Genomic DNA, 57671 nt, shown 5'->3' on the forward strand with positions numbered 1-57671 from the left:
ACAACCTTACCTGAATTCGCAACGCGGTCTACTGTAATAACAGGAACATTTGCTGCATTTGCCGCACTTACTGCTGAAGCAACAGCATCTGAATCGGTCGGATTAATAACAACTACATCGACACCCTTTTGAATTAAATCTTCAACATCGTTCGTTTGCTTTGCTGCATCATTTTGTGCATCAACAGCAATTAATTCGATGCCACTATCTTTCGCTTTCTTTTCTGCACCCTTTTTCAAAGTTACAAAAAATGGATTATTTAAAGTTGAAACAGAGAATCCAACTTTAATAGTTTTATTTCGACCTTTATCGCTAGAATCCTTTGCCCATTCTGGCGGTTCCATTGAACAACCAGCAGTAATGACCATAATACATGCAACGAGTATAAGTAACCATTTCTTCATGAACTGTCCCTCCATTACGCTTCTTTTCTGCGATCAATTAATACAGCTAGTAAGATTACAAGTCCTTTTACAACTTGTTGGAAGAAAGAAGATACACCTAATAAATTTAAACCGTTATTTAATACACCGATAATAAGTACACCGATGAATGTACCAACAATCCATCCTCTTCCCCCAGAAAGACTTGTTCCACCTAATACAACTGCTGCAATTGCATCTAATTCATAAGAAGTACCTGCAGTCGGCTGTGCAGAATCTAATCGTGATGTTAAGACAATACCTGCAAGCGCTGCCAAAATTCCGGAAAGACCGTAAATCATTACTTTAATTCTCGTAACATTAATACCTGATAGTGCTGCTGCTTCTTCATTTCCACCAATTGCAAATGTACGGCGACCAAATGTCGTTTTCTTCAAAATGAAGTACAGTACTGCGAAAGCGATCATCATTGTAACAGCTGGTACCGGAATACCAAGAAAATAACCGCGGCCAAACATTTGGAACATTAAATGATCACCAAGACCAGTGATCGGACGTCCGTCCATATAAACAAGCGTCAACCCACGAAAAATAGTCATTGTTGCCAAAGTTGCAATAAATGGAGCTACTTTTCCTTTCGCAATGATGATACCGTTTACAATTCCCATTACAAGACCTGCTAATAATCCAACTGCCATTGCAAGGAACGGATCCATGCCACTTGCCATCATTCCAGCAACAAGTGCACTTGATAATGCTAAAATAGAACCTACCGATAAGTCAATACCCCCTGTTAAAATTACAAAGGTCATTCCGAATGCAATAAGCGCATTAATCGATACTTGACGCAGTATATTAAATAAATTTGGAATTTCAATAAACGCTGGATTTAAAGCTGTAATTACGACGATAATTAATACTAAACCGATTAAAGAACCGAGTTGTTGTAATACATTCCCCTTCTTAGTCATCCTTACTCTCCCCCTGTAGCTAGTGCCATAATAGACTCTTGTGATGCCTCATCTTTCCCTAAAATTCCGCCTACTTTTCCTTCATGAATAACAAGAACACGATCACTCATCCCTAAAACTTCTGGAAGCTCAGATGATACCATAATAACGGCATCTCCTTGCTCCGTAAGCTTATTCATAATAGAGTAAATTTCTTTTTTCGCTCCAACATCAACACCCCTTGTTGGTTCATCTAAAATGAGTAACTGCGGATGAATGCCTAGCCATTTTGCGATTACAACCTTTTGCTGATTTCCACCAGAAAGAGATTTCACTGCCTGCTCTCCGCTAGATGCTTTCACATTAAGAAGTTTCATCATATCCGCCGTAAACTGTTGTTCTAGCTCGTTGCTTAGAACACTTCCCTTTGAAAGACTTTCTAAATTTGGTAAAGCTAAATTTTCTCGAATTGAAAAACCTAACACTAATCCTTCAGACTTTCTATCTTCTGTAATGAAAGCAATTCTTTGTCTAATTGCATCTATTGGACTATCAATCTTTACTTCTTGTCCATTTATAAAAATTTGTCCAGAGTCTAAAGGTTCATAACCAAATATCGCTTTCATAATATCAGTGCGACCAGCCCCCATCAAACCAGCTACACCAAGGATTTCACCTTTCCTCACTTGAAACGAAACATTTTCAAATTTCCCTTTCTTCGTTCCGTTACGCATTTCAAAAATGACATCACCAATTTGACTATTTCGCTCTGGGTAACGTTCACCAATGCTGCGCCCCACCATCATACTCACTACTTCATCAAATGATGTTTCTGGAATTAATCTCTTTCCGACGAATTCTCCATCACGCAAAATCGTAATAGCATCACATATTGAGAAAATCTCTTCCATACGATGCGAAATGTACACGAATGAAACACCTTCTTTACGTAACTTATTGATTACTGTAAAGAGCGTTTCGATTTCACGATCCGTCAGTGCCGCAGTAGGTTCATCCATAATAATAACGCTCGCGTTTGTCATTAATGCTTTCGCAATTTCGATAATTTGCTGTTGTCCAACCGATAATTCCTCTGCTAACATAGCGCCTCTTACATGCAACCCTAACTCCGCTAGTTGCTGCTGCGCAATCGCGTTCATTTGTCGAGTGCGTAAAATACCTGTTTTCCCATACATTAACTCTTTGCCGAGAAACATATTTTCAGCTACTGTTAAATTCGGCAATATGTTTAGTTCTTGATGTATAAATGCGATGCCGTACTCTTCAGCTTCTTTCGCATTTTTAAAGGTGCGCTCTTGCCCATCAATCGTGATTGTCCCACCATCTTTTTTGTATACACCTGTTAAAATCTTCATGAGCGTTGATTTACCCGCTCCATTTTCCCCCATCAATGCATGGACTTCTCCTGTTTCAATCATAAACTGTGCATTCTTCAAAACAGGATTTCCATTGAACGCCTTTGAAATGTTTTTCATTTCAATATGCATTCCCATCACTTCCCTTTATTAAAAAATCACGCCTGCATGTAAAATTACATTTGCATAAGGCGTAGCCTCGCCTGTACGAATAATCGCCTTCGCTTTCTTTGTATGCTCTTTAAATTGCTCATGAGATACATACTCAAATGCTGGCTCTATTAATTTCTGCTCTATTTCTTTATTTACTTCCGCATTATTTATAATAACTTCTTCTGCTAACGTCACTTTTTCGATTGCCATATCATCAGCTACCACTTGCAATACATCTAAAAAGCTAGGTTTTCCAATTTCAACAGCTAAATCAATTCTTTTTACTCCGCCAGGAATTGGTAAACCGCAATCAGCAATTACAATCGTATCCGTATGCCCAAGTAAAGCAAGGATTGATGCAATCTCACTGTTTAATACGCCGTGTTTCTTCATCCAACAATCACCTGCACTTCACGTACTTTATCTCTCGTTGGCATGCCGCCTTGCGCCCCAAGTTTCGTTACAGAAAGACCACCGGCAATATTCGCGAAACGAATTGCTTTTTGAAGTGTCTCTCCTTCAGAAAGTGCAACTGCTAACGCACCATTAAATGTATCACCAGCTCCAGTTGTATCCACTACATCAACAGCAATGCTAGGAACATGTACAATCTCCGTGCCATTATGGAAACGAACACCGTTAGAACCTTCTGTCATCAATAATTTATTGGGATACTTCGCCAATAAATCTTCAATTGGTGATGTAAAATCATCTAATACGATGCGGCACTCATGTTCATTTGGCGTAATATAAGTCGCTTTTTCTAAAATTTCTTCTGATAAAACTTGTGCTGGCGCTGGATTCAACATAACAGGAATATTATGTTCCTCACAAATAGCCAATACATATTTTACTGTTTCAAGTGGAATTTCTAGTTGAAGAACAACCATATCCGCTTTTACAAGAAGGTCTTTGGAGCGATCTACAACTGACTTATTTACAAGAGCATTCGCCCCTTGTACGACAACAATACTGTTATCTTCTTCTGCTAAAACGATATGAGCAATTCCTGTCGTTCTATCTGTAACCGGTACCACATAATCGATAAAAATGCGTTCGTTCTCTAGATTTTTTCTAACTACTGTTCCATAATCATCATTTCCTACCGCTCCAACCATTGCTACATTTGCTCCTAATCTAGCTGCAGCAACTGCTTGGTTTGCTCCTTTCCCTCCTGGAATTGTATGAAACGCTTCACCAATTACTGTTTCTCCTGCTTTCGGCCGTTTTTTTGAAACAGCCACTAAGTCCATTGAAATGCTCCCTACTACTGCAATATTTGGCATCTGTTTCATCTCCTTACTTCGTTGTATTTCGTTCTATAATTTCAATCGGCAAACGATAGTGTTTCTCTTTTAATGTATTTCCTTCCATTTGCTCTAACAACAACTCTGTTGCAATTTTCCCCATTTCATATATTGGTTGTGCAACTGTCGTAATAGATGGATACATCATTTCCGTTAAAGAAATGCCATCAAATCCGATAATTTGCAAATCATTTGGAATGACAATCCCCTTTTGAAGTGCAGCCTTTACAATACCGATCGCAATTAAATCATTCCCAGCAACAATACCATCAATATGCGGGTATTCTTCTAATAATTCCATCGCTACACGCTCACTATTTGCTGGATCAAACGTACTCTCTGCAATCATATACGAAAGATTATTTTGCGTAATAACGTCTACAAAACCTTCAAAGCGTTCATTTGCAGTACTCACATCACGTGGACCGCGAATATGTGCAATATGTTTACATCCTTTATCTAGTAACAACTTTGTCGCAGCCTGACTTCCTGCATAGTTATCTGCATATACAGTAGGAATACGCTCATTAAACATACGGTCAATCGCAACAACTGGAACAGATACATTCATGTAATTAACACTATTTTGTGGATTCGTTGCTACAATAAATCCATCTACATTATTTTGTCTAAGTACATCAATATATTGTTTCTCTTTTTCTAAACTTTCATCAGAGTTACAAAGGACAACTGTGTAACCTTGTTTATGTGCTACATCTTCTACGGCACGTGCAACTTCCGGAAAGAATGGATTCACGATATTTGGAACAACTAAGCCAATTAAACGAGACTTTTTATTATACAGTGAACGCGCTACTGTACTAGGCTTATAATCTAACATCTCAATTGCACGTTCTACCTTTTTTAATGTATCTTCGTGAACATATCCATTTTTATTTAGAACTCTGGAAACGGTCGCAACAGATACTCCCGCTAATTTCGCAACGTCTTTGATCGTACTCATTCTCTTTTCTCCTCATTTCATGTAACCGTTTACAGAAAATAATATAACGTATTTCTAAAAATACGTCAATCATTTCTCACTAAAAAGCTTTTAAGGTTATACTCAAAAAAGCACCGCCATAAGGCGATGCTTCTTCATTACGAGTATGATACAGTTTTTTCTTTTTCTTTTTCTTCTACAACAGGCTCTTTAGCATCTTTTTTACGATCTGATAATTTAATTTTTTGTAAGAAAATCGTAAAGATGGCACCTACTACGATAAATACTAATCCTGTTAAGAATACAGTATGAAGCGAGTCTACTAAAGAGTTTTTCAAAATAGGTACAATACTGTTAGCGAACGCTTCTGGCATTTGTTTTAATGCCTCTGGGCTAAATAGCATCGAATATAAACCTTGTGGATCTGTGTGAATCATATCTTTAAATTTCGTTACCATTTGTCCCGCTTCTTTCGGGAATGTATCTAATACAGGTACTAAATTCTTTGTTAATGTCGTACCTGAAGTGTTATTCATAATTGATCCTAAAATTGTAATACCAAATGTACCACCGATTTGTCGGAAGAACTGACTTGATGATGTTACAACACCAAGGTCTTTTTTCGGGAAGCTTTCTTGTAACGCTAATGTTAATGTCGGCATTACAAGACCCATTCCTAAACCGATAACCATCATATAAGAAGTAGCTGTAAGCTTCGTTGTGTGCATATCCATCGTTGTTAATAACCAGAAACCACCGGCCATAATAAGCATACCTGCGATAATTTGTGGTTTTACACCAACTTTTAATACAAGTTGCCCACCGATAATACTCATCACAATCATTGTAATCATCATTGGAGTCATAATTGTTCCTGATTCAGCAGCACTTACTCCTACAATACCTTGCATGAAGAATGGTACGAACATAATCGCGCCGAACATTCCAATACTCATAAAGAATCCAATCGCATTCAGTATTGTAAATGTGCGATTTTTAAAGAAATGCATTGGTAAAATTGGCTCTTCAGCTTTCGTTTCAACGATAACAAAGCTAACGATACCAATTACAGCTAGTGCAAATAAACCGATAATTTGCCAAGAATCCCATGCATAATCTTTTCCGCCAAACGTTAGCGCAAGTAATAAACTTACAACACCGAGAATCATCGTAAAGATTCCAGCGATATCAATTTTAATTGGTCCTGTTTGTTTATGCGATTTTAATCCCATTGCAATAAAGATTGTTGCTAAAATACCAACCGGTAAGTTAATGTAGAATACCCATCTCCAGTTCACTGCATCTACAATCCAACCACCAACTTGTGGTCCAATTACAGAAGCAAGGCCGTATAACGCACCAAAAATACCTTGCCATTTTGCACGTTCTTTTCCCGTGAACATATCTCCAATAATAATCATAGCCATTGGCATCATAATACCGCCACCAAGACCTTGAATACCACGGAAAATAATTAATTCTGTCATACCATTTGCCATGCCACATAACGCCGAACCAATCATGAAAATAACTAGCCCTGTTATATATACGTTACGACGACCAAGTAAATCCGCTAATTTACCTGCAATTGGTACAACTGTCGTTGATGTTAACATATAAGCTGTCGTTAACCATGTCATTAAACTTAATCCACCTAGGTCACCGACGATACGTGGCATTGCTGTACCAACAATTGTTCCATCTAATGCAGCAAATAGCATCGCGATAATTAAACCGATTAACAACAACTTTCTATTTTGATTTTCTTGTTGCTCCATGTAATCTCCTCAATTCCTCTTATTTATTCTCTTTTTTCTCTTGTGTCCCGCAAATAATGGTTTCTAACTTCTCAAAGAGACGTAATAAATCTTCTCTTTCTTGCAACTCTAAATGTGAAAAGTATTTTGCAATGTGCTCGTTACGAGCTGTCATTGCCTCTTCTACTCTAGCTTTCCCCTTTTTCGTTAACTCGATGATGACAACGCGACGGTCATCTTTGTCGTGATAGCGTTCTACAAGTTCTTGATCGATTAGACGATCAATCATCACTGTAATCGCGCTAGGCTTCACATACATCTTTTTCGCTAATGTTGTCGCTCTTGAAGCCCCATAATGATCTAGAATCTTTAAAATATAAAACTGCGGTGGTGTAAGTCCTGTCGCTTGCATTTGTTCTAATAACTCCGTCTGCATTTTCTTTCCAATCGAAAAGGCAAGAGCTTGAATTTTATCGATATGCGTCATATCATTTGGCATGTTATCCACCTCTTATTTAAACAATAAAATATTTAATGTATTTAAATATTAATCCCACGAACAAAATCCGTCAATACTTTTATTCATAAAAACGTTTACATTTTTGTCACAAAGTTGTATAATTTTCGACGAAGTTAATATTGACAGTCACGGAGAAACGGAGTACACGGCTATGAATCATAAAAAAGGAAACTTTTTTATATTTCATGGCCTTTTTATGTTCTCTGTCTTAAAACGCTTCGAATTAATTAGGGGAGGATTTTCATTTTATGTTTTTCACACAATTATTTAAACCTGCGCCCCACGCGGAACGCTTACCAGCTGATCGCGTTGATAGCGAATACCGTAAATTACGTTTACAAGTATTCTTAGGTATCTTCATCGGTTATGCAGGTTACTACTTTGTTCGAAAAAACTTTTCACTAGCAATGCCATACTTAATCGAGCAAGGCTTTAGTAAAGGGGAACTTGGGGTTATCCTTTCAGCAGTTTCTATCGCTTACGGATTAAGTAAATTTCTTATGGGTATCGTATCCGATCGTTGTAATCCTCGCTACTTTTTAGCAGCTGGGCTATTTTTATCAGGTATCATTAATATTATTTTCGGCTCATTTTCTTTCATTACAACGAGCATTATACTTATGTTTGTACTTCAGTTTTTAAATGGATGGGTACAAGGTATGGGATGGCCTCCTTGTGGTCGTACGATGGTTCACTGGTTCTCTATTAGCGAACGTGGTACAAAAATGTCTATTTGGAACGTCGCTCATAATGTTGGCGGAGCGCTTATGCCTTCCCTTGTAACATTAGGCTTATACTTCTTCGCAGATGACTGGAAAAGTATTTTTTACTTCCCAGGTATTCTTTCAATTTTAGTTGGTATTTATGTATTAATTACAATGAAAGATACGCCTCAATCTTGTGGACTACCTTCTATTGAAGAACATACTGGAGAATATCCACCAGATGAAAAAGTAAAAGATCGCGAACGCGAGCTTTCAGTAAAGGAAATTTTATTTAAATACGTATTAAACAATAAGTTTTTATGGTACATCGCTATTGCGAACGTTTTCGTATATTTCGTGCGTTACGGCGTTGTAGACTGGGCTCCTACTTATTTAGTAGAAGAAAAAAGCTTTACTCATAGTAGCTCACGTACTGCTTACGCTCTATATGAATGGGCTGGTATTCCAGGTACACTTCTTTGCGGATGGATGAGTGATAAACTATTTAAAGGACGTCGTGCACCTGCTGGTATTTTATTTATGGTTGGTGTATTTATCGCAGTTCTTGTTTACTGGTTAAACCCTCCTGGTAATCCAATGGTTGATAGTATCGCACTTGTCGCAATTGGATTTTTAATTTACGGACCGGTTATGTTAATTGGTCTACACGCTCTAGATTTAGCACCAAAGAAAGCTGCTGGAACTGCAGCAGGCTTAACTGGATTCTTCGGTTACTTAGGCGGAGCTGCTTTCGCTAGTGCAGCTATGGGCTTTATCGTAGATGCATTCGGATGGGATGGCGGATTCATCTTATTACTTGCATCTTGCGTACTTGCAATGTTCTTCCTTGCTCTTACTTTAAAGACAGGGTCAGTAAAATCAAAACAAGCTTAAATAATATATAACAAGCATAAAAATAGCTCTTAGCATTTACATACATGCTAAGAGCTATTTTTTATTTTCATTGCTGTTCCTACTAATGATAACAACCAATTCCTTCCCTACTATAAGATTAAAAGATTTGATGAAACACCTTTATTAAAACAGCTAACGTAACAGATGCAGCAAATCCCCCTAAACAAATAAGACTGACACCTTGGCTATATGACAAATTTTGAAATGATTTCATTACTTCCATCCTCCCTATCTCCCCTTTGATACTTTTATTTTACCAATGGGAAAAATTTCATAACATCGATTTCTCTAACAACTAACTTACAAATTTGTAAGTTAACATCTTTTCAACTTATATATCTAGTATTTCCACAAATAAGAGTCATTTATACATAAAAAAAGACCTCAGTTATACTAAGGTCTTCGTTACATTCTATTTCATTTTACAATCATCACTGGACATTTCACACGCTTTGCTATTTTATGACTTACACTTCCCAGCACCATTTCTTGCAGTGTATTGAGCCCTCTACTTCCAGCAATGACAAGATCTATATCTCCTGTATTTACATATTGAACAATTGTATCTCCAGGATCACCATGTAATATCGTAATTGTATAAGAAATGTTCTCTTTCTTTAATAAACCTTCAATCTCTTTTAATTTATCTTTTCGACTAGCCGATATTGTTTCTAAATCTGTTTGACCTTGTATAATATCTGATTTTGCCGTTCTATTATCTACTACGTACACAACTTCTACATTTGTTTCTTCGCTACATTTCGCAATATAGGTTGCATGCTCCGCTGCTCGAAGTGCATGTTCAGAACCGTCACATGCTAATATAATTTGTTTGTACATATGCTGAATCCCCTTTTCGTTATCCTATTCGTATTATATAATAAAGCCCCCTAAAAAGGAGGCTTTTAACTAGCAATTCTTTTATTATAAGTCGCTAAATTTGCAACAAGTTTTGAACTACGTTCATTTAATCCTGTTATAGTTACTTTCACACCACTTTGTTCATACTTCATGATAACTTTATCAATTGATGCCACTGCTGAATCATCCCATACGTGCGCATGAGTAAAATTCATTTCAATTCCTTTTACATCTTCTTTAAATGAAAAATTATTTATGAAATCGGCTGTAGCTACAAAGAAAAGTTGACCGTGAATTTCGTATATTTTCTTATTTTCAATATATAAATGTTTCACGTGAATCTTTGCCATATTGAATGCAAATAACACCGCACTAATTACTGTTCCGATAATTACACCTAATGCTAAATTATGTGTAATTAGGACAATCACAACTGTTACAATCATAACAAATGCGTTTCCTTTTGGTACTTTATGAATTGTTGTTACAGAGTTCCAATCAAACGTTCCGATTGAAACCATGATCTTTAACAAGCGTTACCATTAATAATGCCATTGCACCTGTTGCAGCTGAAATCATCCCAGTTCTTCCGCCAACAAATGAAATGGTAACTGCAATACAAAAGGCTGCGTATAGTCCAACTGTTGGATCCACGCCTGCAATAACAGAGAAGGCTATCGCTTCAGGGATTAATGCTAAAGCAACGACAATTCCTGATAACACGTCCCCTCTCACATTAGAAAACCAATCATTTTTTATCGTTTGAAACAAAATACCACTCCTCTACTCCTTTATCATTTGATTTTCTCCATAAGAAAATCTAGCCGACTGCACGAAGGCTATTATATAACGAGTAGAAGATTTTTTGCTATGTAAAAGTTTCCGAAAAAAGATGTTACCTTCGTAGCTTCTTTTCTGAGAATATCAGGAAAACTTTAAATATACTATCATCTATTGTTGATTTAACGTACAATGATTTCGGATTCTACAGTATGTCAAATGAAGAGAACTTTGTTTGGATGAATGAAAAATGCACATGTAATTTAGTTCATTTAATTGAATAATCCAAGGATCAAGATATTAGCTACCAAGGGAATTCATTTAAAGTTCTATAGATATTTCCACTTCATATATGAGGTTTAGTTTTGATGGTTTAGGATTAGAGGAGTTTATGCTAATTTAATGAAAATAGTAAGAGCACTCTTTCGAGTGCTCATTTTATGCAGATACAGTTGCTTTATCCTTACGGAATATACCCATTAACCCACCGATTAATAGTAATACGCCTGGTAATAAGTAAATTATAGAAATACAAATAAATCCACCGATAGCAGCCACAGTCATCATAATACCGCCAACCTTCGCTTTACTTCTTACCATAACAGATCCAACAATTCCTAAGATCGATAGAGCCACAGCTCCCCAACCTAAACCAATAACAGTATTTGCTCCATCAGCTTCAAAAGCAGCTCCCATACCGCCGATCAATAAAGCAACAAATGCACAAATAATACCAAAAATACCTCCAATAAGACCTAATACAAATTCAGCTGTTCTTTTCATTTCAATCTCTCCTTATTTAGCAACTTCAAATTCAAATTTCACTGATTTCTCGTCAAATGTAAATGTAGGTTTAAATGTACCAACAAACTTATCACCTTCTGGTACATCAAATAACATTTTGTTTGTAATTTGGTTACCTGGCGCAATATTTTCGTTTATAAACGTATTTTCCCCACCAAAGTACTCTTTGAATTGGTTGCCGTTAGTATCAGCAATTTTTAATTCAGAAGTTCCAAAATATATATCTTTTTTGCCATTATTTTTAGCATTAAAAGCGATTTCTAGTACTTTCCCTTTTTCAGCTTTTACGTATTCGTTAGGCTCAACGAATTTAGCTGAACTGAAAGTAAGTTGTAAGCCATTAACTTCTACCGTATCTCCAATTTTATAAATCTTGCTTTCAGCTTTTTCCTTTTTATCTTTCTTTTCAGCCTGTTTAGGAGCATCGTTTTTACTCACTTCTTTAACTTCAGTTTCACCACAAGCAGCTAAACTAAAAGCAAGTGCACCTGTTAAAGCAATAGTACCCAATTTTTATACATTTCTTTTCCTCCGATTATGTAAAATGTAAGATTTCCGAAACTATCATAACAGAAACAGTTACAACTTTTTTGTCATATTTTGTCGAGGAAAATAAAAAAAGACGCTATATCAGTAGCGTCTTTGCTCATTTCATTAATGTCCACCGTGTCCTTGACCACTTTCCTGAACAATTTCTAACCTCTCATCTAGTATTCCTTGTGTTTCAAATGAAATATCACTCGTACTTCCTAATAAGAAACCGTGATTATATGGTCCAAGTGTTGGATCATCTTTAAACTTCGGCTGAATGCTTGCAAGGAAGTCATACACTGGTTGGGAAGCTTTACCTTCTTCTAATAATACAACAGGTGCATGTTTACCCATATGTGAAAAAGGTGCCCCAGCAACTGCTAAATCTGGTGTTTTACTTGAAACAAATGATAAACCGTGACCAGGTTTTGTGAATCCCCAGCCAAATTTTGTTTTTTCATCTTTAAATTTAGCGAACGCAATCGAGTTTTCTGTAGGGGTCTCTCCACTAATACGCGTTACTTTCCCGTATTTGCTTAGCTCTTTTTCTACTTCTTTTGAAACAATTTTTTCTGGCCCTAATACATATATATTTGCTTTATCTTTTCTCATTTTTAATGCCTCTATTGTCGCTTCTGGCACTTTATTCTTTTCTGTATAGAGTAGTGGTTCCGGCATATGAGAAATCCAATTTACAGCGGGGGTTGTATATAAACGTCCTTCTTCTGCAGACGAACCGATAATAACACTATTTGGGTAGCTTCCTGTTATATCGGCATACTCCTTATCAACATCCTTCGCAAATATAGCTGGGTCCGTTTCTTTTATTTGTTTTACTTTATAACCTTTTAATTGTTCAAGCGCGCTAGTACCTACATCTCCCATCACCATAATTTGTGTTCCATCTTTCGTTCCGATTGGATTTAATCGTTTTATTTCTTTTAACGTCATTTCCGGTATCTTTTCTTTTTCTATAAATAAAATCGGCCCGTTATTCGGATGATGAATAAGATCTGCACTCGCAATACCTAATTGCCACTCGCTTGCTGGTACTAAAATAACAGCACCTGGCTGGTTCTCCTTATGAGTTGCTGGCCATATCGTTTGCGAAGTTAATACTGCCATTTGCGAAGGATCATTTGTGTTTAATCTCGTTACATTTTTTAAACTTGTCGTTAATAAATCATTAGATGCACCTTGGTTCATTTCTTTTGGCGCCGTTACCTCCTGATTCATTTTCATTTCCTTTTGCTCTGTTTTCTTCTCTTTTGTAGATTCATGGTTTTTATGGTCTGTATTCGTTTGTCCGCATGCAGCAAGACCAACTGCTGTAATTATTGTTATACCAAAAATTCGGGTCATTTTTTTCACTATACCGCCTCCGTATTAATCATTTTTGAGCCAATATGATTACCTAAAATGTAATTTCAACTCCACAATAACAAGCAATTCTGAAGAAATTATGCAGACACATCATAATCTGCACCATTTCTTCATGATTTTGCATTACACTTTAAGTAACGATTATAAATATGGAGGGCTCTCTATGATTGATATACTGCTTGTAGACGATGAACCGAGAATGCTTGAATTATTAACGCTTTATCTTACACCAATTGGATATAACTGCGTATGTGCGACTTCAGGAGAAGAAGCTATTTTACATATAGAAAATCGAAACTTTAAATTTGTTTTACTCGATATTATGATGCCAAAGATGGACGGATGGGAAACCTGCAAAAAAATCCGATCTTTTAGTAACATTCCTATTATTATGGTTACAGCTCGTGATCAAACAGTAGATGTCGTTCAAGGATTAAAAATTGGAGCCGATGATTACGTAACGAAACCTTTCCATGAAGAAGAACTTTTCGCAAGAATTGAAGCCGTTTTAAGACGTACAAATGAACATAAACAAATCCAATATCACGGTATTGTATGGGATGAAACAAAACACTTCGTTTCTGTCCATAATGAAGAACTCCTTCTCACACCAATTGAATTTTCTTTACTCGGATTATTTTTACGCCATGTGAACTACGTATTAAACCGTGATCAGCTCATCGAACGAATTTGGGGGTTAAACACAAATACAGAAGATCGCACAGTCGATTCACATATTCGTAATTTACGTGATAAATTGCGAAAAGCAAATTTCCCTATTGATCATCATTTAAAAACCGTGTATGGAGTAGGTTATCGATGGATTGATACTGAACAGTAAGGGGCAAAACGATGAAACGAATTTCAATTCAATTCGGATTTTATTTTTTAATTGTTACACTTTTAATTGAAAGTGTTCTCTTTATTTTGCTCTATTATAGTCTTGTAAACACTAGAGTAAATGAAGAAATGACAGCTTTATTAAAGCGAGGAAATAGTCATCGAGATGTACTTGAAAAATATTACGATGAGCAAACCATCTCTCACGTAGCATTAATGGAATCTGAAGCTGAAACAACTGTCGTTATTACAAATGCAAATAAAGAAATACTAGCTAAATCTAACGAAATAAACACGACTATAAACGATCATATTAGTAAAATGCAAACTCGAACAGACCATAACGGAGCGATTATAGAAAATCATTGGAAAACATCTAATTATATATGTACAGTTAGCCCCATTGTAGTAGATGGAAAACATGAAGGGTATGTGTATATGTTTCTTGGAACAGAATCAATTGAAGAGCTGGTTAATGGGTTAACGAAACAATTCATTATTGCCGGTATCATCACATTTCTACTAACAGTCATCACCATTTTTCTATTATCTCGATTATTAACAAAACCATTGTTACACATGAAACATGCCACTGAAAAAATGAGTAAAGGTGATTTGTCCGTTTCATTAACAACTACTCGAAATGATGAAATTGGTGAACTAGCATCATCTATTCAGACGCTCGCAAATGATCTACATTATATGAAAACAGAGCGAAGTGAATTTCTAGCAAGTGTTGCTCACGAATTACGAACACCGTTAACATACGTAAGAGGTTATGCAGACATTGCATTAAAAGAAAGCACCTCTCCTGAGCAACGTTTACGATATTTATCTATTATAAAAGATGAGTCTGATTACATTACAAACTTAGTTCAAGATTTATTTTCACTTGCACAAATGGAACAACATAACTTTTCTATTCAAGTAAAGGAAGTGCATTTACACACCTTCTTTACTCGCATAGCTGAAAAAGTAAACGCCATGTATAAAGAAAGATATATTAAGGTTTCTTTCTCTTGTCCTCCTACACTGCTAGTAAACTTAGATGAACAACGATTTGAACAAGTTATAGTAAACATTTTAAATAACGCTTATAGACATTCAAAAGAACATTCTCATATAAACATTTCTATTACAGAAGAACATAAACGTATCTCCATTACAATTGAAGATGAAGGCGAAGGTATTCCACCTGAAGACCTCCCTCACATTTTTGACCGCTTTTACCGTGTCGATAAAGCAAGAACACGATCTACAGGCGGAACTGGTTTAGGGCTATCTATCGTAAAAGAAATTGTAGAACTACACGACGGAAATATTACTGTAACGAGCGAAGTCGATTACGGGTCTTGCTTTATCATTTCATTGCCATCTATAAAGAAACACGACTACCATCAGTAGTCGTGTTTCTTTATCATTTTACTTTATAATATAAATTTACAAATTGCCCAAAACGTTTCGTATCCGTTAAAGTTAAATTAATTTCCGGATTCTTATCTTGAAATAACGGAACTCCAGAACCTAATATGTGAGGGGTAATCGTGACAACATATTCATCAATTAGATTATTCTTAAAGAATTCTCTCAGTAGATTCCCTCCACCGACCATCCATATTTTAGATCCTTCTTGCGATTTTAACCTTTTTGTAAACTCTACTACATCTTCATTTACAAACTCCACGTTTCCGTTTGAACCTTTTTCCGAATTAGAAAAAACATAACATTTTTTATCTAAGTACGGGAATGTTTCTGTATGCTCTACTACATAATTGTACGTTCTTTTTCCCATAATTATTGTATCAATCGTTTCGTACATTTCTGTATAACCGTTATCTCCCTCTCCTTCCGTTTCCATTAACCACTGTAAATCATCATTTTCTTTCGCAATATATCCATCTAAGCTCGCCGCAATAAATAAAACTATTTCACGTGACATATCTTTTCCTCCTTGCATCTCATCTTGATAACATATGATGTAAACAATATACTAACAATAAAACACGACAATTTATGTCATATTTAAAAAGAAAAAAGGTGATACATTTGTCAAAAGCTAAACGCTTATTAGATATTCTTATATTTGCTTCTGCGAAAAAGGCATTTACTGCTCAAGAAATAGCCGATGAATTTAATATTTCCGTTCGTACTGTCCATAGATACATTTTAGATTTAAGTGATATGGGATTACCCATTTACGCTGAACAAGGTCGCAACGGAGGATATAAAGTATTAACGAATAGAGTAATTCCGCCTATTTTATTTACCGAAGAAGAAGCAGTTTCCATCTTTTTTGCCTTTCAATCTTTAAGCTACTACAGAGACTTACCTTTTAACACAGAAATAAATTCCGTTACACATAAACTATATAGCTCCCTACAACATGATGCGAAAGCGAAAGTTGACAAAATACGTTCTTATATCGCCTTTTGGAATCCGAAGAGAACAATTGATACACCACTTTTAAACGAAGTGTTAACAGCGGCTATTGAAAATAAAAATTTACACTTTCAATACGAATCTAAAACGGGGATAAAAACAAAACATGTTCATCCTATCGGTGTATATGCTCATGACGGGCTATGGTACTTACCGTCCTATGACTATGACAGGAAAAAAGTATTACTGTATCGCATCGATCGTATTCTTTCTATATTATCAACGAAAGAAAATGAGGATACATTCATGAATTTAGAAGAGTGGTTTTCCTCTAACTCTAACGTAGTACACATCCCTACTCAGTTACATGTTTTACTGACACCAGAAGGCGTACGCCAATGTAAAAGCGTCCCTTATCTTGAGGAATTCGTTATAGTAAACGAGGATGGGACAGGATATATAAATTCAACAATTGATAAAGGAGAAATCAATTTTATTCCCCCTTTATTTTATAGACTCGGAAAAGATGCAAAAGTTTTAGAACCGACAGAATTGATAGATGGTTTACGTATGCGTGCGAAAGAAGTTTTACATATGTATGAAGACGAAAAAAGCTGCTAAATATAAGCAGCTTCTTTGTCCTGTTGTTCCTATTGTTTTATTATTGACGAATATCAAACCACCAACGATTTTTCGAATTCATATTTTCAGTGTCACCAATCCCTCTGTAATTGAAAGCATCCAAAAAGATTGAATCTAATTTATCTTCATCTACAAAATAACCTAAATTAACTTTTACCGTTTCTCCTGGTGTGATACTGCCAATATTGTAAAAGCTTTTTCCATCTCCATGAGGCTCTAAATAATCAACTTCGCCTGTCATAATATTTTTTTCTGCGATTCCATCTTTCCCAGCATACTGCCATGCATTTCCTTTATCTTCAAGAACTTTTATAGATGGAGTCATATAGATTTCTTCTGTCGCCTGTTTACCTATATTTTTCACTTTTGTTGTCAGGTAGACAAATTTAGGATGAATTAATTTTGATTCTACTAATTGATCAATTGAATCTTTACCATTTCCAATTTTATATTTATCTCTTCTATATGGTATCAATTGTCCAGCTTGATCCAAAGCTTGATTCCTGCTTAGTATTCCTAAGCCCATTTCATTAAAGTTCTCTTGTTTAAAATCTTTGATTGAATCAAAGGCTTCAACTTTTTCTATCACATATTCAATTTGACTGTTATCCATAGATATCGTTACTGGAACCTTTTGCCCTATATGAAATAGTCGTTTGCTATCCTTCTTCAAAGGAATTACCTTAGTTGTTTTACTTTCTTGGCTAAAATACTTTTTATCATAATCGCTTATATATGATGACTTTTCTTTTGACGTGGGCTCAAGTGAAATGCTCCCTAGCACATCTATCATTTGTTCTTCGTTTATATCATTTCCAATATAACTTTGTAACATAATTCCTTCTTCCTCAAAATAGAGAAAAATTACTCTATTAAACATTAAATCTTTATTACCATTTTCTCTATGGACAATTACTGCCTTCTTACCATTTATCTCTTTTTCTTCATAATTTTTCGAGTACAGAGTTGGAAAATCTGAATTCCCTCCTACTCTCCAAAGAACGAATGAAAATCCACCCATTGCGTAGTTTTCTTTAAAGGAATATTTCATAGCAGAGTCATCAATTGCTTCCATATTTTCTGGTAATTTATCGATTTTCAGCTTATACCACTTATCAGCCTTTTTCGAGTCCTTATTTGTTACTGAAATATTTACTTCATAATTTTGTTTTTGAACGATCATATTATAGACTTTTACTGCTCCAAAAACGGTTGTCGGCATGCCGATTAATAAGCAAGCAGCAGCGATTAACATACGATGTCTTTTACGCTTTTTCAGCGGTTGTCCATCTTGCAGCTTCATTTCCTCCATAAACAATTTCTTTTTGCGCGTATAGGTATGTGAAAATTCATGTTGTTCTTCAAGTTTATCAAAATCATCTAAAGCAATTTTTTCAGCAAGTTCATATATTTCTTTGGAGTTCTTTGAATTCGTCATGTTGTATACCTCCTATCATATTTTGGACTCGTTTTCGAGCGCGTTCAAACTTCTTGCGGACATTTGCCTCCGTTATCCCCATGACACTTGAAATTTCTTGATACGTTAAGTTATAGAAGACTTTGTACTTAAACACCTGTCTATTAGACTCATTTAACTCTTTTAACAATGCATCAATTTGAACCTCGGACATTACACGTTTTTCCCACTCTTCAATATTTTCATCTACTGCTTCTGTTGATTCTCTTTCATATTCTTCTAAAAATGTTTCATGTCGTTTGTTTTTCCGGTAACTATCAATCGCCTTGTTTTTCGCGACCCTCAAAATGTAGCGTTTAAGCTCTTGAGTAGCCAAGCTATGGAGCTTTTCCAAGTTCTTATAAAGAGTAATAAACGTCTCTTGAACCGCATCTTCAGCCTGTTGAATATTATTTAAAATACAATACGCTACATAATAAATCTTTTGTTCATACAACTCATATAGCTCTTCCATCTTTTCATAATCGTTGTTTGTAACTTTCATATAATTCCTCCTCTCACTCTATATAACGAATAAGCGCTATACTTTGTGACACTGCAAAATCTTTTTATGTATAAAATTTAATAATAGAATAAACAAAAGCCCAATTTCTCTATTTTAACTGAGAAATTGGGCTTTTTAATATTAGAATTTTCCTGACCGCTACGCCTTTTCAGTAAGCAGCATATGCTCTATCGCTTCTTTTAACAAATTCTTTGTCTCTTCCAAGTTATGATTCTTCTTTTCTCCCGGTTGTACCATATAAAACTCAGCAAACGAACGCTCTTTATATCTTGGTACGACATGCATATGATAATGTGTTAACTCGTTAAATACTCCACCATTTTGACAAACTGTAACTCCGTCAGGTTTATATACTATCTTAATCGCTTTTGCAATAAGCTTAGAAGCATCCATAACGGATTTTGCTACAACATCATCTAATTCGTCTACTTCTACAACATGTTGCTTTGGCACAATTAAAGTATGTCCTGGGTAGAAAGGCGCATGATCTAAAAAGCAAGTTACATAATCATCTTCATATATTTTATATATAATTTCCTCTCCGCCTGCTAATTTACACCCTAAACATTCCATCATATTTCCCCCTTTATTAAAAACATAAAAACGTGAGAGCCGTATTCTCACGTTTTTATGTTTCATTTTATTAGTTCAATTGTTTCCGTAACCTTTATACTATCTTTTACAGATTGAACAATCGTACAATTTTTCACTGCAAGTTGCAGCGCCTTGTCCAGCTGCTCTTCTGTAACATTTTGTGCTTTAATTTTATAGTGCAAATGAACACTTTCAACTGGCTTCGATAAAGCTTCACTTCTACCAACTTCAGTTTCGATTGTAAACGTATCGTATGGAATACGTTTCTTTTCTAAAATTGTTCGAAAGACAATTGCACTACATCCTGCGATAGAAGAAATGAGTAATTGTAACGGTGAATACCCGTTTTCTTTTCCAATCGCTAATTGACCATACGATAAATCTGCTTCTATATCATCGTGTTTGATTGTTAGTTTCATTTGTTTTTTCCATCTCCACTTTCATCGGTTTCTGCCGTTTCTTACTAATATAATAATATATATAGCAGAAAATGATAAATGGAATACCACAGTATAACGCCATTCTTTGTTCAGGAATAAACGCTAAACTAATAACAACGATGCTATTTGTAATTAAAGCTAAAATTGGAACAATCGGGTATAGTGGTGTTCTATACTTTAAGTCCTCTAACTTTCCTCCGCCCTTTATATACTGACTTCTAAAGCGAAGTTGCGATAGAGCAATAATGATCCAACTTGAAACAGCCGATAAACCAGCTATCGATAATAAATACATGTATACTGTATCTTCTGCAAGGAAACTTGTGAATAGAGATAATCCAGCTACCGCAATCGTTACGACTAGCGCTGTAATTGGAATACCACGCTTATTTACTTTCTGGAAGGAAGTTGGTGCCATTCCCTCATTTGCAAGTGACCATAGTATACGCGTCGCTGCATATAATCCAGAGTTCGCTACAGATAATAACGCAGTAATAATAACGAAATTCATAATATCAGCTGCGTATGGAATACCAATTTTATCAAATACGACTACGAATGGACTTTCAATTACGCCTGCTTCTTTCCAAGAAATTAATCCTACTAAAATCGTCATTGTTAAAATGAAGAATAACATAATGCGCCATACTGTATTACGGATCGCACGTGGAATTGTTTTTTCTGGATTTTCACTTTCTCCCGCTGCAATCCCGATTAACTCTGTTCCCTGGAACGAGAAGTTAACTGTAATCATTGTAAGTAATACGGCAGCTAGTCCATTCGGGAATAATCCACCATCGCTTACAAAGTTAGAGAAAAGAGGTGCTGCTTCTTTTCCGTCATATGATATAAACCCTAATAATGCACTCCCACCAAGAACAACAAATGCAAGAATTGTAATTACTTTAATACTAGAGAACCAAAATTCTAATTCGGCATAACTTTTCGCCGAAATTGCGTTTGAAGCATATAAAATAACGCCGAATACAAGGCACCATACCCAAACATCAACATTTGGAAACCATCTTTTCATCATTAAACCGATTGACGTTAATTCTAGTCCTACTGTTACTGCCCAGCCAAGCCAATATAGCCAGCCGATCATAAAACCCGTTCCTGGTCCAATAAACTTCGTCGCATACTTTTGGAAAGAACCTGAAACTGGCATTGCTACCGTTAACTCTCCAAGACAAAGCATTGTTAAATACATAATAAATCCGCCTACTAAATATGAAAGGATGGCTCCCCCTGGTCCAGCCTGATTAATGGTGTAACCTGAACCTAAGAAGAAACCAGTTCCGATTACACCACCAAGTGCGATCATAAATAAATGTCTACTCTTCATCGTACGATGTAATTTCTCATTCGTTGGTTGCTGCATCTAAATCCTCCCCCTACCAATACCCCTATATCTTGTTAAAATTTTCTGATAATAAAAATATACACGAAAGCGATTACATTTTCTATATAAAATTAAAACTTTTCTGATAAAATAATATAAAAATCGAATTATTGCAAGATTTAGATTCTATTTAGAGGAAAATAAGGAGAAACAAGGAAAAAACCCTTACATATATTGTAAGAGTCAACGAAGTTCTAATCTTCTCGATAAAATTGATAAACTATAATTTACGATAAAGTACATACAAGCTACTAATATAAATGTTGGAATCATGTAATTCACATTTTGCCCGCTAATAATTTGAGCATTATGCATAAGCTCAGGGAGTGATATAACAACCGCTAGCGACGTATCCTTCAGCAATGAAATAAATTGACTGACAAGCGGCGGAACCATTCTCCTTAATGCTTGTGGCAAAATAATATGCCAAAGCGCTTGCACATAAGTTAATCCCGAAGATCTTGCGGCTTCAACCTGCCCTTTTTCAATAGACAATAAACCACTTCTAACAATTTCAGATATCATTGCTGCCTCAAATATTGTTAAAGCAACAATTGCAGCTGTTATAATTTCTAATTTCAAGCCTGCTTCTGGAAGTGCAAAATACGTGAAAAATATAATTAACAGTAGTGGTAAGTTTCGAATCACTTCAACTATAACTCCTAATATTTGTGAGACGACAGGTATTTTCGTGTAGCGCAATATACCGATTACACTTCCAATAATAAAACTAAGTACAATTGCTATGAGCGCTACCTCTAATGTTATAAGTAATCCTTTTAATAAAAATAGAATATGATCTCCTGTAATTGCTCCCTTGAAATCCATTTACACCGCCTCCTTTGCTAAGCGTTTTTCTAAATAACGCACTAGCATACTGAGCGGAATTGTTAATATTAAATAAAACATCCCGACAAATATATAAACATCAAACGTAACAAACGTCTTCGTTGAAATTAAATCTCCTTGATACATTAAATCAGCACCAGCAATAATTCCAAGTATTGAGGAGTTTTTAACTAAATTGAGAAACTGGTTTCCTAAAGGGGGAATTACAATTTTCACTGCTTGGGGTAAGACAACATAATACATCGCCTGCACATACGTTAGCCCTGAAGAGCGAGCAGCTTCCATCTGCCCCTTCGCAACTGATAAAATACCAGCGCGAATTACTTCTGCAATAAAAGCTGCCGTATATACCGTAAGCGTAACTGTTCCTGCTACAAAACCATTTAAAGTAATTCCTATTACAGGTAAAGCAAAATAGAATATAAATGCAATTAATACGAGTGGAATATTTCTTACAAACTCCACAAAAGCTGATCCTATCCAATTTAAAATACGAATAGGTGCAATACGCATTACTGCCAAAATTACTCCTAAAATAAAACTACCTATCAATGCAATTACACTAGACATAACTGTATATTTAAATCCTTCTAAATACATATCAATGTTATTCGTTAATATAGAAAAATCAGGCACATATTCTCCCCTCTTTCTTTACAAGAAGAGGATGAGTACTCTCATCCTCTCACTTTTACTATCTACTTTTCTGGTTTTTGTCCAATCCATTTCTCATATAATTTGTCATACTCTCCGCTTGCTTTCATGTCTTTAATTAAAGTATTAATCTCTTTCGTTAAATCATCTGCCCCTTTTTGCACTGCAATTCCATACGGTTCATCTGTGAAAATTTTTCCTACTACTTCATAATTAGAATCTTGTTTTGCCATTCCGTAAAGGATCGCATTATCTGTCGTTAACACATCACCTTTACCTGCCTTTAACGCTGTAAATGCCTCACTATAATTTTCAAACTCTAATACAGTCGCTTCTGGTGACTTTTGACGAATGTTATTTGTAGATGTTGACCCTTTTACAGCTAATACTTTAACGCCTTGTTTTATATCATCGACACTCTTAATATTGCTTCCTTTTTTCACAAGTAACGATTGTCCTGCTTTAAAATATACATCTGAAAAATCCACTTCTTTTTTGCGTTCTTCCGTAATTGTCATTGTTGCAATAATTGCATCAATATCACCATTTTTCAGCATTGGAATACGTGTTTTAGACGTTACTTCTTTCAGCTCTAGCTTCTTTTCATCTCCAAGAATCTTTTTCGCAAGTGCCTTCGCGACATCAACATCGAATCCTTCTACCTGCCCTGTTGAAGGATTTTTTAATCCAAATAAATTCGTATCATTCTTCACCCCAACTACTAATTTCCCTCGTTTCTTAATTTGCTCAACAGCCCCGCCTTGCTTCGTATTTGTTTCCTTTGCCTCATCTTTCTTACTTCCGCAACCAGCAACAACAAGCACGAATAAACATGAAAATACGATTAAAGTAAATAATTTTTTCATTTTAAGCATGGAATTCCTCCTCTAATGATTTAGCACCCGACTTAAAAATAAACGAGCTCTTTCTTGTTCAGGGTTTGCAAAAAAGTGCGCCGGTGTTGTATCTTCAATAATTTGACCATCATCCATAAATAAGATCCTATCTGCTACCTCTCTAGCAAATCCCATTTCATGTGTAACGACAACCATCGTCATCCCTTCTTTAGCCAGGGCCTTCATAACATCAAGTACCTCTCCAATCATCTCTGGATCAAGAGCAGACGTAGGCTCATCAAACAGCATAATTTCCGGCTGCATCGCAAGTCCTCTAGCAATTGCTACCCTTTGTTGTTGTCCTCCGGATAATTGATGCGGATATACATTAGCCTTCTCTGGGATTCCTACTTTCTCTAAATAAAGCATTGCTGTTTTCTCTGCTTCTTCTTTGGAAACTTTATTTACTTTAATCGGTGCTAATGTAATATTTTGCAGAACTGTTTTATGTGGGTATAAATAAAAATGTTGAAAGACCATCCCAATATTTCGCCGCAATTCATTCATGTCCGTTTTTTTATTGTGTACCTCTGTATTTTGTACAATTAATTCTCCATCTGTAATTGCCTCTAATTGATTTATACATCGAAGCAATGTACTTTTTCCTGATCCTGAAGGCCCGACAACTACCACCACTTCACCTTTTTTCACTTGCACATTAATATTTTTCAAAACTTGAAAGTTACCATAATATTTATTTACATTACGAAATTCTATCAACATACTCCCCCTTCCCCTAACAATGCATGTACATTCTTTTTATATTCAAAAATAGTCCCAAAAATAACTTTTAGCTTCAATTTGTCCATAAAAAAAACAAAGAGTTTCCCCTTTGCTTCTTCATTTCTATTCTGTTAAGATACTTCTTCTTTCTTATCTTTCCCGTATTCATGCTCCCAAAAATCAGCATTTTTAATTCCTAATGGCCCTGGATCGAATACTGGATCTTTTCCTTCTTTTTTCTGTTTTTCATAATCCTTTAATGCGACTAATGCAGGTTTTTGTAATAGTAAAATCGCAATGATATTTACCCATGCCATAATTCCTACCCCAATGTCGCCTAAAGCCCAAGCCGTTGCTGCTGTTTTTATACATCCATAGAATACAGCTCCTAAAAATACAAACTTTAGTACCATAGACATCCAAGGACGGTCTTTATCACGATTTAAGTACGCAATATTCGTTTCTGCAATGTAGTAATACGCCATAATTGTTGTAAACGCGAAGAATAATAACGAGATTGCAACGAAACCGTTTCCAAATCCAGGGAAAACAGATTCTACTGCCGCCTGTGTATACCCCGGTCCTGGCTGAGCACCGTTTAATTTATTTACGATAAAGTTTTTTCCGCTCGCATCAAATACGTTATACATGCCTGTAATAATCATCATAAATGCTGTTGCTGAACAAACAAATAATGTATCAATGTAAACGGAAAATGCTTGCACTAAGCCTTGCTTAGCTGGATGTGATACTTCAGCAGCAGCTGCTGCATGTGGCCCAGTTCCTTGCCCTGCTTCATTGGAATAAATACCACGTTTTACTCCCCAAGAAATTGCTAAACCGATAATACCACCGAAAGCCGCCTCTAATGCAAAAGCACTTCTTATAATTAACATAAATGCTTCTGGCAATTTTTCAATATTCATAGCAACAATGACGCAGGCTACTAAAATATAGCCTATTGCCATAAAGGGTACGACAACTTGCGCTACGTTAACAATTCGCTTTACTCCACCAAAAATGATAAGAGCTAATACAACAACCAATATAGCCCCTGATACGGTAGTATTAATACCAAAAGCCGTTTCTAAACTTACAGCAATACTATTTGCTTGCACACCTGGTAATAAAAGCCCTGTTGCAAGAATTGTCGCTGCAACGAATACTAAAGCATACCATTTAACTCCTAGACCTTTTTCGATGTAATAAGCAGGTCCACCACGAAACTGCCCTTGATGTTTCGTCTTATATATTTGCGCGAGTGTTGATTCAACATAAGCTGATCCTGCCCCTAAAAAGGCTACTGCCCACATCCAAAATACAGCTCCTGGTCCACCGAATGCAACCGCTGTTGCTACCCCAGCGATATTCCCTGTCCCAACACGTCCTGATAACGAAAGTGCTAACGCTTGGAATGAAGAAACACCAGCCTCTGATTTTTCTCCTTGAAATGTCAGCTTCACCATTTCTCCTACGTGCCTTACTTGTAAAAACTTCGTTCGAATAGAAAAATATAAACCTACTCCTAAACATAAATAAACAAGTGCTGGACTCCAAACAATATTATTTAACCAATTTACGAAAGTTTCCAACATTCCCCCTCTTTCTTTATAAAGAATATTCAGAATATATATAAAATTATAAGTGCATACCGAATCTAGGACAATATTATTTTAATAAAGTAAACATATTTTTGTATAAAAAAACAAAGTATATATTTGTTTTATATACTTTGTTTTGAACTAAATGTATTATATATTCACAATTGCTTCTCTTTTAATAATTCTTTCGTATAGCTCTTCTGATAATTTCAAGAAGTTATCAGGCATATCTTTCCCTTTAAACTTCTTCTGAAGCGTTCCATATAAACCTATATCACGTAAACGCAAAAATAGTGGCAACGATTCATACCAACTATCCGCCAGCCTGTGCTCATACTCATATCCTTTTCGTAACACTTGTAACTGTTTACGAGCAAAATCTGTCTTCTCTTCTGCTGTCCACGTTGTAAATAGAACAGAGTAGTATAGAACCATCGCTAAATCATGTATAAAGTAATTATAAGCCGCATCATCAAAATCAAAGATTGTTAGCTCTTTACCATCATAATGAAAATTACCTTGATGGATATCACCGTGCATAAGACCGAACGTTTCTCTTTCAACTGGAAGGGCCTTAATTTCATCCATTAGTACCGCTGCAATCTTTTTCACTTGACCATCTTCTAATTCATTAACAATTCCACTTTCGTCTTCTTCCCACGTATCACGGTAGTCTGTTTTAGGATATTCCATTGTAAGGCGATGCAGTTGCCCAATCGCTTTTCCCCATGCTTCAAAGAGAGGCTCGCCCCAATAAGGCGATTCTGCTCCTTTTACTTGCTCACCTTTTGCATATGTAAATAAAGAAGCGAAAAAGAACGTTCCATCCTCTGCTACGATTTCTTCTACGAGATTTCGAGACGTTGAATAAAGAGGTCCTGCTACCTTTGCCCCATTCTCCGCAACATATCGTAAAAAATCTAGTTCAGCCTCTACCTCTTGTTTAGAACGATGAGAAGAATGTGTTAAACGTAATACGTAATCTTCATCATTATCACCCTTCGCCTTAAAAATATAATTCTCAAAATCTCCAAGTGGCTTTTCTTCCACTGTTACATGAAACAAATTCGCTGCTCTTTTTAAAATCTCTTTCGTAAAAACACGTTCTACAGCTATTTCCATATATATCCCTCCTATATATCTTCTTAATTCGACACAAATGTTAGAAGTACTGCTATGAAATTGAATAATGCACAAAAGACAATGTAACGTAACCTTCAATCCTCTTTTTTTAAAATAATTCAAGCATAAATTTCTCACAAACGACAAAAATTAACAGAAACAATTGCACTTTAAGAGAGGTGGAAATTATGACAGAGCAAAAAGAACAACAAGAGAGTAAAAACCAAAAGCATATGTTTCCATCACTTACGGAGAACATTAATTACATTGAAAATAAACTTTCTCATTCTGATGATATAAAAAAATTAGATCTCCCTTTTCAAAACGGAAAAGGAGCAATCTTATATATCGAATCTTTAGCAGATCCAAATCTAATTCATCAGTTAGTCCTTGAGCCATTATTAACGCGATCAGATTTATCTTTAGATAAAGCTTTTTCTACGCTAAATATGAAAAAAGAAACGAATTTAAATTATGGGATACAACTTTTATTACAAGGTAAATCCTTATATTTTCATGAACACGTCGACAGTTTTTGTATTTTCGAAACAACCTTATCTTTAAAGAGAGATATAGCAGAGCCTGATAATGAAGGAGTTGTGCGCGGTCCACATACTGGTTTTGTAGAGGATCTAGCAACTAATTTAACCTCTATTCGTAAACTCATTAAGAGTCCAAATTTAGTTGTTAAGTATTTTACACTCGGTGAAGAAATGCACACGAAAGTGGCAATTACTTATATGCAAAATATAGCGAATGACGATTTAGTTATAGAAGTGAAAAGAAGATTGGAAACCATTAAAACGGATGCACTTATGCCACCAGGATACATACAAGAATTTATAGAGGATACGTCTTTCTCCCCATTTCCGCAGCAATTAAATACAGAGCGTCCAGATAGAACTGTTGCTAATTTAATGGAAGGGCGTGTTGCTATTTTATCTGATGGAGATCCAACAGCGCTCATCGTTCCTGTTACGTTATTTGCTTTCTATCAATCACCAGATGATTATAATAACCGTTGGATTGTCGGTTCTTTCGTCCGAATGATTCGCTTAGTAAGTTTTTTAATTGCCTTTCTCTTACCAGCTTTATATATTGCAACTGTTGCTTTTCATCCTGATGTGTTACCGCTCGAACTTGTGTATACGATTAAAGCTTCATTAGAGAAAGTACCGCTTCCTCCTATTTTTGAAGCTCTCTTAATGGAGTTAATTTTCGAGTTATTACGAGAAGCTGGTATTCGCTTGCCGAGCCGCGTTGGACAAACAATCGGTATTGTAGGTGGTTTAGTAATTGGGGATGCAATTGTAAAAGCTGGACTCGTTTCTTACACAATGATCATCGTTGTAGCTTTAACTGCAATCTCATCTTTTCTCGTTCCATCAAACGATATGAGTTCAGCAGTTCGGATTCTTCGTTTTCCATTAATGCTCCTTGCTGCCATATTCGGATATGTAGGAATATCATTCGGTCTCATTATAACTTTCGTTCACTTATGTCAGCTTCATTCATTTCATACACCATATCTTTCTCCTGTTGCCCCGATGCGGATTAAAGATATGAAAGATTCTTTCATAAGACTACCAATTTGGTCATTTTGGGAAAGACCACATGATCCAAAACCGAAAAAAATGCAGCGCCAACATGTAACGAGAGAGGATGAGGACGGTGACAAACACGCAAAGTAAAATTTCACTTGTTCAATTTACCTTTTTCGTTATTCAATGCCAAATTGGGGTCGGTATACTATCTCTACCTAACCGGCTTCATCCGATAGCAAAAGGTGGTGGTTGGATTTCTGCGCTCATCGCGGGGCTTGCCATTCAACTTATTATTTTACTTATGTGGCTTTTCTTAAAACGATTTCCTGATGCAGATATGTATAAAAGTGTTTGTATGCTATTTGGTAATAAGTTAGGAAAACTATTGGGCTTTTCTTATGTTTTTTATTTTACCCTTATCGGTATGACGGTTATGTTAAATGCTTGTAACGTCATTAAAGTGTGGGTTTTACACGCAACTCCGTGGTCTGCAATTCTCATATTATGTACAGTAGCTTGTTGTTATGTAGCTTATAACACATTTAAAGTCATCGTACGATTTTATGTCATGGCCTCTATTCTCATTATTCCAATGGCTCTTTTAATTGCCCTAGGGCTTTCACGAGCTGATTTCTCTTATATTTTTCCTATTACAGAAGCCGGATGGTGGAATATAATTCAAGCATCCAAGGAAACAATTACAGCCATGTATGGTTTTGAAATTATTCTTATCGCTTTCCCAAAAGTAAATGGGAGTTCTATTGCAAAACTGAAGGCCATTTCTATCGCCAATGGATTTGTAACTCTTTTTTATACTTTTACCGTTTGGATTTGCTTTATCGTATTTAGTCCAAAGCAAATTGAGCTTATTCCAGAGCCAGTTGCTTACTTATTACGCTCCTTGCATATTGGAATTATAGATCGAACGGACCTAATCTTCATCCCAATTTGGATGATAACAGTTGTCGCTTCTATTGCTAGTTATTACTGCGCTGCTTCAATCGGAATTGGACATATATTCAACCTTGCTAATCATAAAAAGGCTGTTCCAATCGTTGGTATTATTGCTTTTAGTGTAGCCTTATTTATAGATACACCTGAAGAATTAAAAGTAATTTCAACTTTCACTGATAAGTTCACCTATATTTTCATCGTTGTCCTCCCTCTTTTATTTCTACTTTATTCAATAATAAGAAAGAAGAAAGGAGAACAGTATGTTCCCAAAAAGAGTTAAATTACTTTTAATATTATGTACTAGTTCCCTCCTTTCTGGCTGTTGGGATCAAGAACCATTAAGGGAGGCAAGTTTAGCTTATAGCGTTGGAGCTGATATTACGGAAGAGAATAAACTCCAGCAAACAATCGAGCTCGTAAAAAGTTCAAGCGGAGAGCAATCTTCATTTGAGAATGAAATATATTCAGCAACCGGGCATAACATAATGGATACAGGCGATGCCCTAAAAAAAAATGTGACTGGGAATATTCGCTATTTTAAATATGGTGTTCAATTACTCGGAACCAAAATTCTAAAAAAGGGTATACTCCCCTATTTAGATGTCAGCTTTCGAGATCCAACAAACCCAACTGCTTTAGTAAAACTTATTGCAGTAGATGGTGAAACATCGGAGATACTCGAAAAAAAGAAAATAGGAAATTTACTAATTGGAGATTTTCTAAAGAAAAAAGTGAAAAGCTTAGAAGATATGAGTGTATTTCCAAAAGAAACTTTAGAAACAGCTGCTACAAAAATGTTAGATCCCGGTAAAGACTTTACCCTTCCTTCTATAAAAATAAGAGGAAAAGAAGTAGTTACAAACGGGTTAGCTTTATTTAACAATGATAAATTAACTGGGCATTTACCTTTGCAACAATCTGTTTTATTCGTGTTATTAACCGGAAAAATGGGAACAAGTGCCCGTATAACCCAAAAACTGACTAGTGATGAATCTGAGAAGACATCTGATTATTTAACAATGGAAATTAGTAATCGAAAATTAAAACGCGACTTAAAAATAACAACAGATAAAAAAGGAAATGTTTATGCTCACATTAAGCTCCAATTAAAAGTTATAGCACTTGAATCTCCAAGAGATAATATGTATACAATGGACGATAGAGAAAAACTAAATAAAGAACTTTCTAAACAACTCACGAAAGAAGCGAAAAAAATAACAAGAAAACTACAAAAAGCAAATTGTGATGCTTTCGGTATTGGAAGACATCTTATCGCTTATCATCCTAACTTATGGAAGAAAAAAAATTGGAATAAAGATTATGCAAAAGTAAAATTCAAACCTGAAGTAGAAGTAAGCATTTTGTATAGTGGTGTCTTAAAATAAAAAGGTTGTATGCCGCTCGGGCATACAACCTTTTTATTTCGTATATCGATACACAATTGATTCATATGGTCTTAAGTTAAGTTTTGCAATATCCTTGCTGACATCTTTATAATTCGACAGTAGTACTTCTTGTTTCATTCCATCTAACTGAACGTGCGCTGGTACTGAATACGTTATTTCTTCTCCATAGAAGTTATTTATAACAAGTAGTACTTCACTTTCTGTAGTACGAGTATATGCCCAAATTTTAGGATCATTTTTATCCAAAATAGCATATTCTCCTTCTGTAATTACATCATACGTTTTTCTAAGCTCTATTAACTTTTTATAATGATAAAATACGGACTCTTTATCTTCTAATGCCTTCTCTACGTTTATTTCTTTAAAATTTTCAGCCGCTGAAATCCAAGGTGTACTTGTTGTAAAACCACTGTTCATCTCTTCATTCCACTGCATCGGAGTGCGAGAGTTGTCACGAGATTTTTGCTTTAAAATCCCTATAATCTCTTCTTTTGATAGCCCTTCTTTTAGCTTTATATCGTATATATTTAACGATTCTACATCACGATATTGCTCGATGGACTCAAATTTAGGATTCGTCATACCGATTTCTTCCCCTTGATAAATATAAGGCGTTCCTTGCAGCATGTGCATGGCTGTCGCTAACATTTTTGCAGATTCGTTTCGGTACTTTCCATCATCACCAAAGCGTGACACGATGCGAGGCTGGTCATGATTACACCAAAATAACGCATTCCATCCTCCGCCCTTTTGCATTTCAATTTGCCAGTTAGACATAATCTCTTTTAATTTAATAAAATCAAACTCTGCTTTCGTCCACTTATCACCATTCGGATAATCTACTTTTAAATGATGGAAACTAAACGTCATGCTTAATTCATTACGCTCAGGATTAGAATATTTAATACAATTATCAATTGTCGTAGATGACATTTCTCCAACTGTAATGACATCTTTTCCTGCAAAAACATTTCGGTTCATCTCTTGTAAATATTCATGAACACGCGGGCCATCTGTATAATACTTGCGTCCATCACTTGTCGCAGTACTACCTTCATCGTTTAAAAAGCATTGGTCTTTTGAAATTAAATTAATGACATCTAATCGGAATCCCGTTACCCCTTTATCCAGCCAAAAGCGCATCATATCATATACTTCTTCACGCAGTTTTTCATTTTCCCAATTTAAATCAGCTTGTGTTTCATCAAATAGATGTAAATAATATTGCTCCGTCTTCTCATCATATTTCCAAGCAGATCCACCAAACTTAGACTGCCAATTATTTTTTTCATCACGCCAAATATAGTAATTACGATATGGACTATTTTTATCTTCCTTCGCTTCTTTAAACCACTTATGTTCAGTCGAACTATGATTTACAACAATATCAAGCATAATTTCAATGTTACGTACTTTCGCTTCTGCTAAAAGTTCTTCAAACTCTTCCATCGTTCCGTAAGATGGATCAATGCTGTAATAATCACTTACATCATATCCATTATCATTTTGTGGTGATTGGTATATCGGTGTTAACCAAATATAATCCACTCCGAGTTCTTTTAAATAATCTAGTTTCTCTGTAACCCCTTTTATATCACCGGTTTCTCTATTGTAATAACTATTAAAGCTCTTCGGATAAATTTGATAGACTACACTTTTATGCCAATCCTTCATGTTTAACTTCCTCCTACTTCTGTTTCACTCTTTTTGCAAATAACCATGTTAAAGTAAATGGGATTACAACTGCAATAATCATTCCGACAATAAACATTGGAATCGATTTCGGAATGATAGAAATAAATGCTGGCAATCCCCCAATTCCGATAGCAGGTGCTAATACACCATTTAATGTAATGAATATCGCTGCCACAGCAGACCCTATAATCGCTGCATAAAACGGGAACTTATTTCGTAAATTCACACCAAACATCGCTGGTTCTGTAATACCGAAGTATGCTGAAATGGCTGATGTTGATGCCATACTTTTATCATTTTGATTTTTAGAAATCCAGAACATCGCAAGTGCCGCACTACCTTGCGCAATGTTAGAAAGAGCAATCATTGGCCAAATAAATGTACCGCCATGTTGTGCAATCAATTGTAAATCAATTGCAATAAACATATGATGCATACCTGTAATTACAAGCGGTGCATATAACGCTCCAAATAATACTGCTCCAACTACTGGTACTGTTTCATATACACCTACTAATCCTACTGTTAATAAATCTCCAATATGACGTGTAACCGGACCAATAATTCCTAATGCTAACACACCTGTCACAACGATTGTTGTAATTGGTACAACTAATAATTGAATTGCATTTGGTACATGTTTCTTTAAGAAAATTTCTACTTTACTTAACACAAATGCAGCTACTAAAACCGGCAAGATTTGACCTTGATACCCTACCTTTTCAATTTGGAACAGTCCTAAAATATCGAAGTACTCAATCTTTTGTCCGTCTAAACCAGTCGCTGCTTTTCCATAGTCCCAAGCGTTTAATAAGGCCGGGTGCACAAGCATTAGTCCCATAACAATCCCTAGTATTGGACTACCACCAAAACGCTTCGTTGCTGACCAACCGACAAGTGCTGGTAAGAATACGAATGCTGTATTGGCCATCATATTAATTAAATCCCAAAGCCCGCCTAAGTTCGGATAAACATCTAATAAATTTTTCCCATCAAAAAATAAGTCCTTTGCGCCTAATAGATTGTTAATACCCATTAGTAAACCAGCTGTTACGATCGCTGGTAATATCGGCATAAATACATCCGAAAATATTTTTACAAACTTTTGAGCTGGATTTAACTTCTGATTTCCAGAGTCTTTTACGTCAGCTACAGTCGATTCTTTCATACCTGCAAGCGTTATCAATTCAGCGTAAACACGATCTACATCCCCTGGACCAATTACAACTTGAAATATACCAGCGTTATGAAACGCTCCTTTCACTAATGAAACAGACTGTAATTTATCATTATCTATTTTACTTTCATCTTTTAAAGCGATACGGAGCCTCGTCACACAATGTGCAGCTTGTTCAATATTGTCTTTCCCACCAATATACTGCAACACTTCCTCTGCTGTTTTACGATAGTCTTTCCCCATATTCCCGTCCCTCTTTTCTTTTTTTGATACCGTTTACAATTACATATTAACTCGTATATATAAGTTAGTCAACACTCGTATATACGAGTTTGTGTTTTTTTTATAAAAAAAGAGATGAAACAATATTTTGTTCCACCTCTTTACTTCCTGCGTGCCACATCCGAAAAGTGAAAAATATCTAAACGGTGGCGTGATTCTGTATATTCAAACTGACTTCCATCATACAAATGTGTAAAGTTTTTCACAACGACAACATAGTCTGTTCCATTTAAATCTAAATACTTTCTGTCATCCTCTGTACATGGCTGTACTTCAATTACCCTCTGCGAATAACTAATATGTAGCCCAAGCTCTTTCTCGATGTATTTATAAATCGATGCAGTTGCAATTTCTTTCGTTAATCCTGGAATAAACTCAGATACAAAATGATTTATATCTAAAATTACTTTTTCTCCATCAATATTTCGTACACGTTTAATATGATCAATCTCTGTTTTTTCTTTTACATTTAATAATTTTGCAATTTCTTTTGTGGCTTTTTCTTTGTCCATTTCCACAACTTCCGTAATACAATGACGTCCCAAACGTTCATTTTCTTCTTGGAAACTTACAATACCGCCAAAATTAAATTCAATATTTTTTCGCTTTAAAACAAAAACACCTTTTCCATGAATTTTTTGCACATATCCACGCTCTTGCAGTAAATCTACAGCTTTTCTCACCGTGCCTCGGCTTGCCTCATACTGCTTCATTAATTCTGTTTCTGATGGGATTTTGCATCCCTCTTTTAATTGTTTATTATCAATAGATTTACTGATTTCTGTATAAATTTGTTCATACTTACTCATCATCTACAATAGCCCCTTGTCACCTTCTAATTCTATATGTATTATAACATGCTTCACTCTTCTGCCAATCTCTCACTTATTTTCCAGTACAAGAAAAATATAGGTAAATATTTAATCTTTAAAACGTATTTTTATAAAAATTTTTATATTTTTCTTTTCATTCAAAAAAACATGTAGTATACTAACTTCAAAATCAGAGGAGAAAGGGAGCAAAGAACTATGCTTACTTATACAACAACTGTAGTTACATTTGCACAAAAACATCATCATCATACGTAACCCTTGAAACCTAGCGGAAAAATTACGCGTAGGTACAAGGGTTATTCCCGTTGTACCTACGCTTTGGCAAAAGAGCCATGTAGGTATTTTTTTATCTACATGGCTCTTTTTTTATTGTCAAAAAGCTAGTAAAAAATGATGTTTAAGCAAAACTTACTACAAAGGAGTTAACAAAAATGGAAACGAAAAAATGGGGATTATGGGTTTTAACAGCATTTGTTATCGGGAATATGGTTGGCGGTGGCGTATTTATGCTTCCAGCAAATTTAGCACAAGTATCAGGTCCAATGGGTTCTACACTCGCATGGAGTATTACAGGCCTTGGCGTATTTATGATTGCACTTGTATTTGGAAATTTAGCGATTCGTAAACCAGAATTAAAAGCTGGACCACAAAGCTATGCTCAAGCGATGTTTCCTTCAAAAAAAGCTGGTAAAGTTGCAGGATATAGTATGGCATGGGGATATTGGGCTGCTAACTGGGCTGCAACAGCATCTGTTATTATTTCCTTTGCTGGATATTTATCAACATTCTTTCCAGTTTTACAAAGTAAGCAAATTCTTTTTTCAATAAACGGATTTTCACTAGAACTCGGAAAAGGGTTAACTTTCCTTGTATGTAGCCTTATGCTATGGGGAATTCAATATATTCTTTCGCAAAATATTGATCGAGCTGGAAATATGAATCTACTTGCTACTATTGCAAAAATTATCGGATTTACAATGTTTATTGTAATTACATTGTTCATTTTCAACGCCTCTAATTTCGGAGACGGTCAAACCTTTATGAATGAAGCAGGACAATCAATCTCATTAGGTGGCCAAATCAATTCAGCTGCTATTGCAACACTCTGGGCATTTATCGGTATTGAATCAGCAGTTATGCTTTCTAATCGTGCAAAATCACAGCGCGATGTAAAAAAAGCTACGATTTTCGGATTAATTATCGCTCTTCTTATTTACATGTCAATTACTTTACTTACAATGGGAGCTCTTCCGCAAGATGCTTTAAAGGAGTCTCAAAAACCGTTAGTAGATGCATTAAATTTAGCAATTGGAAATAAAGGTGCATATATAATGGCCTTACTCGCTCTTATATCTTTATTTGGATCTACAGTTGGCTGGATTGTTGTTAGTTCAGAAGTACCTTACCAGGCAGCAAAAAATGGACTTTTCCCTAAGTTTTTCGGGAAAACAAATAAAAAAGGTAGTCCTTCAAAATCACTATTGATTACAAATATAATGACGCAAATTTTCTTATTTTCAACGATTTCTGGTACTGTTTCAGAAGCGTATAGTTTCGCTATCGTCGTAGCAACATTAGCCTATTTAATTCCATACCTTGTTTCTACCTTGTACCAATTAAAATTAGTTATTACAGGAGAAACGTATGATATACTGCCCGGATCTCGAGTAAAAGATGGAATCATTACGACATTAGCGTTGGTATACTCTATTTGGGTTATCAAAACGGGAACTGCTGATTTAAAAACATTCTTCTTAGGAATTGGATTGTTCGTATTAGGTCTTATTCTTTATCCAGTACTAATGAAAGACTCACAAAAAACGGATTAAATAAAGAGAAGCTGCTGGCTTCTCTTTTTTATTAAAAATCTGTAATTAACTTTTCTTTTAGCTCTCCTACAGATAAAGGTTTCGCATAATAAAATCCCTGTACATAATCACAGCTCATTGATTGTAACAAACTCTCTTGCTCTACTGTTTCTACTCCTTCAGCAACTACTGCTAAATTTAAACTATGAGCAATTTCAATAACGGATTTTACAATCGTTCGTTCTGGTTGTGCGTGATCATAATGAAATTCACGAATAAAATTACGATCAATTTTTACAATATCCAGTGGTAGTTGTTTTAAATAATATAAGGAAGAATAGCCAGTTCCGAAATCATCCAAAGCAATTAAAACACCCATATTTCTTAATTCTTGTAATGTAGCAATAATATAATCAAAATGGCGGACTGCTATGCTTTCCGTTATTTCTAATATTAAACGGTTCGGAGGAAAACCAGTTCTCTTTAAAATGCTACGTACAGAGAAAATAAAACGTTTCTGCATTAATTGTTGTATAGATAAATTCACTGATAACTTTAGTCCTTCTTGATAATTGGGCAATGTTTTAAACAATCGGCACGATTTTTCTAATACCCAGTCTCCTAGCTTTATAATAAGTCCAGACTCTTCAGCTACCGGGATAAATTCGTTTGGTGAAATAGGTCCGTCTTCTGTCATACAGCGTACTAGAGCTTCTATACCAGAATATCTCTTCGTTTTCAAATCAATAATAGGCTGCAATACTACATCTAACTCTTCATCACGAATTGCCTTTTGCAAAGCAAACTCAACTTTCATTCTACGATTTATTTTCGCGCGTAGCTCATCTGTAAAGAAACATGCAGCATTTCTCCCCTGTTCTTTTGCACTATACATAGCTAAGTCGGAGTTTTTCAATAATGTTTCCACGTCTTGTCCGTCTTGTGGATAAGAACAAAGTCCTAGACTAGCTGAAATATATACTTCATGGCCTTCAAGAATAAATGGTGCCTGGAAACATGACAACACAGATGTCGCTAACTGCCTCATATCATCTTGTCTATGATTTTTTGTTAACAGCACAAATTCGTCGCCACCTAGCCTAGCCAGAACATCTTTCTCTCCTAGTACATAATGCAACCTTGAAGCGACTTCGCTTAAAAGTAAGTCCCCTATCATATGACCTAACGTATCATTTACTAATTTAAAACGGTCCAAATCAAAGTAAATCATACCAAATTCTTTTTTATCTGCAATCAATTTATTAACGGTCGTTATTAATTGCAAACGGTTCGGCAAACTCGTTAAAGCATCATGATAGGCAAGTTCCCTATAACGACTTTCACTTAGCCGCAACCTCTGTTCCGCTTCTTTTCTACTACTAATATCATTTCGTATTGCGATAAACTGGTAAGGCTCTCCTTTTTCATTTAAAAATGGAACAATTGTTGTTTTGACCCAATAATATGTACCATCTTTTGCTCGATTCCGAATCTCACCTGTCCATACTTTCCCATTCAAAATACGTTTCCATAAGTTTTGAAAAAAGGTTTTCGGATGATGACCTGAATTTAAAATACGGTGATCTTTTCCAATTAATTCTTCTCTTTTGTATTTAGAGATTTCACAAAATTTATCATTTACATATGTAATAAGACCTTTTCGATCTGTAATTGCAACAATTGAAGACTCATCTAATGCTAACTTTAAATCTCGCAACGAAGAGTCATATAATGCATGACCTCTCTGTTCTAGCATGCGCATCTCTCCTTGCTTCTATCTGACTAAAACACAACCTGTTTCTCTTCATAGAAATAGAGATATTTCATTTTCTAATACTAGCCCTTTACATAAATTATCTTTTTAAATAAACCGATTAAAATAACATAATATTATTTGTAATAAAAAGCAATATTATACCGTTTCAATTATAACTGGTAGCTTCCCATATCTCTAATTACTTCGCGCCTTATTATACCGCAATCCTTTTAAGTAGCTCTATGCAAGCCTTGTTTCCAACTAATACCACTCATATCTGATCTCTTTGTTTTTAATAACGAAATAGAAATTAGATCATACTACATAACTATTCACAAATAATAATATGAAAATCTACATTAATGTGCATGTTTTTGAATTACAATAACAAAATATTAACATATTTCCACCTTAACTTTGGAATTATTTTATAAATAAATACTGTATTAAACTAAAAAAGAGGATAGCCTCTTTTTTAGTTTAATACGAATATGGTATTTGCTGATAACCTGGGTATGGCATTGGATACGTTACAGGGTATGGTGATGGATAAGCTACTGGATATGGAGCCGGATAATATCCTCCACTTGTTGCACCTGTTAATGCACCAGCTGTCAGTCCGCCTAACACTCCTCCTACAAAGCTTCCAGGGAAAAATCCGCCTCCCCATGAACTACCACCACCCCAGCCCCATCCGCCTCCGTGATGATGATGGTGATCATAGTGATTGTGTCCTCCATGGTGATGATGTCCACCATGATTGTGTCCTCCATGATGATGATTTCGATAGTACAATCCATTATTTTCTATATAATTCATGTTTCTCCGCTCCTTTTCGATTTTTTCATTTTCATATGCGTTAAGAGTGGGATAAAAAATGGGATAGTACACTGTATGTAGGACAAATGCGGAAAGTATAGGTGAAATGTCTATATTTTGTAAAAAAAGCAAAACACCTTATAATAAAGATGTCATATTACATCTTCTATTTAAGAAGTCTATATTGAAAAAAGATTAGGGGAATTATATAGAAATGAAGAAGCCTATCGTTCAATTACTATTAATATTTACAATTGTATCTATCGTTCTGTTCCTATTAAATACATCGTATATTTCGTTATATACATTTGTCGGTGCTCTATGGTCCATCACAATTGTCGGAATTTCATTCGTTATTTTTATAGAAAATAGATCTCCACAAAGTACGTTAGCATGGTTTTTAGTATTAGCACTTCTTCCTATTATAGGTGTGCTTTTATACGCTATTTTCGGACGCAGCCGCTGGAGAAGAAAAAAACATCTCCATCGTTCAGAAGAACAAAGAAAATTATTCCGTGAAATATTAGAAGGAAGAAGACTAGAGTTATTACTCACAGTCCCACTAAATGAACGTTCCATACATTTAACAGAAGTCATACAAAAATTTGGAGGTGGTCCTGCCGCAGATAAAACAACTACAAAACTTTTAACAAACGGAGATCAAACATTTTCAGAAATTTTGCGAGCTATAGAGCAGGCAAAGCATCATATACATATTCAATACTACATTTATAAATCTGATGAAATTGGTACAAAAGTTCGAGATGCTTTAATACAAAAAGCAAAAGATGGTGTTATTGTACGCTTCCTTTATGATGGCCTTGGAAGTAATACGTTACGACGACGATTTTTGCAACCTATGAAAGAAGCTGGGATTGAAATTGTAGAATTTGACCCTATTTTTTCAGCTTGGTTACTTGAAACTGTCAATTATCGTAACCATCGAAAAATTGTTATTGTAGATGGAAAAATTGGTTTTACCGGAGGACTCAATGTCGGTGATGAATATCTTGGCCGTTCCAAGAAATTTCCTGTTTGGCGTGATAGTCATTTAAAAATAGAAGGAAAAGCATTATATAAATTACAAGCAATCTTTCTAGAAGACTGGCTCTATGCCTCTAGTGGTTTAAATACTTATTCCTGGGATCAATTCATGAATAGACAATACTTCCCAGGTAAAGAGATTTCAAATGCAGAAGGTGCTGTTCAAATCGTAGCAAGCGGACCAAGCTCCGATGATAAAAGTATTCGTAATACATTATTAGCTGTTATGGGCTCTGCAAAAAAATCCATTTGGATCGCTACACCCTACTTTATTCCAGATCAAGAAACTTTAACATTATTACGCTTAAGTGCAATTGCCGGAATAGATGTACGGATTTTATATCCAGGTAAAAGTGATAGCATCATTAGTGATCAAGCATCTCAATCCTATTTCACTCCGCTTTTAAAAGCTGGTGCTTCTATTTACAGTTATAAAGATGGTTTTATGCATGCAAAAATTGTACTCGTTGATGATACAATTGCAACTATTGGAACAGCGAACATGGATGTACGTAGCTTTGAATTGAATTACGAAATTATTAGCGTGCTTTATGAATCAAAAACAGTTCACGACATTAAACGTGATTTTGAAGAAGATTTTAAACATTCAACTGAAATTAAATGGAACTCTTTCCAAAAAAGAAGTATAAAAAAACGCATATTGGAGTCTTTCATGAGGCTCATTTCTCCTTTACTGTAGGCAATCAACTTCATCTTGATTGCTTTTTCTTTTCCCTTTATCCTCCTTCCTTTTCTTTGCATACCATATTAAAACAAGTTATCATAAGATGTATTACTTTATGAAAATAATGTTAGGTGGGAAATACATGTTAGAACAATTTCATATACATGCTGATTTAAAACAACAGCTTTCTACGATTCATGAAAAGAATAAACAAGAAGCTGGTGAAAATGCACATTTAATCGGAACGAAAATATATAAAGCGTCTGATAATAGCATTATTGAAGATGCGATTACAGCACTTCTTCTTGGCAAGAACATTCTATTAAAAGGACCGACTGGTAGTGGTAAAACAGTACTAGCGGAAACTCTTTCTTCTTTATTCCAAAAACCAATGCATAGCATTAACTGCTCTGTCGACTTAGATGTAGAGGGTATTTTAGGATACAACACACTACAAACGAAAGATGGTGCATCTGAAGTTTCATTCGTTAACGGTCCTCTTATGAAAGCAATGAAGAACGGTCACTTCCTATATATTGACGAAATCAATATGGCAAAACCTGAAACGTTACCACTTCTTCACGGCGCATTAGATTACCGTAAAATGATTACAAACCCATTTACACAAGAGGTTGTATACGGTGATGACGAATACCGTGTAATTGCTGCGATTAACGAAGGTTACGTTGGAACAAGTGAACTAAATGAAGCGTTAAAAAACCGTTTCGTTATTATTGAAGTTCCTTACATTCAAGGTGATACATTAAAAGAACTATTATTAGCAGAATCAAAATTAAATGATGTTGCAACAATTGAAAAGTTTGTTGCATTTGCAAGCGACCTTATGCCTTTAGCTCGCGATGGACGTGTAAGTGAAGAAGCAGCAAGTATTCGTGGTATTATCGACGCATGTGATTTAGGTGTATATATTCCTGTTATGCGAGCGATTGAACGAAGCATAATTGCAAAACTTAATGATGAAACAGAACAAATGACTGTCCGTGAATTAGCAGAAAGTTATTTCTTTGAGGGATAATTTATGAGACAAATTTTTAGTGACAAAAAAATTGATGCGTCGCTGTTTCTACAAATGGAAAACTTAATGTATGCCCTTCTAAAAGAAGACGATGCCTATCTTGAATATGGCTATAAAGCATACTACGACGAAATTGAAAAGAAAGTTGTCATTAGTCACTTTTGGGATGATCGAAAAGAAGAAGATACAGTAATCGGATTAAAAAGCGAAGTGTTCTTAAAAGCACTTGGTAATAAACATTACTCGGACATGACTTTAATTCGTTCTTATGCGATTGAATTGCAAGAATCGCCCCTAAAAAAGTTTTTAACACAATTATTTGTTCTATTAGAAGATTTACGCGTTGAGGAAATCGTAAAGAACTTACGTCCTGGCACGAAGCATGTTTTTAAACGTCGAAAAGAAATGTACCGCAATTATTTCGGCTCTCAAAATGAAATAAACCGTGTTCGTAATTATCACGGTGATCGTCTATTTTGCCTATGCTATCTTTCATTAACTAGCGATAAATACGAAATGTTTAATAATGAATATTTTGAGCAAATTGAAGCGATTTTACATGAAACATTCCAAGCACGTAATACAGAAGATATTATGTATATCGTTGAGAAAATTCGCTATCGCTTAGAGGCGCTTCTTGAAAGCGATATGCTTAACAACTATTTCGGACATGCTCCACTTTACTTATCTGTCCTTGCAGACGAAAAGAACTGTCGCGTCGAAGATTTAGCAAATGATGATACGCAGCTTATAGATGATGATGAAAATAAAAACAAAATGGATGAAAGTTTCTCCACATGGCATCGTGAAAATAAAAATAACGAAAACGAGAACTTTTTACGCTTTGAATTAGAAAGCGGAACAAAAACTAATATGATGGGTGATACTGCCCGTGAATCAGAAGATGGCGACCAAGCACTTGGTTCTGTACAAGGTACTTCACAAAAAAGTACACAATCCAACTTTGATGGCGCTGATACAGAAGAAGCAAGGGCTTCACACGCTTCTAGCCAGCACGACGGTGCATACGGTAAGTATAATGTAGGTGCTTCTCATACTTTTAAAGAAGCTCGCAAACCAAACTCAGATGAGAAAAAAGATTACCAAGCTATCAAATCAGTCGTCAATAAAGATGTAAAAGAATTAAAGAAAATTATCGAAAAAACAATTGAAAATAAAACGAATGCGAATAGTGATAAATATTACGGAAGACTTCGTAAGAAATTCCTTCGTATTTATACCGAAAAACAACCGCGTATGTTTTATAAAAAAGGACAAGAGTCACAAGAACTCGATGTTGCATTCCAACTATTAGTTGACTGTTCTGGTTCTATGTATAACAAAATGGAAGAAACGAAGAAGAGTGTTGTACTATTCCATGAAGCTTTAAAGTCTTTAAAAATCCCGCACGCTATTAGCGGATTTTGGGAAGATGCCTCTAGCGCTAAACCTGAAGATAAGCCGAACGTTATCCATGAAGTTGTAAATTATAAAAACTCAACGTTGCCAAACGTTGGTCCAGAAATTATGCAACTTCGTGAAGAAGAAGATAACCGCGACGGATATATTATTCGTATCGTTTCTGAAAAACTTGCCAAAAGACCTGAGAAACATAAATTCTTACTAGTCTTCACAGACGGTGAGCCTTCTGCGCTAGACTATCAACAAGACGGAATTTTAGATACGCATGAAGCTGTTAAACTCGCGCGTAAAAGTGGTATGGAAGTAATCGGTATCTTCATCGAAGAAGGCGAAGCGAAAGAAGCAACTTATCAATTGATGAAAAACATTTATAACCATCACTTCTTAGTTGCAAATCATGCTGAAGATTTACGATTGAAGATTAAACCATTGCTGAAAAAACTATTACTGAAGACGATTGAATAGAAAATAGGAGCCTTGTGGCTCCTGTTTTTTCGTTCAATTACTTTGTTTCTGGTTGAAACTTGTATGGAATGGCTACTTCTAATAAAGATTCAAATCCTCCGTCATAGTATGGGAAACGCTCATTCGCAATTGTTCGATCTACCCACTCTATTGCAGAAATTTCACCTTCATCTTCCGCAATAAGTTCCCCTTTTACTACATTCGCTCGGAATGTAAAAAATAGTGCATGATTCCCTGATTCTTCAAAGAATTTTTCATTGACCGCAACAAGCCCCCCAGCCAAGGCGGTTAAACCTGTCTCTTCTTTCACTTCTCTTATTAGTGCTTCCTCTAATATTTCACCTTTTTCCACAGCCCCACCTGGCAATGACCAAACGTTTTGTTCTACATTATGTACCATTAATATTTTATCTGTTTCTTCGTCATGTATTAGTGCGTATACGACATCAACTCTTTGCATAAGACTTCTCTCCTCCCAAAAATAATGAAGAGCCGATTCCTAAGAATCGACTCTTCCTATTAATTCATCACTAACTCAGCTGTGAGCTTTTTTTTTAACTTAGCCAGCATGTCCGTTGTCATTTTGTCTAAATCGTATTCTGCTTTAAAGCCCCACTCTTTCATTGCTGCAGTTGCGTCAATAGAGTTTGGCCAGCTATCAGCGATTGTTTGACGAGCTGGATCTACTGCATAATCCATTGTAAACGTCGGAATGTGTTTACGAATTGACGCTGCAATTTGCTCTGGCTCGAAGCTCATTGCTGTAATGTTAAATGCATTTCTATGCACTAGCTTACTTGGATCAGCTTCCATTAATGAAATGATCGCTTGTAAAGCATCAGGCATATACATCATGTCCATGTACGTTCCTTCAGCAATGTATGAGGTGTATGCACCTTTTTTAATTGCCTCATAATAAATTTCAACTGCATAATCAGTCGTTCCGCCTCCTGGAGGAGCTACGTAAGAAATTAAACCTGGGAAACGGACACCGCGCGTATCTACGCCAAATTTTTGATGATAATAATCACATAGTAATTCTCCTGCCACTTTGTTTACCCCATACATCGTAGTAGGACGCTGAATTGTATCTTGCGGTGTATTATCTTTTGGCGTCGATGGACCGAATGCACCGATAGAACTTGGCGTGAAGAACTTACAGTTTAATTCACGAGCTGCTTCTAGAGCATTTACAAGCCCACCCATATTTAAATTCCATGCAAATAACGGATTTTTTTCTGCTGTTGCTGAAAGTAAAGCTGCTAAATGAATAATTGTATCTACTTCATTACGCTTTGCGATATCATGTAGTTTTTGTCCATCTGTTACATCTAACGTTTCAAATGGACCAGACGTTACTACTTCACTATCTGTTTCACGAATATCTGTTGCAATAACATTTGATGCGCCGTATACATCACGAAGTTTCATTACTAGTTCAGAACCAATTTGCCCTAAAGAACCGGTTACTAGAATTTTTTTCATTTTCCCCACTCCTCATTTGCAAGCTATTCAAAAGATGTCGTTACTTAAATGATGCCCATTTCTTTTCCTACTTTTTCATACTTAAGAATTGCTTCATCTAACATTTCTTTCGTATGAGCTGCTGTAGGCATATTACGAACGCGTCCTGTTCCTTTTGCTACAGTTGGGAACACGATAGATTTTGCGTATACCCCTTCTTCATTTAGACGTTTACTAAATTCTTGTGTTAATACTTCGTCCCCAATGATACAAGGTGTAATTGGCGTTTCACTTTCTCCAATGTTAAAGCCAAGTTCTTTTAATCCTTGTTTCAAGTAGCGGCCATTTTCCCATAAGCGATCGTGTAACTCTGTGCTTTCCATTAAGATTTCAATTGATCTCATGCAAGCTGCTGCATCAGCTGGTGTTAATGCTGTAGAGAATAAGAATGGACGTGAACGAACTTTTAACCAGTCAATTAAGTTTTGTTTCCCTGCTACATATCCACCAATTACCCCAATTGCTTTTGATAATGTACCAATTTGGAAATCAACTTTATCAGAAAGACCGAAGTGCTTTACAGTTCCTGCACCTTTTCCAAGTACACCTGAACCGTGTGCATCATCTACGTATGTCATTAAATCTAACTCTTCTGCAATCTCAACAATTTCTGGTAGTTTTGCAACATCTCCATCCATTGAAAAGACACCGTCTGTAATTACCATTAATTTATTGTAAAGACCTGATTCTTTCGCCGCAATTGCTTTTTGGCGTAAATCTTCCATATCCGAATGTTTATAAACAATAATTTTTGCTTTTGATAGACGACTACCATCAATAATAGAAGCATGGTTTAATTCGTCTGAAAGAATTGCATCATTTTTATCCATAACAGCTGAAATCGCTGCCATATTACAGTTAAATCCTGATTGATAAGCAATTGCTGCTTCTGTATGTTTAAACTTTGCAATTGTTTCTTCTAACTTAATATGCAAATCTAAAGTACCGTTAATTGTACGAACAGCCCCTGCTCCAACACCGTACTTATGAATAGCACCAATTGCTGCTTCTTGCAAACGGCTATCTGTTGCTAATCCAAGATAGTTGTTTGAAGATAAGTTAATATATTCTTTTCCGCCAATTGTAATGATCGGTCCATTTGAACTCTCAAGCGGATCAATTACGTTATAAAGCCCCTTTGATTTTAAATCCTCTAAATTTTCTTCTAAAAATTTCGCAAGTGTTTTACTAGACATCGTGAAGCCTCCCATCGTTCATGTAAGCGGATTATTGTCTTAATAGTTCTAATAATCCCTCTACTAGCTTAACACGTTTTCAGAATTTATTATAGAAAAATAGTTTAAAGTAACCGCTTACAATTTTAGATTATATATGATTCATTACAATAAATCTATTATTTACTTTTCATATTTGATAGAATTAAAAAAATATTTCAGGAGGTTTCAAACATGGCATTTACAGAATCTGATGTATACAATAACACAGCATTTTTCGAACAATATATGAAACGAAGATACCGAGAAAATAGCCCAAATGAATCCATTGAAAAACCAGTATTCTTTCAGCTCATTGGTCATGTACGAGGAAAACAAATTCTCGATTTAGGCTGTGGTGATGCTAAGTTTGGCGCGGAATTATTAGAAAAGGGATGCTACTCTTACACCGGCATTGAAGGCTCTGAACTTATGTATGAAAAAGCTAAAAAACAACTAGAAAATAAAAATGGATCTGTTCATTTTTTAAACCTCAAAGATTATACCTACCCCTCTTCCACTTTTGATTTAGTAACATCTAGACTCGCCTTACATTATATTGAACATCTTGATACCATTTTTCAAAATGTGTTTCAAACTTTAAAAACAAATGGCACCTTTACCTTTAGCGTTCAACATCCCGTTATTACTTCTTCGTTTGAAAGCTTACAAACAAGTGGTAAAAGAACGAGTTGGCTCGTCGATGATTACTTTAAACTAGGCAAACGGGTTGAACCATGGATTGACCAAGAAGTTATTAAATATCATCGTACAACGGAAGATTATTTCACATTATTACAGCAAGCTGGATTTACCATTACATCATTAAAAGAAGCTACACCAAATCCACCCTATTTTCAAAATGAAGAAGAGTATAAACGTCGCTTACGTATTCCTCTCTTCCTCTTATTTTCTTGTACCAAATAAAAAAAACGATGAATCACTCATCGTTTTTTTTATCTCATTACCTGAGCAACTTCTTTAACTACACGTCTTCCTCTTCCGTGAGGTATACAAAGCGGTGTTCCAAACAACGGATCCGTACTAATTTGACACTCCATTCGGAATACATCACGTACTAGTTTCTCATCTACCACTTCTTCAGGTTTACCTTGTGCATATATTTGTTTATCCTGAATGGCTACAATGTTATCTGCATAGCGACATGCTAAATTTAAATCGTGTAATACCATGACAATTGTTCTTTGTTCTGTTTCATTTAATTCGAATAATAAATCTAGCACCTCAATTTGGTGAGTCATATCTAAATATGTAGTAGGCTCATCCAGTAAAATAATATCTGTATCTTGTGCAAGCGTCATTGCAATCCAAGCACGTTGTCGTTGTCCACCTGAAAGAGCATGCACATCACGCTCAGCAAATTCTGTCATACCTGTTGCTGCAAGTGCCTTCTGTACCATTTCCTCATCTTTTTCTGACCACTGTTTCAGCCATGTTTGATATGGATAGCGTCCTTGTTTTACAAGTTGCAATACTGTAAGCCCTTCAGGTGCTTGCGGTCCTTGCGGTAAAATTGCCATTTGACGAGCAATTTGCTTAGTTTGCATACTTTGAATAGCTTGATTATCTAACAAAATATCACCAGTTGTTGGCTTTAATAATCTAGCTAGTGAACGTAATAAAGTTGATTTCCCGCAACCGTTGGAACCGATAAAGATTGTAATTTCACCTTTTGGAATTTCTAAATTCAACTCATCGATAATAATTGTTTCACCATAAGACAACGTCAAACGTTTCGTCTCCAATGCTTTTTGCATATTCATCTCCCTTTATGAATTCCGACTTTTATAAAGTAAATAAATAAAATAAGGTGCACCAATTGCTGATGTAAATACCCCTGCTGGAATTTCAAGTGGTGTGAAAACTGTACGCCCAATTAAATCTGCAGCAAGTACTAGAATTGCACCAACAATAGCTGCAACTGGGAGTAATGCACCGTATAAAGAACCAACTAGCCTTCGTGAAATATGAGGTGCCATTAAACCGACAAATCCAATTCCTCCGGCGAAGGCAACTGCTCCCCCAATTAAAGCCGTACTAAGTAATAACATGAATACGCGTGACTTCGTTAAAGGAACACCAAGTCCTACCGCAATATCATCCCCTAGCTCTTGCGCATTTAAATGTCTAGCAGCTATAAATGATATTACCGTTAAAATGAGAACCCACGGTGCAAGCACCATAACGTTTTGCCATGAAGAACCATAAACAGTACCTGTAATCCATACATTCGCTTGACTCGCTTGATAAATTGGTGCTAACAACATAAACAAAGTCGTTGCCGCTTTCGTTAATGCCCAAAACCCCACACCAATTAAAACAAGACTAATCGGCGATAACCCGTCATTTCTCCATGCAAATAAATATACAAAAAGCGCCACAATCGTTGCCCCAACAAAGGCTGCTAACGGCATATAATGAATGCTTACAGTTAGCGCATTATTTTTATCACTAAATATAGCTAAAAACAATACAACTGCAACACTTGCCCCGCCCGTAATCCCGATGATATCCGGAGAAGCAAGTGGATTTCGAACGAGACCTTGTAAAATACATCCTGCTACAGCAAGCGCAATTCCTACGAGGATAGCAATTAAAATACGTGGCATACGAAACTTATTCACAACCATATTTGACATCGCATCGCCATTTCCAGTAATTGCTTGCCATACGTCATAAGGAGCAATTTTCATGTCTCCCATACCTGCGCTCGCAAAGAATAATCCTATTAAAACAACTAGTAAACTTAACAAGACGAGACAAGCTCGTTTATACATTAAAAACGAGAGCTCACCTTTTCCTATACGAAACGGAATATATTTCTTCATTTGCTAAGCCCTCTCTTACGTGCAATATAAATAAAGAATGGAGCTCCAATAAATGCTGTCATAACTCCTACTGGTACTTCTTGTGGCATAATGACATATCTTGCTGCTATATCAGCCAATATTAGTAGTATTGCACCTAACAATCCGCTATAAGGCACTCTCCATCTGTGGTCAACTCCAACAAGAAATCTCGCAAAATGCGGAGTAATAATTCCAATAAATCCAATTGGGCCAGCAACCGCAACCGAACCACCAGACAACAGTACAATAATAAGTAACACGAATGATTTCATTAAAATTGTTCGTTGTCCAAGTCCTTTCGCGACGTCTTCTCCCATCATCAATGTATTTACTTTCCCTGCCATCATAAGAGATGCAATCCATCCTATTAATAAATATGGGAATACAGATTGTAAAATTTCTAACTTTCTCCCTTGCACAGATCCAGCAAGCCAAAATAATACCTCTTCAAGTGCTTTTTCATTTAACACAAGTAATCCTTGTGTTAATGATGAAAATAACGCACTAATTGCGACCCCTACTAACGTTAACTTAAGAGGAGTAGTTCCTTCTTTTCCTAAAGAACTAGAAGCAAATACAAGTACAGCTGCAACCGCCGCTCCTAAAAAGGCAATCCATGTGAAAGCTGATAATGATGTTACTGAAAAGATTACAATTGCTACAACTATGAAGAACGCAGCACCTGAATTTAATCCAATAAAATCTGGAGAAGCAAGTGGATTCTTAGTTAAAGTTTGCATAAGACAACCAGCAATGGCTAAACTAGCACCAACACTAGCTGCAATTAACGCCCTAGGCAGACGTACATTTTGAATAATAATATGTTCATTGGAACCGTTAAAATGGAAAAAAGCATCCAATGCTAGTTTCCAACTCGTATTTGTATACCCGAAAATAATACTTCCCCAAATACAAATAACGACTGCAATGATTCCAACAAATAATCCAATCCATTTTGCTCGATTTGTTTTTAATAACATGCAGCGTTTCCCCTTCAATGTATAATGATACGTTGTTAGTGTATTTCAACTTAATTCTCATTGTCAACGGAAATGAGAATTATTTTCACCCATATGTATTGACAATCAAAAGATAAAGGCTTAATATCATGCTTGCTATTGAAAAATATTCTCAACATGTAGGGGGTACATAATGAATTTCATGCGGAAGAAATCGTTTACAGTATTTGTATTTTTACTAGCATTTTCAATGCTTTTAAGCGCTTGTGGAAAATCAAATAACAAAGAAGAATCTACAAAAGAAGATAATAAAAAAGAAGTGGTTACTGTAGAACATGCAATGGGTAAAACAGAAGTTCCTGCTAATCCAAAACGTGTAGTTATCTTAACAAATGAAGGAACTGAAGCTTTACTTGAATTAGGTGTGAAACCAGTTGGTGCTGTAAAGTCTTGGACTGGTGACCCATGGTATCCACATATTAAGGATAAAATGAAAGATGTAAAAGTTGTTGGTGATGAAGGACAAGTTAACGTTGAAACAATTGCTTCTTTAAAACCAGACTTAATTATCGGTAATAAAATGCGCCACGAAAAAGTGTACGAACAACTAAAAGCAATTGCACCTACTGTGTTCTCAGAAACATTACGTGGTGAATGGAAAGATAACTTCAAATTTTATGCAAAAGCATTAAATAAAGAAAAAGAAGGTCAAAAAGTTGTAGCTGATTACGAATCACGTATAAAAGATTTAAAAGGCAAACTTGGCGATAAAGTAAACCAAGAAATCTCTATGGTTCGTTTCATGCCTGGTGATGTTCGTATTTATCATGGCGATACATTCTCTGGTGTTATTTTAAAAGAACTTGGATTTAAACGTCCTGGAGATCAAAATAAAGATGATTTTGCAGAGCGTAACGTATCTAAAGAGCGTATTTCTGCTATGGATGGTGACGTATTATTCTACTTCACATTCGATAAAGGAAATGAGAAAAAAGGATCTGAACTAGAAAAAGAGTATATAAACGATCCTCTATTTAAAAATTTAAATGCAGTAAAAAATGGTAAAGCATACAAAGTTGATGACGTTATTTGGAATACAGCTGGTGGCGTAATGGCCGCTAACCTACTATTAGATGACATTGAAAAACGCTTTGTTAAATAATATTTCCTTAACCAGCTCCCTTCTGTGGAGCTGGTTATTTTTCAATTCACTTAAATGTCACATTATTTCGTTTTGTATTTTTATTCCCAATATGTTATATTGAGAAAGTAAATAGAATATATTTTCTTTATATCAGAATAAATGTTTTAATCTAAATTTTCTGATTAATCAATATTTTATTTTCTTTTAGAATTCAATTATTACATTTGAAAACGCTTATCATCTCGTTTTCAGGGCAAAATACAGTAACGGTCGAAGAAAAATAGAACTTTTTTAGAAATTTTCTTTCTATTTCCATATAATTCTATTGACTTCTAAATATTTTGTAAATTAAAATGATTACATAAATATCCGTTATACAGGATTAGGGGGAAACAAAAATGGATGCAGCTTTAAAATTAGACAAAGCTGGAGAGCAACAATCACCAAAAAAACATCCACCAGGGTTATACTTGTTGTTCTTTACAGAAGCATGGGAAAGATTTAGTTATTACGGAATGCGTGGCTTATTAGTTCTTTATTTAACAACGAGCTTAGTAAGTGGCGGTTTAGGATTTGATAAAGCAGTTGCCGTTCAAATTTACGGTATTTTCACAATGTTAGTATACTTCACACCGATTCTCGGCGGTTGGTTAACTGACCATTTCATTACGAAACGACATGCCATTACTATTGGCGGTATCATTATGGCGATTGGTAACTTCGTACTATTTTCAATGAATACGAAAACTGGACTATTTTTAGGATTAGGCTTATTAGTTATTGGTAATGGATTCTTCAAACCAAATATTTCGACTTTACTAGGTCAATTATATAGCGACAACGATTCTCGTCGTGATAGTGCCTTCACTATCTTCTACATGGGAATTAACTTAGGAGCTCTTATCGCTCCATTCATTTGCGGTTACTTCACAGATTACAAATATGGATTCCTAACAGCTTGTATCGGTATGATCATTGGACAGGTTGCTTTTAATTTCTTAGCACCTCGTTACTTAGGAACAATTGGTACAACTGTTGTAGGTAAACAATCTAAAGAAAAGACTGCAAAAGTAATTGAGAAAAAACCTTTAACATCACAAGAGAAAAAACGTACAGCTGCAATTTTAATTTTAACTTGTTTCGTTGTATTCTTCTGGGCAGGCTTTGAACAAGCTGGTAGTTCTTTAACACTTTACACAGATAAGTTCGTAGATCGTACAATTGGTGGATTTACAATTCCAACACCTTGGTTCCAATCTGTAAACCCACTATTCATTATCTTACTAGCATTACCTGTTTCAGCTTTATGGATTAAACTTTCAAAAACAAAAAATGGTGATTTAAAAATCCCTACAAAAATGGCTTTCGGTATGATTTTACTAGGAATCGGGTACTTAGTTTTAACTTTAGCTGTTCTAAAAACTGGTAGCGATGAAGGTAACATTACAATGAAGGCAAACTTACTATTCATTGTATTCACTTACATGTTCCATACAATCGGTGAATTATTCTTATCACCAATCGGATTATCTATGGTTAGTGCAATCGCTCCTGTTAAATTAGCATCATTATTAATGGGTGTATGGTTAGCTGGTACTGGATGTGCAAACTTCTTAGCAGGACAATTAGCTGCTTTCACTCAATCTTTAGGATATTTAGAAGTATTCGCAAGCATCGGTATTATCGTAATCGTACTGGGATTAGTACTTCTTATGTTCTCTAAGAAAATTGCACATATGATGGAATAACAAAAAAAGACGCTTCTAATTTTAGAAGCGTCTTTTCTATTACTTCTCCTCTAAAGCCGTCACGTTCACGTGAACGCTTTCTCCAGGATTAGATACATCATACACTTGAGCAACCCCGCTCTGCTCGTCACAGCTCTCAATCCATACTGGTACGCCCTCATATGTAACGTCAATTCTACTTGAAGAAGATAAAATTTGCTTCACACGTTTTACATCCATACTACTATCCCTCCTTTTGCTTACTACACTCCTTTCTATTTTTTCTTTTCCTTTTAGAATATATTCCGTAAGGCAGCATGTTGATTGATAGTCATTTCTTCCTCACATGCTAATATTTACTCTCTCGCTACCTTTCTGACAAATAAAAAAAGACGTATATTCTACACGTCTTTTTCCATAATATTCAAATTTTAAGAAAATAATGTTTTTACTACCGCACTTACTTTATCATTATGGATTTGATAATACACTTCTAATCCTCGTCTTTCAAAGCGTACTACTTTATTTTGCTTTAACTTCGTTAAATGTTGTGAAACAGTTGATTGTGGAATTTCTAATACTTCCTGTAGCTGTGTTACATTACATGTTCCTCTTTGCATAAGTTCCATTACTAGACGTAGACGAAGTGGGTGAGCTAACGCTCTTAACATTTGTACATCTTCTTCTGAAATACGACATTCGAATTGATTTTGGCTCATAAAGTTCCCCTCATTTTCGTTTTTATTTGCGTTTTTATGTTCTTTTTATTTATTTATATATCTGTTCTTATATTTCCTGTTACGACATAACTTTATCAACCTATAAAGCCGAAAAATTTTTCCATCTTCATCAGCAAAAATTCTGGAAAAAATCCTTGCTGATTTTGAATATTATACTATATGATATAACGAAAAAGCAAAATAATGGCCTACGAATACTTTGCTTGCAAACGTTGTTTTATCAGGCTTTTTGTTATATTTTCACCTCATTGAAATGCACAGTAACGGTATTGTAAAATACCGTCTATAATTGATAACCTATCGTAATGTAGTTGAACTATAATTAACCTCTTTGTTACGCTAAAAGGAATTTTCAGTAAAAAGAGATGATGTGATATTAAAAATTTGTTTCTTATTTTTTATTCGTATTGCAAGCGGTTGGATTGTTGTGCAAAACTTCCTATTAAATCCACTCACCGTTCCCCCCACTAGATCAAACAGGACAGATAATTGCATATATCAAACTTTATACTTAATATAAAAGACTTCATCTAATATACGCCTATAAGGAACATGCCATCTGAATAAGCAAAATAATATGCACATAGTTTATACAGCACACTTAAATTCATTTGAGTGTGTTTTTTGTCTACTTTATGAACAAAGCTTTTCTTTTAACACTATTATGGAATAATTATACTTTTTTACGTTGACAATAGTGTTGAAGGAGAATATACTAAGCATGTAAGTTGATTGTGAATAGTTTCACAAATAATGTGAATTTCTTCACATATAATAGATAGGAGTTGTCATTATTATGAGTACTTGGACACAAATTTATGACCCATTAAACAATATTTGGTTATCTGCACTAATCGCAGCACTTCCAATCTTTTGTTTCATCATTTGTTTAATGGGATTCAAAATGAAAAGTTACATGGCTGGTCTTTATAGTGTGATTGTCGCTATTATCCTTGCAATATTTGTTTATAAAATGCCAGCAACAGTAGCTGTAGCATCTGCCGGATTCGGTGTTTTATCTGGATTTTATCCAATTTGTACTATCGTTATCGCTGCAATTTTCCTTTACAAATTAACTGTTAAAACAGAGCAATTCAATATTATTCGCGATAGTATTTCAAGCATTACAAATGATCAACGTTTACAAGTATTATTAATCGCTTATTCCTTCGGTGCTTTCTTAGAAGGCGCAGCTGGTCTAGGAGTTCCAGTTGCTATTACAGCTGCACTACTTGTAGGTATGGGCTTTAATCCATTAAAAGCAGCAGGTATTTGTTTAGTAGCTAATATTGCTGGTGGTGCTATGGGTGCTATGGGTATTCCAGTTACAGTACCAGCACAATTAACTCAACTTGACGCATTAACTATTGGTCGTCAAACTGTTCTTATTTTACCTTTCATTAGTGTTATCTTACCTTTCTTACTTGTTTCAATGGTCGATGGAATTAAAGGTATTAAAGAAACTTGGCAAGGTATTCTTGTAAGTGGTGTTTCTTTCGCTATTACTCAATTCGCTGTAACTTACTTCTTAGGCGCAGAACTTACTAATATTTTCGCAGCCGTTGTAAGTATGATCTCTCTTGCATTATTCTTACGTGTTTGGCAACCAAAATCTTCTACTAAAGAAGAAAAACAAGAAACTAAAGTATCACATACATTCAATCAAATTTTATATGCTTGGTCTCCATTCGTATTCTTAACTGCATTTGTAACAATCTTTAACTTAAAACCGATTAAAGCTTTATTTGCTCCAGATGGTGCGTTAGCAAACTTAGTATTTAACATTCAGTTCCCTGGTCTTCATAATGCTGTTATGAAAACTACACCAATTACAAAAGCTGATACACCTTTCGCAGCTGTTTTCAAATTTGATGTATTCTCTTCTACAACTACTGCGATTGTACTAGCAATTATCGTTTCACTTATCGTTTACCGCGTAAAAGGTAAAATGGTTAAAGAATTAATGATTGAAACAATGAAAGAATTAAAAGCTCCAGTATATACAATTTGTAGCGTTATCGCATTAGCTTACGTAGAGAACTACTCTGGTATGTCATCTACACTTGGACTTGCATTCTCTTCTACTGGTAATGCATTCCCAATTCTTTCTCCAATCTTAGGATGGATTGGCGTATTCATTACAGGTTCAGTAGTTTCAAGTGGTTCTTTATTCGCACCACTTCAAGCAGTAACAGCAGACCAGTTAAACATCGTTCCTTCTACACTCGTTGCCTTAAACGTAGTAGGTGGTACAATGGCAAAAATGGTTTCACCACAATCTGTAGCAGTTGCTTGTGCCGCAGTTGGACTAGTTGGTAAAGAATCTGCTCTATTTAAAACAGCAATGAAATACAGTTTAATCTTCTTAGCTGTTATTAGCTTACTTCAATTAAACGCTGTATTTAATATCTTTTAAAAATAAAACACCGATCCAAATGGATCGGTGTTTTTCACATTACATTTCTTTATTTTTTAATAAAGAAGCTCCAGCAATTTCAGGGTGAGTCATTTCGAATGGATCTAAAATAATATCCAATTCCTCTTCTGTCAGTACACCATGCTCTAAACATAACTCCCTAACAGATTTTCCTGTTTCAATCGCTTCACGTGCAATACGAGATGCTGCTTCATAACCAATATGAGGATTAACTGCTGTAATAATTCCAACACTTTTCTCAACATATTGCTTCAGCAATTCTTCATTTGCTGTAATTCCTTCAATACAATATTCACGGAATACACGGAATCCATTATTCATAATACTAATAGATTGAATTAAATTAAATACAAGCACAGGCTCCATTACGTTTAACTCTAATTGTCCCGCTTCTGATGCTAGGCAAATTGTATGATCATTTCCAATTACTTGGAATGCGACTTGGTTAATCACTTCTGCCATAACTGGATTTACTTTACCTGGCATAATCGATGAACCTGGCTGACGTGCTGGCAATTGAATTTCAGCCAACCCAACACGTGGCCCAGACGCCATAATACGAAGATCGTTTGCAATTTTAGACATGTTCATCATACATACTTTAAGTGCTGCAGATACTTCTGTGTATGCATCTGTATT

The 57671-nt window shown here is 35.4% G+C and carries 54 protein-coding genes and 1 pseudogene (2 of these 55 cut by a window edge); 15 read left to right on the forward strand and 40 right to left on the reverse strand.

Translation table 11 applies throughout. From position 1 onward, the window contains the following. The 8 genes from rbsB to D1166_RS16245 form a co-directional block, all read right to left on the reverse strand. Positions 1-404: the 5' end (the start) of a ribose ABC transporter substrate-binding protein RbsB gene (rbsB, locus tag D1166_RS16210; RefSeq protein ID WP_000758974.1), read on the reverse strand. 523 nt of this gene lie to the left of the window's left edge; only the first 404 of its 927 coding nucleotides appear in the window; it begins with the start codon at positions 402-404; its stop codon lies off the left edge, out of view. Positions 405-418: 14 nt separating this feature from the next. After that, positions 419-1354: an ABC transporter permease subunit gene (locus D1166_RS16215; protein WP_000162129.1), complete on the reverse strand. Its 936-nt coding sequence runs from the start codon at positions 1352-1354 to the stop codon at positions 419-421. Positions 1355-1356: 2 nt separating this feature from the next. After that, on the reverse strand, positions 1357-2841 hold the full coding sequence (rbsA, locus tag D1166_RS16220; protein WP_097855847.1) for a ribose ABC transporter ATP-binding protein RbsA: 1485 nt from the start codon (positions 2839-2841) through the stop codon (positions 1357-1359). 18 nt (positions 2842-2859) lie between these two features. Beyond that, positions 2860-3255 carry a D-ribose pyranase gene (rbsD, locus tag D1166_RS16225; protein WP_097855837.1) on the reverse strand — a complete coding sequence of 132 codons (396 nt, stop codon included), beginning with the start codon at positions 3253-3255 and terminating at the stop codon, positions 2860-2862. After that, entirely contained in the window at positions 3252-4148 is an 897-nt protein-coding gene (rbsK, locus tag D1166_RS16230) for a ribokinase (protein ID WP_001132864.1), read from the reverse strand. The genes rbsD and rbsK overlap by 4 nt, the downstream gene beginning before the upstream one ends. Before the next feature lie 13 nt (positions 4149-4161). Beyond that, positions 4162-5133: a ribose operon transcriptional repressor RbsR gene (gene rbsR, locus D1166_RS16235; RefSeq protein WP_047385621.1), complete on the reverse strand. Its 972-nt coding sequence runs from the start codon at positions 5131-5133 to the stop codon at positions 4162-4164. Positions 5134-5270: 137 nt separating this feature from the next. Next, positions 5271-6890, reverse strand: a complete 1620-nt coding sequence (locus D1166_RS16240) for an MDR family MFS transporter (protein WP_097861490.1) — start codon at positions 6888-6890, stop codon at positions 5271-5273. A gap of 19 nt (positions 6891-6909) precedes the next feature. Next, positions 6910-7368, reverse strand: a complete 459-nt coding sequence (locus tag D1166_RS16245; RefSeq protein WP_089170418.1) for a MarR family winged helix-turn-helix transcriptional regulator — start codon at positions 7366-7368, stop codon at positions 6910-6912. Between the two features lie 269 nt (positions 7369-7637). Between D1166_RS16245 and glpT the strand changes: the two genes are divergently transcribed. Further along, positions 7638-8987: a glycerol-3-phosphate transporter gene (glpT, locus tag D1166_RS16250; RefSeq protein ID WP_000466383.1), complete on the forward strand. Its 1350-nt coding sequence runs from the start codon at positions 7638-7640 to the stop codon at positions 8985-8987. A 118-nt stretch (positions 8988-9105) separates the two neighbouring features. Here the strand turns inward: glpT and D1166_RS16255 are convergent, their stop codons facing one another. From D1166_RS16255 to D1166_RS16280, 6 genes and pseudogenes are all read right to left on the reverse strand, one after another. Continuing rightward, positions 9106-9222 carry a DUF4027 family protein gene (locus D1166_RS16255; RefSeq protein WP_000834733.1) on the reverse strand — a complete coding sequence of 39 codons (117 nt, stop codon included), beginning with the start codon at positions 9220-9222 and terminating at the stop codon, positions 9106-9108. A 203-nt stretch (positions 9223-9425) separates the two neighbouring features. Continuing rightward, positions 9426-9848, reverse strand: coding sequence for a universal stress protein (locus tag D1166_RS16260; protein ID WP_000277999.1), 423 nt, complete (start codon positions 9846-9848; stop codon positions 9426-9428). Positions 9849-9913: 65 nt separating this feature from the next. After that, positions 9914-10640, reverse strand: a pseudogene (locus D1166_RS16265) (SulP family inorganic anion transporter). A gap of 447 nt (positions 10641-11087) precedes the next feature. After that, the gene (locus D1166_RS16270) at positions 11088-11432 is read right to left on the reverse strand and encodes a DUF4064 domain-containing protein (protein ID WP_000831286.1); all 345 of its coding nucleotides are present in this window, start codon (positions 11430-11432) and stop codon (positions 11088-11090) included. A 12-nt stretch (positions 11433-11444) separates the two neighbouring features. Further along, the gene (locus D1166_RS16275) at positions 11445-11963 is read right to left on the reverse strand and encodes a DUF4352 domain-containing protein (RefSeq protein WP_118043356.1); all 519 of its coding nucleotides are present in this window, start codon (positions 11961-11963) and stop codon (positions 11445-11447) included. Positions 11964-12107: 144 nt separating this feature from the next. After that, positions 12108-13355, reverse strand: coding sequence for a hypothetical protein (locus D1166_RS16280; RefSeq protein ID WP_006918012.1), 1248 nt, complete (start codon positions 13353-13355; stop codon positions 12108-12110). Between the two features lie 175 nt (positions 13356-13530). Here D1166_RS16280 and D1166_RS16285 point away from each other — a divergent pair, with 175 nt between their 5' ends. Further along, the gene (locus D1166_RS16285; protein ID WP_000565475.1) at positions 13531-14208 is read left to right on the forward strand and encodes a response regulator transcription factor; all 678 of its coding nucleotides are present in this window, start codon (positions 13531-13533) and stop codon (positions 14206-14208) included. A gap of 11 nt (positions 14209-14219) precedes the next feature. Beyond that, positions 14220-15611, forward strand: a complete 1392-nt coding sequence (locus tag D1166_RS16290) for a sensor histidine kinase (RefSeq protein ID WP_000822522.1) — start codon at positions 14220-14222, stop codon at positions 15609-15611. A 13-nt stretch (positions 15612-15624) separates the two neighbouring features. Here the strand turns inward: D1166_RS16290 and D1166_RS16295 are convergent, their stop codons facing one another. Continuing rightward, positions 15625-16146, reverse strand: a complete 522-nt coding sequence (locus tag D1166_RS16295) for a dihydrofolate reductase family protein (RefSeq protein ID WP_000085800.1) — start codon at positions 16144-16146, stop codon at positions 15625-15627. Between the two features lie 74 nt (positions 16147-16220). On the opposite strand from D1166_RS16295, the gene D1166_RS16300 reads away from it, so the two are divergent. Further along, a complete protein-coding gene (locus tag D1166_RS16300; RefSeq protein WP_118043357.1) occupies positions 16221-17207 on the forward strand; it encodes a helix-turn-helix transcriptional regulator in 987 nt (328 codons plus the stop codon). A 40-nt stretch (positions 17208-17247) separates the two neighbouring features. On the opposite strand, the gene D1166_RS16305 is transcribed toward D1166_RS16300, so the two are convergent. From D1166_RS16305 to D1166_RS16360, 11 genes are all read right to left on the reverse strand, one after another. Continuing rightward, complete coding sequence (locus D1166_RS16305; protein WP_097861491.1) at positions 17248-18666, reverse strand: DUF4367 domain-containing protein; 1419 nt, start codon at positions 18664-18666, stop codon at positions 17248-17250. Beyond that, positions 18632-19189 (reverse strand): RNA polymerase sigma factor, encoded by a 558-nt coding sequence (locus D1166_RS16310; protein ID WP_097861492.1) that lies wholly within the window; start codon positions 19187-19189, stop codon positions 18632-18634. The genes D1166_RS16305 and D1166_RS16310 overlap by 35 nt, the downstream gene beginning before the upstream one ends. A 159-nt stretch (positions 19190-19348) precedes the next feature. Next, positions 19349-19849, reverse strand: coding sequence for an HIT family protein (locus D1166_RS16315; protein WP_114160371.1), 501 nt, complete (start codon positions 19847-19849; stop codon positions 19349-19351). Further along, positions 19846-20223 (reverse strand): OsmC family protein, encoded by a 378-nt coding sequence (locus tag D1166_RS16320; protein WP_000778830.1) that lies wholly within the window; start codon positions 20221-20223, stop codon positions 19846-19848. The genes D1166_RS16315 and D1166_RS16320 overlap by 4 nt, the downstream gene beginning before the upstream one ends. Then, positions 20198-21625, reverse strand: a complete 1428-nt coding sequence (locus D1166_RS16325; RefSeq protein WP_001187097.1) for an amino acid permease — start codon at positions 21623-21625, stop codon at positions 20198-20200. Before D1166_RS16325 ends, D1166_RS16320 begins: the two co-directional genes overlap by 26 nt. A gap of 204 nt (positions 21626-21829) precedes the next feature. Further along, positions 21830-22474, reverse strand: coding sequence for an amino acid ABC transporter permease (locus D1166_RS16330; protein ID WP_000345955.1), 645 nt, complete (start codon positions 22472-22474; stop codon positions 21830-21832). Continuing rightward, entirely contained in the window at positions 22475-23131 is a 657-nt protein-coding gene (locus D1166_RS16335) for an amino acid ABC transporter permease (protein ID WP_001112667.1), read from the reverse strand. 62 nt (positions 23132-23193) lie between these two features. Continuing rightward, positions 23194-24024: a glutamine ABC transporter substrate-binding protein GlnH gene (glnH, locus tag D1166_RS16340; RefSeq protein ID WP_000916491.1), complete on the reverse strand. Its 831-nt coding sequence runs from the start codon at positions 24022-24024 to the stop codon at positions 23194-23196. 12 nt (positions 24025-24036) lie between these two features. Next, positions 24037-24768: an amino acid ABC transporter ATP-binding protein gene (locus D1166_RS16345; protein ID WP_044584131.1), complete on the reverse strand. Its 732-nt coding sequence runs from the start codon at positions 24766-24768 to the stop codon at positions 24037-24039. A 131-nt stretch (positions 24769-24899) separates the two neighbouring features. Beyond that, entirely contained in the window at positions 24900-26360 is a 1461-nt protein-coding gene (locus D1166_RS16355) for an alanine/glycine:cation symporter family protein (RefSeq protein ID WP_033689169.1), read from the reverse strand. Positions 26361-26519: 159 nt separating this feature from the next. Beyond that, a complete protein-coding gene (locus D1166_RS16360; RefSeq protein ID WP_097797268.1) occupies positions 26520-27491 on the reverse strand; it encodes a phosphotransferase enzyme family protein in 972 nt (323 codons plus the stop codon). A gap of 188 nt (positions 27492-27679) precedes the next feature. Here D1166_RS16360 and gerKA point away from each other — a divergent pair, with 188 nt between their 5' ends. From gerKA to D1166_RS16375, 3 genes are read left to right on the forward strand one after another with little or no spacing between them, the layout of a single operon-like run. After that, positions 27680-29182: a spore germination protein GerKA gene (gene gerKA, locus D1166_RS16365; RefSeq protein WP_097855840.1), complete on the forward strand. Its 1503-nt coding sequence runs from the start codon at positions 27680-27682 to the stop codon at positions 29180-29182. Beyond that, a complete protein-coding gene (locus D1166_RS16370) occupies positions 29163-30269 on the forward strand; it encodes a GerAB/ArcD/ProY family transporter (protein WP_000185796.1) in 1107 nt (368 codons plus the stop codon). The genes gerKA and D1166_RS16370 overlap by 20 nt, the downstream gene beginning before the upstream one ends. Beyond that, positions 30250-31374 (forward strand): Ger(x)C family spore germination protein, encoded by a 1125-nt coding sequence (locus tag D1166_RS16375; protein ID WP_000484129.1) that lies wholly within the window; start codon positions 30250-30252, stop codon positions 31372-31374. The genes D1166_RS16370 and D1166_RS16375 overlap by 20 nt, the downstream gene beginning before the upstream one ends. 33 nt (positions 31375-31407) lie before the next feature. Here D1166_RS16375 and treC read toward each other — a convergent pair whose 3' ends face one another. From treC to treR, 3 genes are all read right to left on the reverse strand, one after another. Next, a complete protein-coding gene (gene treC / locus D1166_RS16380) occupies positions 31408-33069 on the reverse strand; it encodes an alpha,alpha-phosphotrehalase (RefSeq protein ID WP_097861493.1) in 1662 nt (553 codons plus the stop codon). 13 nt (positions 33070-33082) lie between these two features. After that, the gene (treP, locus tag D1166_RS16385; RefSeq protein WP_000513940.1) at positions 33083-34510 is read right to left on the reverse strand and encodes a PTS system trehalose-specific EIIBC component; all 1428 of its coding nucleotides are present in this window, start codon (positions 34508-34510) and stop codon (positions 33083-33085) included. 140 nt (positions 34511-34650) lie between these two features. Continuing rightward, positions 34651-35361 carry a trehalose operon repressor gene (gene treR / locus D1166_RS16390; protein WP_000987242.1) on the reverse strand — a complete coding sequence of 237 codons (711 nt, stop codon included), beginning with the start codon at positions 35359-35361 and terminating at the stop codon, positions 34651-34653. A gap of 452 nt (positions 35362-35813) precedes the next feature. Here treR and D1166_RS16395 point away from each other — a divergent pair, with 452 nt between their 5' ends. Beyond that, on the forward strand, positions 35814-37211 hold the full coding sequence (locus tag D1166_RS16395) for an amino acid permease (protein WP_000448444.1): 1398 nt from the start codon (positions 35814-35816) through the stop codon (positions 37209-37211). Positions 37212-37242: 31 nt separating this feature from the next. On the opposite strand, the gene D1166_RS16400 is transcribed toward D1166_RS16395, so the two are convergent. Further along, positions 37243-38946, reverse strand: a complete 1704-nt coding sequence (locus tag D1166_RS16400) for a putative bifunctional diguanylate cyclase/phosphodiesterase (protein WP_000893350.1) — start codon at positions 38944-38946, stop codon at positions 37243-37245. 480 nt (positions 38947-39426) lie between these two features. After that, a complete protein-coding gene (locus tag D1166_RS16405) occupies positions 39427-39765 on the reverse strand; it encodes a cobalt transporter (RefSeq protein WP_118043358.1) in 339 nt (112 codons plus the stop codon). A 214-nt stretch (positions 39766-39979) separates the two neighbouring features. Between D1166_RS16405 and D1166_RS16410 the strand changes: the two genes are divergently transcribed. The 3 genes from D1166_RS16410 to D1166_RS16420 all read left to right on the forward strand — a co-directional run bounded on the left by D1166_RS16410 (position 39980) and on the right by D1166_RS16420 (position 44417). Next, on the forward strand, positions 39980-41509 hold the full coding sequence (locus tag D1166_RS16410) for a cardiolipin synthase (protein WP_000743031.1): 1530 nt from the start codon (positions 39980-39982) through the stop codon (positions 41507-41509). Positions 41510-41636: 127 nt separating this feature from the next. After that, positions 41637-42530: an ATP-binding protein gene (locus D1166_RS16415; RefSeq protein ID WP_000892973.1), complete on the forward strand. Its 894-nt coding sequence runs from the start codon at positions 41637-41639 to the stop codon at positions 42528-42530. 3 nt (positions 42531-42533) lie between these two features. Beyond that, positions 42534-44417, forward strand: coding sequence for a vWA domain-containing protein (locus tag D1166_RS16420; RefSeq protein ID WP_001248851.1), 1884 nt, complete (start codon positions 42534-42536; stop codon positions 44415-44417). Between the two features lie 37 nt (positions 44418-44454). On the opposite strand, the gene D1166_RS16425 is transcribed toward D1166_RS16420, so the two are convergent. From D1166_RS16425 to D1166_RS16435, 3 genes are read right to left on the reverse strand one after another with little or no spacing between them, the layout of a single operon-like run. Next, on the reverse strand, positions 44455-44877 hold the full coding sequence (locus D1166_RS16425) for an NUDIX hydrolase (RefSeq protein WP_061655587.1): 423 nt from the start codon (positions 44875-44877) through the stop codon (positions 44455-44457). A 59-nt stretch (positions 44878-44936) separates the two neighbouring features. After that, a complete protein-coding gene (locus D1166_RS16430; protein WP_000723125.1) occupies positions 44937-45902 on the reverse strand; it encodes an L-threonine 3-dehydrogenase in 966 nt (321 codons plus the stop codon). Positions 45903-45946: 44 nt separating this feature from the next. Then, positions 45947-47137, reverse strand: coding sequence for a glycine C-acetyltransferase (locus tag D1166_RS16435; RefSeq protein ID WP_000095905.1), 1191 nt, complete (start codon positions 47135-47137; stop codon positions 45947-45949). Positions 47138-47350: 213 nt separating this feature from the next. Here D1166_RS16435 and D1166_RS16440 point away from each other — a divergent pair, with 213 nt between their 5' ends. Next, positions 47351-48082 carry a class I SAM-dependent DNA methyltransferase gene (locus D1166_RS16440; protein WP_097855841.1) on the forward strand — a complete coding sequence of 244 codons (732 nt, stop codon included), beginning with the start codon at positions 47351-47353 and terminating at the stop codon, positions 48080-48082. A gap of 29 nt (positions 48083-48111) precedes the next feature. Here D1166_RS16440 and D1166_RS16445 read toward each other — a convergent pair whose 3' ends face one another. From D1166_RS16445 to D1166_RS16455, 3 genes are read right to left on the reverse strand one after another with little or no spacing between them, the layout of a single operon-like run. Beyond that, positions 48112-48933, reverse strand: coding sequence for an ABC transporter ATP-binding protein (locus tag D1166_RS16445; RefSeq protein WP_001167963.1), 822 nt, complete (start codon positions 48931-48933; stop codon positions 48112-48114). A gap of 12 nt (positions 48934-48945) precedes the next feature. Continuing rightward, on the reverse strand, positions 48946-50004 hold the full coding sequence (locus tag D1166_RS16450; protein WP_000760054.1) for a FecCD family ABC transporter permease: 1059 nt from the start codon (positions 50002-50004) through the stop codon (positions 48946-48948). Continuing rightward, the gene (locus tag D1166_RS16455; RefSeq protein ID WP_118043359.1) at positions 50001-51005 is read right to left on the reverse strand and encodes a FecCD family ABC transporter permease; all 1005 of its coding nucleotides are present in this window, start codon (positions 51003-51005) and stop codon (positions 50001-50003) included. Before D1166_RS16455 ends, D1166_RS16450 begins: the two co-directional genes overlap by 4 nt. Positions 51006-51177: 172 nt before the next feature. Between D1166_RS16455 and D1166_RS16460 the strand changes: the two genes are divergently transcribed. Together D1166_RS16460 and D1166_RS16465 are read left to right on the forward strand one after the other, a co-directional pair. Next, positions 51178-52146, forward strand: a complete 969-nt coding sequence (locus D1166_RS16460; RefSeq protein ID WP_001010274.1) for an ABC transporter substrate-binding protein — start codon at positions 51178-51180, stop codon at positions 52144-52146. A 380-nt stretch (positions 52147-52526) separates the two neighbouring features. Then, positions 52527-53876: a peptide MFS transporter gene (locus D1166_RS16465; RefSeq protein ID WP_097855842.1), complete on the forward strand. Its 1350-nt coding sequence runs from the start codon at positions 52527-52529 to the stop codon at positions 53874-53876. Between the two features lie 39 nt (positions 53877-53915). Here the strand turns inward: D1166_RS16465 and D1166_RS16470 are convergent, their stop codons facing one another. Next, positions 53916-54095, reverse strand: a complete 180-nt coding sequence (locus D1166_RS16470; protein ID WP_000382683.1) for an acid-soluble spore protein H — start codon at positions 54093-54095, stop codon at positions 53916-53918. 191 nt (positions 54096-54286) lie between these two features. Then, positions 54287-54574 carry an ArsR/SmtB family transcription factor gene (locus D1166_RS16475; RefSeq protein ID WP_000081428.1) on the reverse strand — a complete coding sequence of 96 codons (288 nt, stop codon included), beginning with the start codon at positions 54572-54574 and terminating at the stop codon, positions 54287-54289. A gap of 817 nt (positions 54575-55391) precedes the next feature. On the opposite strand from D1166_RS16475, the gene D1166_RS16480 reads away from it, so the two are divergent. Beyond that, a complete protein-coding gene (locus tag D1166_RS16480) occupies positions 55392-57011 on the forward strand; it encodes an L-lactate permease (RefSeq protein WP_000109103.1) in 1620 nt (539 codons plus the stop codon). A gap of 39 nt (positions 57012-57050) precedes the next feature. On the opposite strand, the gene aspA is transcribed toward D1166_RS16480, so the two are convergent. After that, positions 57051-57671, reverse strand: the end of a protein-coding gene (aspA, locus tag D1166_RS16485) for an aspartate ammonia-lyase (protein ID WP_000562129.1). The gene runs 813 nt beyond the window's last position; 621 of the gene's 1434 nt are visible here — the last part of the coding sequence; its start codon lies beyond the right edge, outside the window; its stop codon occupies positions 57051-57053.

Origin of the sequence: Bacillus sp. ISO11 (assembly GCF_003458115.1) — a bacterium.
Classification (GTDB): Bacteria; Bacillota; Bacilli; order Bacillales; family Bacillaceae_G; genus Bacillus_A; species Bacillus_A cereus.

Coding starts and splice junctions, on each gene's coding strand:
- D1166_RS16285 (WP_000565475.1), top strand. CDS start 13,531: ATGATTGATATACTGCTTGTAGACGATGAACCGAGAATGCTTGAATTA.
- rbsD (WP_097855837.1), bottom strand. CDS start 3,255: ATGAAGAAACACGGCGTATTAAACAGTGAGATTGCATCAATCCTTGCT.
- D1166_RS16420 (WP_001248851.1), top strand. CDS start 42,534: ATGAGACAAATTTTTAGTGACAAAAAAATTGATGCGTCGCTGTTTCTA.
- D1166_RS16425 (WP_061655587.1), bottom strand. CDS start 44,877: ATGCAAAGAGTTGATGTCGTATACGCACTAATACATGACGAAGAAACA.
- D1166_RS16415 (WP_000892973.1), top strand. CDS start 41,637: ATGTTAGAACAATTTCATATACATGCTGATTTAAAACAACAGCTTTCT.
- rbsR (WP_047385621.1), bottom strand. CDS start 5,133: ATGAGTACGATCAAAGACGTTGCGAAATTAGCGGGAGTATCTGTTGCG.
- D1166_RS16295 (WP_000085800.1), bottom strand. CDS start 16,146: ATGTCACGTGAAATAGTTTTATTTATTGCGGCGAGCTTAGATGGATAT.
- D1166_RS16320 (WP_000778830.1), bottom strand. CDS start 20,223: ATGAAACTAACAATCAAACACGATGATATAGAAGCAGATTTATCGTAT.
- D1166_RS16255 (WP_000834733.1), bottom strand. CDS start 9,222: ATGAAATCATTTCAAAATTTGTCATATAGCCAAGGTGTCAGTCTTATT.
- D1166_RS16395 (WP_000448444.1), top strand. CDS start 35,814: ATGGAAACGAAAAAATGGGGATTATGGGTTTTAACAGCATTTGTTATC.
- D1166_RS16465 (WP_097855842.1), top strand. CDS start 52,527: ATGGATGCAGCTTTAAAATTAGACAAAGCTGGAGAGCAACAATCACCA.
- D1166_RS16305 (WP_097861491.1), bottom strand. CDS start 18,666: ATGACGAATTCAAAGAACTCCAAAGAAATATATGAACTTGCTGAAAAA.
- D1166_RS16290 (WP_000822522.1), top strand. CDS start 14,220: ATGAAACGAATTTCAATTCAATTCGGATTTTATTTTTTAATTGTTACA.
- D1166_RS16360 (WP_097797268.1), bottom strand. CDS start 27,491: ATGGAAATAGCTGTAGAACGTGTTTTTACGAAAGAGATTTTAAAAAGA.
- D1166_RS16260 (WP_000277999.1), bottom strand. CDS start 9,848: ATGTACAAACAAATTATATTAGCATGTGACGGTTCTGAACATGCACTT.
- treC (WP_097861493.1), bottom strand. CDS start 33,069: ATGAAGGATTGGCATAAAAGTGTAGTCTATCAAATTTATCCGAAGAGC.
- D1166_RS16330 (WP_000345955.1), bottom strand. CDS start 22,474: ATGGATTTCAAGGGAGCAATTACAGGAGATCATATTCTATTTTTATTA.
- D1166_RS16435 (WP_000095905.1), bottom strand. CDS start 47,137: ATGTCTAGTAAAACACTTGCGAAATTTTTAGAAGAAAATTTAGAGGAT.
- D1166_RS16245 (WP_089170418.1), bottom strand. CDS start 7,368: ATGCCAAATGATATGACGCATATCGATAAAATTCAAGCTCTTGCCTTT.
- D1166_RS16310 (WP_097861492.1), bottom strand. CDS start 19,189: ATGAAAGTTACAAACAACGATTATGAAAAGATGGAAGAGCTATATGAG.
- gerKA (WP_097855840.1), top strand. CDS start 27,680: ATGACAGAGCAAAAAGAACAACAAGAGAGTAAAAACCAAAAGCATATG.
- D1166_RS16270 (WP_000831286.1), bottom strand. CDS start 11,432: ATGAAAAGAACAGCTGAATTTGTATTAGGTCTTATTGGAGGTATTTTT.
- D1166_RS16325 (WP_001187097.1), bottom strand. CDS start 21,625: ATGCAGCAACCAACGAATGAGAAATTACATCGTACGATGAAGAGTAGA.
- D1166_RS16410 (WP_000743031.1), top strand. CDS start 39,980: ATGAAGAAGCCTATCGTTCAATTACTATTAATATTTACAATTGTATCT.
- D1166_RS16480 (WP_000109103.1), top strand. CDS start 55,392: ATGAGTACTTGGACACAAATTTATGACCCATTAAACAATATTTGGTTA.
- D1166_RS16315 (WP_114160371.1), bottom strand. CDS start 19,849: ATGAAACATAAAAACGTGAGAATACGGCTCTCACGTTTTTATGTTTTT.
- D1166_RS16345 (WP_044584131.1), bottom strand. CDS start 24,768: ATGTTGATAGAATTTCGTAATGTAAATAAATATTATGGTAACTTTCAA.
- D1166_RS16375 (WP_000484129.1), top strand. CDS start 30,250: ATGTTCCCAAAAAGAGTTAAATTACTTTTAATATTATGTACTAGTTCC.
- treP (WP_000513940.1), bottom strand. CDS start 34,510: ATGGGGAAAGACTATCGTAAAACAGCAGAGGAAGTGTTGCAGTATATT.
- glnH (WP_000916491.1), bottom strand. CDS start 24,024: ATGCTTAAAATGAAAAAATTATTTACTTTAATCGTATTTTCATGTTTA.
- D1166_RS16400 (WP_000893350.1), bottom strand. CDS start 38,946: ATGCTAGAACAGAGAGGTCATGCATTATATGACTCTTCGTTGCGAGAT.
- D1166_RS16440 (WP_097855841.1), top strand. CDS start 47,351: ATGGCATTTACAGAATCTGATGTATACAATAACACAGCATTTTTCGAA.
- D1166_RS16240 (WP_097861490.1), bottom strand. CDS start 6,890: ATGGAGCAACAAGAAAATCAAAATAGAAAGTTGTTGTTAATCGGTTTA.
- D1166_RS16445 (WP_001167963.1), bottom strand. CDS start 48,933: ATGCAAAAAGCATTGGAGACGAAACGTTTGACGTTGTCTTATGGTGAA.
- D1166_RS16405 (WP_118043358.1), bottom strand. CDS start 39,765: ATGAATTATATAGAAAATAATGGATTGTACTATCGAAATCATCATCAT.
- D1166_RS16300 (WP_118043357.1), top strand. CDS start 16,221: ATGTCATATTTAAAAAGAAAAAAGGTGATACATTTGTCAAAAGCTAAA.
- glpT (WP_000466383.1), top strand. CDS start 7,638: ATGTTTTTCACACAATTATTTAAACCTGCGCCCCACGCGGAACGCTTA.
- rbsA (WP_097855847.1), bottom strand. CDS start 2,841: ATGCATATTGAAATGAAAAACATTTCAAAGGCGTTCAATGGAAATCCT.
- rbsK (WP_001132864.1), bottom strand. CDS start 4,148: ATGCCAAATATTGCAGTAGTAGGGAGCATTTCAATGGACTTAGTGGCT.
- D1166_RS16215 (WP_000162129.1), bottom strand. CDS start 1,354: ATGACTAAGAAGGGGAATGTATTACAACAACTCGGTTCTTTAATCGGT.
- D1166_RS16475 (WP_000081428.1), bottom strand. CDS start 54,574: ATGAGCCAAAATCAATTCGAATGTCGTATTTCAGAAGAAGATGTACAA.
- D1166_RS16430 (WP_000723125.1), bottom strand. CDS start 45,902: ATGAAAAAAATTCTAGTAACCGGTTCTTTAGGGCAAATTGGTTCTGAA.
- D1166_RS16470 (WP_000382683.1), bottom strand. CDS start 54,095: ATGGATGTAAAACGTGTGAAGCAAATTTTATCTTCTTCAAGTAGAATT.
- D1166_RS16450 (WP_000760054.1), bottom strand. CDS start 50,004: ATGAAGAAATATATTCCGTTTCGTATAGGAAAAGGTGAGCTCTCGTTT.
- D1166_RS16460 (WP_001010274.1), top strand. CDS start 51,178: ATGAATTTCATGCGGAAGAAATCGTTTACAGTATTTGTATTTTTACTA.
- D1166_RS16455 (WP_118043359.1), bottom strand. CDS start 51,005: ATGTTATTAAAAACAAATCGAGCAAAATGGATTGGATTATTTGTTGGA.
- treR (WP_000987242.1), bottom strand. CDS start 35,361: ATGATGAGTAAGTATGAACAAATTTATACAGAAATCAGTAAATCTATT.